The sequence below is a fragment of the Cupriavidus sp. SK-3 genome, from assembly GCF_000611145.1.
GTDB lineage: Bacteria > Pseudomonadota > Gammaproteobacteria > Burkholderiales > Burkholderiaceae > Cupriavidus.
Genome location: NZ_JFJV02000035.1, coordinates 168 through 57,838, shown reverse-complemented (window position 1 = coordinate 57,838; position 57,671 = coordinate 168). Strand labels below are relative to the sequence as shown.

The window sequence follows — 57,671 nt, the reverse complement described above, 5'->3', positions numbered from 1 at the left end:
CGGACGGCCAGACCGAGCTGCGCATGAAGATCAACGTGGATGTGCTGGGCCGGCTCGGCACATTCGGGCTGAGCGTGATGAAGACAAAGGCGGACCGGATGTGGGAGGAGTTCGGTGCGAATCTGTCGGCACGGCTGGTGGCGCCTGCGGAGGCTGTGGCGCCGGGTGGCGCCGCCGCGGAGGTCGCGAAAGCGTTCGCCGAATCGCCGGCCGAGCTTGTGGCCGCCACTTTGCCAGTTGCCGCTGGCGAGGCAATCCCCGCGCGGCCAGCCATCGCGAAGGCAGCGGCGGGGCGGGTCAACGGAAATGGCACCGGAGGCTGGTGGTCACGGCTGTTTTCGCCGGCGGCCGCTACCGGCGGTGGAAACCCGGACCGGGGACCACTGACGGATATCTGCATCGAGGTCCGCCAGCCCAACGCGACCATTACCGTGCGCTGGCCGGCGCAGCACGCCGGCGAATGCGCGGCCTGGCTGCGGGAATACCTGAGGGGGTAGGGGGCGGGCACCGGTCTGGTGATTGAAGTGCTGGAGGATCGACGCCGGGCGTGTTATATCCGTCAGTCGCGGGATGGCGCGCCGGGGTGCGCGGCCCGCATCGGGCGGGGCCTGGCCCAAAGCCAGTACCATATAGCAACGCCAAAGCACTTCATTCGCAGAGATATCACCATGACAGACGCTGTCGAGCCAACCGATCTCCAGGACAAGTACATCGTGCCGGGACTTGAACGCGGCCTGCGCTTGCTGGGCGAGTTCAGCCGCAACGAGAAGACCTTGTCCGCGGCCGAACTGGCTCGCAGGCTCCAGGTCCCGCGCTCCACGGTGTTCCGCCTGCTGACCACGCTGGAGATGATGGGCTTTGTCGAGCGCACCGACGGTGGCCGCGAGTTTCGGCTCGGCATGGCGGTGCTGCGCCTCGGCTTCGACTACCTCGCTTCGCTGGAATTGACCGAACTGGGCCGCCCGCTGCTGGACCGCCTGCGCGACGAGATCAACTACCCCTGCAACCTCGTGGTGCGCGACGGCCGCTCCATTGTCTATGTGGCCAAGTCCGTGGCCCCCACGCCGTTCGCCAGTTCGGTCAACGTCGGCACCCGCCTGCCGGCGCACGCTACCGTGCTCGGCCGTGTGCTGCTTGAAGACCTGACATTGGAGGCGTTGCGCGAACTCTATCCCGAGCCGCAACTGGAAGTCTTCTCGGACAGCACGCCCAAGACCGTGGAAGCGCTGTTCGACATGGTCCAGCGCGACCGCGAGCGCGGCTATGTGCTGCAGGAAGGCTTCTTCGAAACCAGCATCTCGACCATCGCCGCGCCGGTGCGCGACCGCAGCGGCAAGGTGGTGGCGGCGCTTGGGGCCACCATCCCGGCCTCGCGCATCGATCCGGCGCGGCTGGATGCGATGGTGGAGCAGGTGAGGGGGGCTGCGGCGGAGTTGTCGCGTTTGCTGGACTATCGGCCGCCGATGGGTGGCGTGGTGGCGAATTTCTAAGGAGCCGGGCGAGCGGCGCGAATTCCTGCAGGCCCATCCTGTCCCGCTGGTGGACGGGCGCGGCCGGGCAGGACGATCAGGGAACCCCGGGAAGCGAAATGGCTGAGAAGGTTGGCGGTTGGATTCTAGTGGAGAGCAAAGGCGGTTACCGCCGGCTTGCGCGATACGCAATCGAAGATGAGGGCCCGCTGAATATCCGGTTCGTCCGCGCCGGCACCGTTCAGGAAGGCACGGGCGCCGATTCTGACCGGATCGGGCAGCCGAAAACCAGGAAGTTGTCGTATCACGCAACCGGGCAAGTCCACCTGGACCACCGGCCCGGCGAAAGCGTGTTCATGGAGCCCTTGGGCCGTATCACCGGCTTGAATCTCTTCGCGGTCTATCGTGTCCCGTCGGTGGGGCGACTTGATGAGCATGATGAGGCCTTGAGCCCCTCGGACCTGGTGCTGGCTTGTCCTGAGCAGTCCGTCCCGACTCAGTTCCTCTTCGGGATAGGTCCTTGCACCACAAGCGCTCCCGGAACCTGGGGCAGCATCAGCCTGGAAGGCTTGTTTACGCTTAGCGTTGCGATGGCTCCCGAAGCGCCCGACTATCCCGAGCACCTGAAGATTTACTTCTCCATATTCCTGTGGAAGGGCTTGTTTGAGCAACTGCCGATCCAGGAAGATCTTGCCCATGCGGAATTCCGCCAGAAGCTGGATGCTTCCCAAGGATTGGTCGTCTCTCCTGCCACGCCAGCCGCCGCGAAGGGTGGCTGCTGAGGCGGCGGCGCGCCGTCGTTGCCATGCTGGATCTCTTCCGCAGGAGGCCCTCCGGTCTCCATCCTTCTGGGCCGGGCACCTCCCAAATGGACTATCGCCTCCGTGTTAGCGTTTCCAGGCTATCGGCGCGGAGGCAGCGCAGGCGGCCACCTTGCCGGACCAGCTCCTGGTGGTAGTGACCTTGACTAGCTGTTCGTTGACCGGCTCGATCGGCCGTTGCCGGCGCTCGGCCAGGCTGTTGGCTACGCTGGCAAGCGCTGCTTTGCACGCCGCATCGGCCGAACTGGATCGCACGATGAACTGCGAATAGCGATAGTTGACCATCAGGGTGAAGCCGTCTGGAACGTATTCAACCGTGTACTCGGTGTCCATGTCATACGTCGACATCTGTCGGCCAGCAGATGGCGCGGGCGTGGTCGTAGTGCATGCCGCCGATATCAGGCAGGCCACCGCTGCCAACACCTTCTTGTATTGCACGGCATGATCTCCATGGATTTCATTGCAGGAAGCGCGGCGCATCTTGGCTTGTGTGCGAGTCTGGAGCTGGATGGTACCAAGGAATGACGGTGGAGGAATCCGGATGGCCATGGTCCCGGCACCTTCCTGCAGTGGCCGCCGCTTGGGCGCTTGGGCAATGGACAGAATCGGGGGAGTCGCGGAATCGGGCCGCCCACCTGGGTTCGACGGTATCTTCGATGCAAGGTGTCGCGATGGCTTCGGCGGAAATTCTTTCACCCAAAGAAAAAAGGACTTGGGCTGTCGCCGCAAGTCCTTCATTCTTCACCGAATTTTGGTGGGTGGTACAGGGATTGAACCTGTGACCCCTGCCGTGTGAAGGCAGTGCTCTACCGCTGAGCTAACCACCCCTGCTGCTGCGTTGTTACTGCCGTGCTGCAGAGAAACAAGATTATGTCAGCGCGCTTGTATCTTGTAAAGCCCTTTCTGGAAAATTCTGCAAAAAATCGCTTCGGGCTTTCCTGGCAGGCTCACGCCGCTTCAGCCGCGGGCGCGTTTTCCTGCCACACCACCTTGCCGCCGCTCGCCTTGTCCAGTTGCTTGAGCACGGCCAGGTGCGCGGTGGTCTCTTCCTCGCTGGCCATCAGCACCGGCAGGTCCAGGCGCGAGAGGTCAGTGGATGCCAGGGCGTCGCTTTGCGCGCCGCCGCCGTCGAGCATATCGATGACCAGCGAGTTCTGGCCGCGCGTCATCGCGAGGTAGACCTCGGCCAGCAGTTCCGCATCGAGCAGTGCGCCGTGCAGGGTGCGGTGCGAATTGCTGATGCCGAGGCGGTCGCACAGCGCATCGAGCGAATTGCGCTTGCCGGGGAACATCTGGCGCGCTTCGCGCAGGGTGTCGATCACATTGCCCGCGTGCTCGCGAAACGGGGGCAGCCCGACCAGCTTGAATTCCATGTCGAGGAAGCCAAGGTCGAAGGGCGCGTTGTGAATGATCAGTTCGGCGTCCTGGACGAACTCCCGGATCTCGTGCACCACTTCCGCGAACTTGGGCTTGTCGGCCAGGAATTCGACGGTGATGCCGTGCACCGCGATCGCGCCTTCGTCGATATCGCGTTCCGGGTTGACGTAGAAGTGCAGGTGCCTGCCCGTGAGGCGGCGGTTGAGCAGCTCCACGCAGCCGATTTCAATCAGGCGGTCGCCGGTGGCGGCGCTAAGGCCGGTGGTTTCGGTGTCGAGAACGATCTGTCGCATGGCGGGCATTCTAACCGGAGGGGCGGGGCAGGCGGCCGTCGGGGCCGGTCCTTAACCCTTGAGCGAGTCCACGCCGCGGTTGGCGAGGGCGTCGGCGCGCTCGTTGCCCGGATGGCCGTTGTGGCCGCGCACCCAGTGCCAGGAGATGTCGTGCTGCTGCGCGAGCTTGTCCATTTCCTGCCAGAGGTCGGCGTTTTTCACCGGCTTCTTGTCGGCGGTCTTCCAGCCGCGCGCCTTCCAGCCCGGCAGCCATTCGCCGATGCCTTTCTGCACGTACTGGGAGTCGGTGTAGACCTTGATCCGGCACGGCCGCTTGAGCGCGCGCAGGGCTTCAATCACGGCAGTCATTTCCATGCGGTTGTTGGTGGTCAGGGGCTCGCCGCCGAACAGTTCTTTTTCGTTGCTGCCGGAGACCAGCACAGCGCCCCAGCCGCCGCGGCCGGGGTTGCCTTTGCAGGCGCCGTCAGAGTAGATGGTGACGTCTTCGATTTCGTTGGATTGCATTGCGTTGTCGCTAAGGTTGGCACGGCAATGGCGCGCGGTGCCGACCGGGGTGATTGGGTGTGCGCCGGTGGCGCTCAATGCTCGTCGCCGGGCGCCTTGCCGTGGGTGCCCGTGGGCGAGGCCACCGGCGCGGCGACGGGTGACAGTGCCGTCTTGGGACTCTTCCAGGCGGGGCCGACCAGGCGGATATTACGCACGCGCTTGACCGCCGAAATCATATAGACTGAGCCGAAGATCGGCCACCAGCGGTCGCCGGCCTTTTCCATGAAGGCGGTGCGCTGCAGCCAGCGCTCTGTGTGGTAGGGCGGGCAATAGCAGCCAAACCGGCCGCGGATGATATCGAAACCCAGCAGTTTGAGCCAGTCCTTGATCCGCACGAAACCGATCGACTGGCTGTCGTTGGGCAGGAAAGGATCGGCGCCCAGCCGCTTGAGGCCCTGGCGCGCGCCCCACAGGCTCATGGGGTTGAAGCAGGTCACCACGACGCGGCCTTCGGGCATCAGCACTCGCGATACCTCGCGCAGCACCTCGTGGGGATCTTCCGAAAACTCCAGGATATGGGGCAGGGTGATCAGATCGATACTTTGCGTTTCGAACGGCAATTCGTCGAAGCGGCACAGCAGCTGGCGGGCGTCGGCCTGGGCGCGTGGGCCATGGGGGCCGCTGCCGGGAGCCAGCGCCAGTGCGGAGAACGGCATGCGGTTTTCGCGCAGCGTGTCGATGTGCGGCAGGCCAAGCTGCACCGCGTGGTAGCCGAAGATATCCACGACGGTCCGGTCGTACTGACCCTGCTCCCACTGGAGCATGTATTGCCCGGGAGGCGAGGCAAGCCAGTCTTCCCAATTTATAATCGGACGCTTGGACATAGGAGCACGCATGTTGAAGGTGGAGCCGATTCCCGCATTCCAGGATAACTATATCTGGGCTATCCACGACGGTCACTGCGCCGCCGTGGTCGACCCGGGCGAAGCCGCGCCGGTCGAGGCTTTCCTGGCACGCGCGGGGCTGGTGCTGGGCGCTATTGTAATCACCCATCATCATGGCGATCACCAGGGCGGGGTTGCCGGGCTGCTGGCGGCGCATCCGGTGGCGCCGGATGGCGCGCCATTGCCCGTGATCGGGCCGGCCGGCGAACGCATCGGCGGGCGTACCGTGGCCGTGCGCGAAGGCGACACCGTGGCGGTGGCCCATCCCGCGCTGCGGCTCAAGGTGCTCGACGTGCCGGGTCACACTGCCGGTCACGTCGCCTACGTGGCGGATCTGCCCGGCGCCGGTCCGGCCGTGTTCTGCGGCGATACGCTGTTCGCCAGCGGATGCGGGCGGCTGTTCGAGGGTTCGCCGGCGCAGATGCTGGCCTCACTGGACAAGCTGGCGGCGCTGCCCGGCGCCACCCGCGTGTATTGCGCCCACGAGTACACGCGCAGCAATGTGCGCTTTGCGCGGGCGGTGGAACCGGACAATGCCGCGCTGGCAGCCTGGGAGGCCCGCGTGGATGCGTTGCGCGCCGCCGGCACGCCCACTGTACCGACCACGGTTGCGCAGGAGCGGGAGGTCAATCCCTTCCTGCGTTCGCGCGAACCTTCGGTACGCCTGGCGGTGGCCGCCCATGCGGGTGGCCCGGCAGCCAACGACGCGGCGGCCTTCGGCGCGCTGCGTGGCTGGAAAGACAATTTCCGCTGATTCCTTATTGCCACAGGCCGGCGTGGCGGACCCGCCAGCCGTTGACCCCGCAAGCCGGGAGGGCGATTCCCGTGTACCTGTCATGTTCCTGGCGGCGCTGCCCTGGCGCCGCCGCAGGGAAAATTTCATTGACGCGAAAGCCGCTTTTTCTTAGCATCAGGCAAATTTTTAGCGTCACGATTTGAGAACTTAATGAAAATTGGTCGATTACTGGCGGTGGTTGCGTGTGCCGCGCTGCTCGCAGCGTGTGCCGGCACGCCAACTCCGCCCGGCGCCGCCGATGGCGTCAGCACGACCGCCTCCGCTTCCAAACCTGCGTATTCGAAGCCCGATCCGCTCAATTCGATCAACAGCGCGGCCGTGATCAACCTGGACCGCGACAGCCTCGACTGGATGCGCGGGCCGTCGAGCGACATCTGGGACCGTATCCGCCGCGGATTCGGCATGCCGGACCTGGAAGGCACGCTGGTTGACGATCGCACGCAGTGGTACGCGCAGCGGCCGGAATACATGGAACGGATGGTCGCGCGCTCGAGCCGCTACCTCTATCACATCGTCGAGGAACTGGAACGCCGCAAGATGCCCACGGAGCTGGCGTTGCTGCCCTTCGTGGAAAGCGCCTTCAACCCGCAGGCCGAGTCCACCGCCAAGGCGGCCGGCATGTGGCAGTTCATTCCGAGCACCGGTAAGGACTACAAGCTGAAGCAGAACATGTTCCGCGACGAACGGCGCGATGTGCTGGCGTCGACCGACGCAGCACTGGATTACCTGCAGCGGCTGTACGACATGTTCGGCGACTGGCAACTGGCGCTGGCGGCGTATAACTGGGGCGAGGGCGCGGTTTCGCGGGCCATCGCGCGCAATCAGGCGCGCGGGCTGCCGACGGACTACGCCAGCCTGACCATGCCCAACGAGACGCGCTACTACGTGCCCAAGCTGCAGGCGGTCAAGAACATCATTGCCAACCCCCAGATGTACGGGGTGAAGCTGCCGGATATTCCCGACCACCCGTACTTCGTCACGGTGACCACCTCGCGCGATATCGACGTCTCGCTGGCGGCCAAGCTCGCCAATATGCCGCTCGACGAGTTCAAGGCGCTGAACCCGTCCTTCAACCGGCCGGTGATCCTGGGCGCGGCGAATCCGCAGATCCTGCTGCCTTTCGATAACGCCGAGCGCTTCCAGTACAACCTCAACACCTACCGGGGCGGCCTGTCGAGCTGGACAGCGGTGACGGTGGACAACCGCGAGCGCATCGAGGCGCTGGCGGCGCGGCTGAATATCGACGCGGACACCATTCGCGAGATCAACCGCATTCCCAAGGGCATGCGGCTGAAGGCCGGTTCCACCGTGGTGGTGCCGCGCTCGGAGAATCACAGCCAGGACATCAGCGCCACGCTGGCGGAGAACGCCATAATGGCAGTCGAGCCCGATGTGCCGGACGCGCGCCGCGTGGTAGTGCGCGCGGGGCGGCGCGACACGGTGGTTTCGCTGGCGCATCGCTACGGCGTGTCGGCCGGGCAGGTGCAATCCTGGAACAAGCTTTCCGGCACCAAGCTGGTGGCGGGGCAGAGCCTTGTGTTGATGGTGCCGGCGCGTTCGGCGGCCCGTTTCGCCAGTGCCACCGACACGCCGTCCACTGCGTCCGCCCTGGCGCCGGTTCGCGGCGAGCCGGTGCAGGCAACTGCCAAGGGCCGCGCGGCGGGCCGTCAGCGTGTGACGGTGGAGGCGTCCCCGCGCAAGGCTGCTGCCGGCGCCGGCAGGACGGCCAAAGCCGCTCCGGCGGTCCCGGCAGCCAAGGCCGGCGCCAAACCGTCCGCGAAACCGGCCGGCAAGGCCGCCGCGGCGCCTGCCAAGACCAAGGCGCACGCGCGCTGACCGCGCGGGCCGGGCTAGGGCCAACGGGTTCGAGCCAGCGAGTTTGAGCCAGATCAAGGGCGTGCCAATGGCACGCCCTTTTTGCTTGCTGCGGTGTGTCAGCGGTAAGCCTTGCGTAAGCCGGCGTACCCAGACTGCAGGTACCGGTGGGCTGGCTCGGCTTCGGCAAGCCAGCCGCCATGCGCCTGGAATGGTGGCAAACTAACGGGCGAAAGCAGGCAGCATCAGGCGGTTCGCCCGGCCAAGACAAACTGCACATAGACAACCCGCATTCAAGCGGAGGAGACAAGCCATGACGGCTACCCGTGCCCTGCACGCACGCTCAGTGAGCGATCCCGAAGGTTTCTGGGCCGAACAGGCTCGCCGCATCGACTGGGAAACCCCGTTCGAGACCGTGCTGGACGATAGCCGTCCGCCATTTGCCCGGTGGTTCGTTGGCGGGCGCACCAATCTCTGCCACAACGCCGTCGACCGTCACCTGGCGGCGCGCGCGGACCAGCCCGCGCTGATCTATGTGTCGACCGAAACCGGCCAGCATCGCACTTACAGCTACGCCGAGCTGCATGACGAGGTCAACCGCATGGCTGCGATCCTGCAGCAGATGGGCGTGGTCAAGGGCGACCGCGTGCTGATCTACATGCCGATGATTCCCGAGGCCGCCTTTGCCATGCTGGCATGCACGCGGATCGGCGCCATTCACTCGGTGGTGTTCGGCGGCTTCGCCTCGGTCAGCCTGGCCGCGCGCATCGACGACGCGCAGCCGCGTGTGATCGTCAGCGCGGACGCCGGCTCGCGCGCGGGCAAGGTGGTGCCCTACAAGCCGCTGCTCGACGAGGCGGTGACGCTGGCCGCGCACAAGCCCGAACGCGTGCTGCTGGTGGATCGCCAGCTCGCGCCGATGGCGCTCACGCCCGGCCGCGACGAAGACTACGCAGCCTGGCGCGAGCGCGTGGGCGCGGCGCGCGTGCCGTGCGTCTGGCTCGAATCGAGCGAGCCGTCCTACGTGCTCTACACCTCGGGCACCACCGGCAAACCAAAAGGCGTGCAGCGAGACACCGGCGGCTACGCGGTCGCGCTGGCCACCTCGATGGACTACATTTTCTGCGGCAAGGCTGGCGACACCATGTTTTCCAGCTCCGATATCGGCTGGGTGGTGGGGCACAGCTACATCGTGTACGGGCCGCTGCTGGCCGGCATGGCCACGCTGATGTACGAAGGCACGCCGGTGCGCCCGGACGGCGGCATCCTGTGGCAACTGGTGGAGCAGTACCGCGTGAACATCATGTTCAGCGCGCCCACCGCCATTCGCGTGCTGAAGAAGCAGGACCCGGCCTGGCTCACGCGCTACGACCTCTCCAGCCTGCGCCTGCTGTTCCTGGCCGGCGAGCCGCTCGACGAACCCACCGCCAGCTGGATCCAGCAGGGCATTGGCAAGCCGGTGGTGGACAACTACTGGCAGACCGAGACGGGCTGGCCGATCATCGCCATCCAGCGCGGTATCGAACCGTTGCCGGCCAAGCTGGGGTCGCCCGGCGTGCCGGTCTATGGCTACGACCTGAAGATCGTCGATGAAGCCACCGGCGCCGAATGCGCGCCGGGGCAGAAAGGCGTGGTCGCCATCGACGGGCCGTTGCCGCCGGGGTGCATGACCACGGTGTGGGGCGACGATGAACGCTTCGTCAAGACCTATTGGTCCGGCGTGCCGGGCCGCCGCTGCTATTCGACGTTCGACTGGGGTGTGCAGGACGAGGACGGCTATATCTTTATCCTGGGCCGCACCGACGACGTCATCAATGTGGCGGGCCACAGGTTGGGCACGCGCGAGATCGAGGAGAGCATCTCGTCGCACCCGGCGGTGGCCGAGGTGGCGGTGGTGGGCGTGCACGATGCGCTGAAGGGGCAGGTGGCGATGGCGTTCGTGATCGCGCGCGACGCGGGCCGCATCGAAACCCAGGCCGACCGGCTGGCGCTGGAAGGCGACGTGATGAAGACCGTGGACCGGCAACTGGGCGCGGTGGCGCGCCCGGCGCGCGTGTTCTTCGTCAATGCGCTGCCCAAGACCCGCTCCGGCAAGCTGCTGCGCCGCGCCATGCAGGCGGTGGCGGAAGGCCGCAACCCCGGCGATCTCACCACGATCGAAGATCCCACCGCGCTGGCGCAACTCCAGGCGGCGATGCAAGGCTGAAGGCTGTCCTGGCCGCCGCGCGCCGGAGGGCGAGCGGCGGCAGAGGCATGTTTTAGGGCTGGAAACGCGGCGTATCCGCCGCTGCCGGGTTGGCTGAACTGGCCTTCCGGGGCACGCGCTGCACCGCGTCAGAGATTGTGCTTGCACGACGGTCCGATGCGGACTAATATTTTAAGCATCAAATATTTAAGCATGATCTAGATGCGCTGCCGCGCATCGCATGTGCCGCGAGGGGCCGGGCCAGCCGGATCCGGGCCGGCGCGCAGGAGACGACAAGATGCGAGTGCTGTGTATCGGCGGAGGCCCCTCGGGCCTGTACTTCGGTTTGCTGATGAAGCTGCGGGATCCCTCCAGCGAGGTCTACGTAGTGGAGCGCAACCGGCCCTACGACACGTTTGGCTGGGGCGTGGTGTTCTCCGACGCCACCATGGACAACCTCAAGCAGGCCGATCCGGTCAGCGCGCAGCAGATCAACGAGGCATTCAACCACTGGGACGATATCGACATCCATATCGGCGGGCGCACCATGCGTTCCGGCGGGCATGGCTTTATCGGCATCGGCCGCAAGCGCCTGCTCAATATCCTGCAGGCACGCTGCGAGGAGTTGGGCGTGCATCTGGTCTTCGAGACCGACGTCACGGATGACCAGGCGCTGGCGCAGCAATACCAGGCCGACATCGTGATCGCCGCCGACGGAATCAACAGCCGCGTGCGCGGCCGCTACGCCGAGACCTTCCAGCCCGACATCGATACCCGCCTGTGCCGCTTTGTCTGGCTTGGCACGCGCAAGTTGTTCGACGCCTTTACCTTCGCCTTCGAAAAGACCGAGCATGGCTGGTTCCAGGCCCATGCCTACCGTTTCGACGACAACACCTCCACCTTTATCGTCGAGGCGCCCGAGCCGGTCTGGCGCGCCGCCGGCATCGAGCAGATGAGCCAGGAGGAGGGCGTGGCCTTCTGCGAGCGCCTGTTTGCCCGCTTCCTGGACGGTAACGCCCTGATCAGCAACGCCACTCACCTGCGCGGCTCGGCCAACTGGATCCGCTTTCCGCGTGTGATCTGCGGCACCTGGGTGCACTGGAACACGCTGGCCGACGGCCGCCGCGTGCCGGTGGTGCTGATGGGCGACGCCGCGCATACCGCGCATTTCTCGATTGGCTCAGGCACCAAGCTGGCGCTGGAAGATGCGATCGACCTCGCCAACAATATCCGCGATGCCGGGCCGGGCGGCGCCGACGTGCTGCCGCAGGCGCTGGAGCGCTACCAGGCCACCCGCAGCGTCGAGGTCCTCAAGATCCAGAATGCCGCGCGCAATTCCACCGAATGGTTCGAGAACGTCGAGCGCTATGCGGGCATGGCGCCGGAGCAGTTCGCCTATTCCCTGCTGACGCGCTCGCAGCGCATCTCGCACGAGAACCTGCGCGTGCGGGATTCCGGCTACGTCGAGGGCTTCGAGCGCTGGCTCGCGGCACAGGCGGCGGCCAACGTTGCCAATGCCGGCCAACCCGCCGATGCGCGCGCGGTGCCGCCGATGTTCACGCCGTTCCGCGTACGCGGCGTCACGCTGAAGAACCGCGTGGTGGTGTCGCCCATGGCCATGTATTCCTGCGAGGACGGCGTGCCCGGCGACTTCCACCTGACCCACCTGGGCGCGCGTGCGCTCGGTGGCGCCGGCATGGTGGTGGCGGAGATGACCTGTACATCTCCGGATGCGCGCATCACCCCGGGATGCCCGGGTTTGTGGAACGACGCGCAGCGCGACGCCTGGCGCCGCATCGTCGATTTCGTGCACGCCAACAGCGATGCGCGCATCGCCATGCAGATTGGCCACGCCGGGCGCAAGGGTTCGACCCAGCTCGGCTGGGAAGCGATGGACTACCCGCTTGCCAGCGGCAACTGGCCGGTGATGTCGGCCTCGCCGCTGCCCTATATGCCGGGCGTGTCGCAAGTGCCGCGCGAGATGAGCCGCGCGGACATGGATCAGGTGCGGGATGATTTCGTGGCCGCCGCGCGGCGTGCCGCGCAGGCGGGTTTCGACTGGCTCGAGCTGCACTGCGCCCACGGCTACCTGCTCTCCAGCTTTATCTCGCCGCTGACCAACCAGCGCAGCGACGAATACGGCGGCTCGCTGGCCGCGCGGCTGCGCTACCCGCTCGAAGTCTTTGCCGCGGTACGGGCCGTGTGGCCCCACGAGCGCCCGATGTCGGTGCGGATTTCGGCGCACGACTGGGTCGAAGGCGGCATCACGCCGGACGATGCGATCGAGATCGCACGTGCCTTCAAGAGCGCGGGCGCCGATATGATCGACTGTTCTTCGGGGCAGGTGAGTCCTGACCAGGCGCCGGTGTACGGGCGCATGTACCAGACGCCGTTTGCCGACCGCATCCGCAACGAGGCCGGCATCGCCACCATCGCTGTCGGCGCGATCTTCGAAGCCGACCACGTCGACAGCATCATCGCCGCCGGCCGTGCCGACCTGTGCGCGATTGCCCGCCCGCACCTGGCGGACCCCGCCTGGACCATCCACGAGGCAGCGCGGCTGGGCCATCGCGACCTGGCATGGCCCAAGCAATACCAGGCCGGCAAGCGCCAGCTGGAAACCAACCTGGAGCGGGCCGCGCAACAGGCACGGCAAGCCCGTCAGCCCGAGGATCACTGAGCATGAGCGCCTATCTTTCCCTGCAGGGGCGGCACGCGCTGGTCACCGGTGGCGGACGCGGCATCGGTGCGGCCATTGCGCGCCGCCTGCTCGCGCAAGGCGCCAGCGTCACCTTGCTGGGGCGCGACGCGGCCACGCTGGCAGCGACAGCCGATGCGCTCGCCGAGGCGGTCGTCGCGCCCGCCATGCTCGGCACGGTGACGGCGGATATTTCGCAGGCCGACAGCGTGGCGGCGGCGTTCGCGGAAGCGTCCGGCCGCGCGGGCCCGGTCGACCTGCTGATCAACAACGCCGGGCAGGCGCGCAGCGCGAGCTTCGCCAGGACGGATCTCGCCCTGTGGCATTCCATGCTCGAGGTCAACCTGACCGGCACTTTCCTCTGCACGCAGGCAGCGCTGCCGGGCATGCTGGAACGCGGCTGGGGCCGCATCGTCAATGTGGCCAGCACGGCCGGGCTGGTTGGCTACGGCTATGTCAGCGCCTACTGCGCGGCCAAGCATGGCGTGATCGGACTGACCCGCTCGCTGGCGCTGGAAGTGGCGAGCAGCGGCGTGACCGTCAATGCGGTCTGCCCTGGCTATACCGAGACCGACATCGTGCGCGACGCGGTCGCCAATATCATGAGCAAGACCGGCCGCACCGAGGCGCAGGCCCGGGCCGAGTTGTCCAAGGGCAATCCGCAGGGCAGGCTGGTGCAGCCGGACGAGGTGGCTGACGCGGTCGCATGGCTGTGCCAGCCCACCGCCAGCGCGATCACCGGGCAGGCCATCGCAGTGGCCGGCGGCGAGGTCATGCCGGGTTGATCCCGAACGAATTCGAGAAAACCAGAACAGGCAAGCGAGAAACGAGATGAGTGAAATAGCACTGGACATGCGCCACCACAAGCGCAGCTTTGCCGGCTACCAGCCGCAGCACTTCCTGTGGTCGGTCTCGGCCGACGGCAAGGTCGGCACCGTGACGCTGAACCGCCCCGAGCGCAAGAACCCGCTCACCTTCGATTCCTACGCCGAACTGCGCGATCTGTTTCGCGCGCTGTGCTACGCCACGGACATCAAGACCGTGGTGATCACCGGCGCCGGCGGCAACTTCTGCTCGGGCGGCGACGTCCACGAAATCATCGGCCCGCTCACCCGCATGACCATGCCCGAGCTGCTCGAGTTCACGCGCATGACCGGCGACCTGATCAAGGCCATGCGGGCCTGCCCGCAACCGGTCATCAGCGCCGTCGACGGCATCTGCGCGGGCGCCGGCGCGATGATGGCGCTGGCCTCGGATATGCGGCTGGGCACCGAGCAGGCGAAGACCGCCTTCCTGTTCGTGCGGGTAGGCCTGGCAGGCGCGGACATGGGCGCCTGCTCGCTGCTGCCGCGCGTGATCGGACAAGGCCGTGCCAGCGAGCTGCTGTACACCGGCCGGGCGATGAATGCGCAGGAAGGGCTGCAATGGGGCTTCTTCAACGCGCTGCACGCACCGGACGCGGTACTCGCCGAAGCCCGGTCGCTGGCAGCGCAAATCGCCGCCGGGCCCACCTTCGCCCACGGCGTGACCAAGAAGCTGCTGCACCAGGAATGGAACATGGGCCTGGACGAAGCCATCGAGGCCGAGGCCGAGGCGCAGGCCATCTGCATGCAGACCAAGGACTTCCGCCGGGCCTACGACGCGTTCGTGGCCAAGACGCGGCCCGTGTTCGAAGGCGACTGAAAGGGTACGAACTTCATGTCCGACAAAAGCTATCTCGCCCTGCCGTTCTTCGGCGACGCGCACCGCGAACTGGAACAACGGCTCGACGCGTGGGCCACGGCCTCGCTCGCGGTCGATCACAGCGACACCGACGCCGCCTGCCGCGCGCTGGTGCGCCAGCTTGGCGAGGCCGGCTGGCTGCGCTACTGCGTGCCCGCTGCCTATGGCGGCGCGCTCGAAACGCTCGACTCGCGCTCGCTGTGCCTGCTGCGCGAGACCCTCGCCCGTCACGACGGCCTGGCCGATTTTGCCTTCGCCATGCAGGGCCTGGGCAGCGGCGCCATCACGCTGGCGGGCAGTGACGCCATGCGCGAGCGCTACCTGCCGCGCGTGGCGCGCGGCGAGGCGATCGCTGCGTTCGCCCTGTCCGAGCCCGACGCCGGGTCCGATGTGGCAGCAATGCAATGCCGCGCGGTACTGGACGGCGATCACTACGTGATCGATGGCGAGAAGACCTGGATCTCCAACGGCGGCATCGCCGACTTCTACTGCGTGTTCGCCCGCACCGGCGAAGCGCCGGGCGCGCGCGGCATCTCCGCCTTCGTGGTGGACGCGGACACGCCGGGCCTGACCATCGCCGAGCGGATCGATGTCATGGCGCCGCACCCGCTTGCCACGCTGCGTTTCGAGAACTGCCGGGTGCCGGTCGGCGCGCGGCTGGGCGAAGCAGGGCAGGGCTTCAAAGTGGCCATGATGACGCTGGACATTTTCCGCGCCTCGGTGGCGGCCGCCTCGCTGGGCTTCGGCCGCGCCGCGCTTGACGAAGCACTCGCGCGCGCCACCGCGCGGCCCATGTTCGGCGGCGTGCTGGCCGACCTGCAACTGACCCAGGCGGCAATCGGCGACATGGCCACCGCCATCGACGCGGCTGCGCTGCTGACCTACCGCGCCGCGTGGCTGCGCGATGTGGCCGGTGTGCGCACCACGCGCGAAGCGGCAATGGCCAAGATGGTGGCCACCGAGAACGCGCAGCAGGTCATTGACCGCGCCGTGCAGATGTTCGGCGGGCTCGGCGTCAAGGTGGGCACGCGCGTGGAGAGCCTGTACCGGGAGATCCGTTCGCTGCGGATCTACGAAGGTGCCACCGAAGTGCAGAAGCTGATCATCGCGCGCGAAACGCTGGCACAGCATCGCGCATAGCGTGATTGACGCGGCCGGACAGCCCTTACCAGCATCACCAGAATGAAGGAAGCGGAGACAACCATGGCGAGCACAGCCCACCTAGATACTTTTGCACGCGACCGCCTGCCGCCCCCGCAGCAGTGGCCGGAACTGCTGTTCAACGCGGACACGCAATATCCGGAGCGCATGAACTGCGCGCTGGAACTGGTCGAGCGCCATGTGCGCGAAGGGCGGGGCGAGCGCATCGCGATCCGCTACGAGCAGGACGGCGCCCATCGCACCGTCAGCTATGCCGAACTGGCAGCGCTCTCCAACCGCATCGCCCACGTGCTGACCGGCGATATGAAGCTGGTGCCGGGCAATCGCGTGCTGCTGCGCGGCCCCAACAACCTGATGATGGCAGCGTGCTGGCTGGCGGTGGTCAAGGCGGGGCTGATCGCGGTGCCGACCATGCCGTTGCTGCGCGCCAAGGAACTCAAGCAGGTGATCGACCGTGCCGCGGTCAGCGCGGCGTTGTGCGACGAGCGCCTGCGCGAAGAACTCGAAGCCAATCTGGATCCCGGCAACGAGCACCATTGCCCGAGCCTGGCGCAGGTGCGCTACTTCAACGGCAGCGGCGCAGGTTCGGTGGAAGCCGCCATGGCCGGCAAGCCCGAGTCGTTCGACGCGTGCGATACCGCTAGCGACGACATCTGCCTGATCGCCTTCACCAGCGGGACCACCGGCCAGCCCAAGGGCACGGTGCATTTCCACCGCGATGTGATCGCCATGTGCGACCTGTTCCCGCGCCATGTGCTCAAGCCGGGGCCGGACGACATCTTCTGCGGCACGCCGCCGCTGGCCTTTACCTTCGGCCTGGGCGGCATCCTGTGTTTCCCGCTGCGGGTGGGAGCGTCCACCGTGCTGGCCGAGCGGCTCACGCCCGAGAGCCTGCTGGCGCTGATCCAGTCCTGGCGCGCGACGATCGTGTTCACCGCGCCGACCTTCTACCGGCAGATGGCGGCGCTGGCGCCGGGCTATGACATCTCCAGCCTGAAGAAGAGCGTCTCAGCCGGCGAGGCGCTGCCCGACGCGACGCGCCAGAGCTGGAAGGCGGCCACGGGCATCGAGATGACAGACGGGATCGGCGGCACCGAGATGATGCATATCTTCATTTCCAGCGCCGGCGCGCAAGTCCGGCCGGGCGCTATCGGCAAGGTGGTGCCGGGCTATGTCGCGCAGATTGTCGACGAGTCGATGCAACCGGTGCCGCCCGGCACGGTCGGCAAGCTGGCGGTGCGCGGGCCCACCGGCTGCCGCTACCTGGACGACCCGCGTCAGGCCAGTTATGTGAGGGATGGCTGGAACCTGCCGGGCGACACCTTCATGGCCGATGCCGATGGCTATTACTACTACCAGGCGCGCTCCGACGACATGATCGTCTCTGCCGGTTACAACATTGCCGGGCCGGAAGTGGAAAGCGCGCTGATGCGCCATGACGCGGTGGCCGAATGCGGCGTCGTCGGCATGGCCGATCCGGAGCGCGGGCAGGTCGTCGCCGCCTACGTGGTGCTGCGCCCCGGCGTGGTGGCCAGCGAGGAGATGTGCGCCGCGCTGCAGGCCTACGTCAAGGCCGAGATCGCGCCGTACAAGTATCCGCGCCGGGTGATCTTTGTCGATGCGCTGCCGCGCACCGAGACCGGCAAGCTGCAGCGCTTCCGGTTGCGGCAGATGGCGGAGCAGGCCGGCGCGGCCGGAGGAGGGCGCCAGCCGTGAGCGAAGTGTTCACCAACACCGTGCGGGTGCGCTTCAAGGACTGCGACGCCGCCGGCATCGTGTTCTTCCCGCGGTACTTCGAGATGCTTAACGACCTGGTCGAGGACTGGTTCCGGGAGGCACTGGGCTGGTCCTTCGACGCCATGCATGGTGCGGCACAGGCCGGCGTGCCGACGGCGGAAGTATCCTGCCGCTTCGTGGCGCCCAGCCGGCTGGGCGAATTGCTGACGCGGGAGCTGCGTGTGACGCGGCTGGGGCGCACCAGTTTCTCCTTGCAGGTGCGCTTCGTCGGGCCTGCCGCAGACCTCCGCGTGGAGATTGCCCAGCGCCTGGTGTGCGTCGATACCGGCGAAATGATGCCGCGCGCGCTGCCGCCAGAGGTCCGCGCGGGCATGGAGCGCTTCCTGGCGCCAGGGCAGGAAGCCGCGGCGCTGTAAGCGCGCCACCTGACATCGCGCACCCATGCGCCCGTCCGGGGCGTGGTGCGAGCCAACCAGAACCCAATCACTGACTACGGAAAACCGACCATGAAGATTCTCCAGCCACCAGACTGGGCCGCGCCGCGCGGCTATTCCAACGGCATCATGACCGAGATGCAGGTGGGCAGCCGCCTGCTCTTCGTCGGCGGCCAGATCGGCTGGAACGGCCAGTGCGAGTTCGAAACCGACGACTTTGCCGAGCAGGTCGGCCAGGCGCTGCGCAACATCGTGGCGGTGCTGGCCGCGGGCGGAGCGCGTCCCGATCACATCGTGCGCATGACCTGGTACGTGAAGGACAAGGTGGAATATGTCGCCGCCTACCGCGCCATCGGCGAGCATTACCGGGCCACCATCGGGCGTCACTTCCCGGCCATGACGGCGGTCGAGGTCGCCGATCTGGTGGAGGCCCGCGCCAAGGTGGAGATCGAGGTGACGGCGGTGGTACCTGCCAGCGAATGAGCGGTGCCGGCCGGGCGTTCCGGCCTGCCGGCGGGCGCGCGCAGCGGCCCTGCTGCGTCCGCAAGTCCTTGATAACTTGAGAAAATGGGTGGCGCGGGGTATAATCCAAAAGTTTCGCTTTCAGAACCCCTCACCCTAGCGCCTACCGAATTCCACCTTCCGCCGCCCCCATTTCGCCTTGGCTCCGCCGCATTAATTTGTGTGGCGTATCGAGCACCAGGCGAACGGCCCCGGCGACAAGCATCGCGTCCATCACGCTGCCTGTCGCCCCGCCGGACAACGGGGCAAGAGGCGTTGAGCAGGTCGGTCACGGGGTGAATCCAGCAGGAGCCTACCCGTGTTACCGTCTTTTCCGTCCGCCATTCTCGCGCTTGCAGACGGCACGGTCTTTCGTGGCTATTCCATTGGCGCTTCCGGCCATACCATCGGCGAAGTGGTGTTCAACACCGCTCTGACCGGTTACCAGGAAATCCTCACCGACCCCAGCTATTCCCGGCAGATCGTCACGCTGACGTATCCGCATATCGGCAATGTCGGGGTCAATACTGAGGATGTCGAAGCCACGAAAGTCCATGCCGCCGGCCTGATCATCAAGGATCTGCCGCTTCTGGCCTCCAACTTCCGCAAGGAACATTCCCTCGGCCATTACCTGAAGCAGGAAAAGGTGGTGGCGATCGCCGGCATCGATACCCGCAAGCTGACCCGTATCCTGCGCGAGAAGGGTGCCCAGAACGGCTGCATCCTGGCTGGCGAGGACAATGTGCAGAAGGCCATCGACCTGGCGCGCTCCTTCCCCGGCCTGGCCGGCATGGACCTGGCCAAGGTGGTTTCGGTCAAGGAGCCGTACGAGTGGAACCAGACCGAATGGGCGCTGGGCACCGGCTACGGCAAGCTGGAGTCGCCGCGTTTCCACGTGGTGGCTTTTGACTATGGCGTCAAGTTCAATATCCTGCGCATGCTGGCGGAACGCGGCTGCAAGGTGACCGTGCTGCCGGCGCAAGCCAGCGCCGCCGACGCACTGGCGCTCAACCCGGATGGCATCTTCCTGTCGAACGGGCCCGGCGACCCCGAGCCTTGCGACTACGCGATCCGCGCTACCCGCGAGTTCATCGAACGCGGCATTCCCACATTCGGCATTTGCCTGGGGCACCAGATCATGGCGCTGGCAGTTGGCGCCAAGACGCTGAAGATGAAGTTCGGCCATCATGGCGCGAACCATCCGGTGAAGGACGTGGAGGACGGCCGTGTGGTGATCACCTCGCAGAACCACGGTTTTGCGGTGGACGCCGATACCCTGCCTGCCAACGTGCGCACCACCCACGTGTCGCTGTTCGACGGTTCGCTGCAAGGTTTCGCGCTGACCGACAAGCCCGCCTTCTGCTTCCAGGGCCATCCGGAAGCCTCGCCGGGCCCGCACGACGTGGCTTACCTGTTCGACCGCTTCACCAAGATGATGGCGGACGCACGCCAGTAAGCGCGCAGCGAAGAAGACAAGACGAGAAGATTAGTAGACAGGCAGACCGCAGGACGATCCCATGAACGCCTTTATGCATACCGCGCTGGGCATTACCGATTTCTGGACCTTTGTGCTCGGCACGATTTTTATCGTGCTGCTGCCGGGCCCGAACTCGATGTATGTGCTTTCCGTCGCCGCGCAGCGTGGCGTGCGCGAAGGCTACAAGGGCGCCTGCGGGGTGTTCCTGGGCGACGCCATCCTGATGGTGCTGTCGGCGGCGGGGGTGGCCTCGCTGCTGAAGGCCAGCCCGGGCCTGTTCTACGTGGTGAAGTACATCGGTGCCGCTTACCTCGGCTGGATCGGTTTCCAGATGCTGCGCGGTGCCGTGCGCGGCTGGTCCGGCCGCGGCAGCGATGGCGGGGCCTCGGCACAGGCCGAGATGCCTGTGGACCGTGCCGTCAGCCCGTTCCGCAAGGCGCTGGTGGTGAGCCTGCTCAACCCCAAGGCCATCCTGTTCTTCATCTCCTTCTTCATCCAGTTCGTCGATCCGCAGTTCGGCTATCCGGCGCTGTCCTTTGTCGCGCTGGGGCTGGTGTGCCAGTTGTGCAGCTTTGCCTACCTGACCGCGATCATCTTCGTGGGCGCCAGGCTGGCCGAAGCATTTCGCCGCCGACGACGCCTGTCGGCGGGCATGGCGAGCGGTGTGGGCGCCATGTTCATCGGCTTCGGCGCCAAGCTGGCGACGGCCACCCTGAACTGAATCGAATCCTGATATCCGGTGCGGTCCGCGCGAACGTGGGGACCGGCCAATAATGAGAGCGTGCAATGCCAAAGCGCACAGACATAAAGAGCATCCTGATCATCGGCGCCGGCCCCATCATCATCGGGCAGGCGTGCGAGTTCGACTATTCCGGCGCCCAGGCCTGCAAGGCGCTGCGCGAGGAAGGCTTCAAGGTCATCCTGGTCAACTCCAATCCGGCCACGATCATGACCGATCCCAACACGGCCGATGTGACCTACATCGAGCCGATTACCTGGGAAGTGGTCGAGCGCATCATTGAGAAAGAGCGTCCCGACGCGATCCTGCCGACCATGGGCGGCCAGACCGCGCTGAACTGCGCGCTGGACCTGCATCGCCATGGCGTGCTGGACAAGTACAAGGTCGAGCTGATCGGCGCGTCGCCGGAAGCCATCGACAAGGCCGAGGACCGCCAGAAGTTCAAGGAGGCGATGACCAAGATCGGCCTGGGTTCGGCCAAGTCCGGCATCGCCCACTCGATGGAAGAAGCACTGGCCGTGCAGACGCAGATCGCCAAGGAAACCGCGACCGGCGGCTACCCCATCGTGATCCGCCCGTCGTTCACGCTGGGCGGCTCCGGCGGCGGCATCGCCTACAACCGCGAGGAATTCGAGGAAATCTGCAAGCGCGGCCTGGATCTCTCGCCGACCCGCGAACTGCTGATCGAAGAATCGCTGCTGGGCTGGAAAGAGTATGAGATGGAAGTGGTCCGCGACAAGAAGGACAACTGCATCATCATCTGCTCGATCGAGAACCTGGACCCGATGGGCATCCACACCGGCGACTCCATCACGGTGGCGCCGGCCCAGACCCTGACCGACAAGGAATACCAGATCCTGCGTAACGCCTCGCTGGCGGTGCTGCGCGAGATCGGCGTCGATACCGGCGGCTCCAATGTGCAGTTCTCGATCAACCCGGCCGACGGCCGCATGATCGTGATCGAGATGAACCCCCGCGTGTCGCGTTCGTCGGCGCTGGCGTCCAAGGCCACCGGCTTCCCGATCGCCAAGGTTGCCGCCAAGCTGGCGGTGGGCTACACGCTGGACGAGCTGAAGAACGAAATCACCGGCGGTGCGACCCCGGCCTCGTTCGAGCCGTCGATCGACTACGTGGTCACCAAGGTGCCGCGTTTTGCCTTCGAGAAGTTCCCGCAGGCCGACAGCCACCTGACCACCCAGATGAAGTCGGTGGGTGAAGTGATGGCCATGGGCCGTACCTTCCAGGAATCGTTCCAGAAGGCGCTGCGCGGACTGGAAGTCGGCGTGGACGGCCTGGACGACAAGTCCACCGACCGCGACGAGATCGTCGAGGAAATCGGCGAAGCCGGCCCGGACCGCATCTGGTACGTGGGCGACGCCTTCCGTATCGGCATGTCGCTGGAAGAAGTGCACGCCGAGACCGACATCGACCCGTGGTTCCTGGCCCAGATCGAAGACATCGTCAAGACCGAGACCCTGGTCAAGGCACGCAAGCTGGACAGCCTGTCGGCCGCCGAGCTGCGCCACCTGAAGCAGAAGGGCTTCTCGGATCGCCGCCTGGCCAAGCTGATGGGCGCCGAGCCCAAGGCCGTGCGCGCCGCGCGCCATGCCGCCGGCGTGCGCCCGGTGTACAAGCGCGTGGACACCTGCGCTGCCGAGTTCGCCACCAATACCGCCTACATGTACGGCACGTATGAAGCCGAGCATGGCGAGTGCGAAGCCGAGCCCACCGCCAATCGCAAGATCATGGTGCTGGGCGGCGGTCCGAACCGGATCGGCCAGGGTATCGAGTTCGACTACTGCTGCGTGCATGCCGCGCTGGCGCTGCGCGAGGACGGGTACGAGACCATCATGGTCAATTGCAACCCGGAAACCGTGTCGACCGACTACGACACCTCGGACCGCCTCTACTTCGAGCCGCTGACGCTGGAAGACGTGCTGGAAATCGTCGACAAGGAAAAGCCCGTCGGCGTGATCGTGCAGTACGGCGGCCAGACCCCGCTGAAGCTGGCGCTGGACCTGGAAGCCAACGGCGTGCCCATCATCGGCACCAGCCCCGACATGATCGACGCCGCGGAAGACCGCGAGCGTTTCCAGAAGCTGCTGCATGAGCTGGGCCTGCGCCAGCCGCCCAACCGCACCGCGCGTGCTGAGGACGAAGCGCTGCGCCTGGCCACCGAGATCGGCTACCCGCTGGTGGTGCGTCCGTCGTACGTACTGGGCGGCCGCGCGATGGAAATCGTGCACGAGCCGCGCGACCTCGAACGCTATATGCGCGAAGCCGTCAAGGTGTCGCATGACTCCCCGGTGCTGCTGGACCGTTTCCTGAACGACGCCATCGAGTGCGACGTCGACGCCCTGTGCGACGGCCAGCGCGTGTTTATCGGCGGCGTGATGGAGCACATCGAGCAAGCCGGCGTGCACTCGGGCGACTCCGCCTGCTCGCTGCCGCCGTACTCGCTGGCGCAAGCCACCGTGGACGAGCTCAAGCGCCAGACCGCCGCCATGGCCAAGGCCCTGAACGTGGTCGGCCTGATGAACGTGCAGTTCGCCATCCAGCAGGTCAACGGCGAGGATATCGTCTACGTGCTGGAAGTGAACCCCCGCGCCTCGCGTACGGTGCCGTACGTGTCCAAGGCCACCGGCTTGTCGCTGGCCAAGATCGCCGCGCGCTGCATGGCCGGCCAGACGCTGGATTCGCAAGGCATCCATGACGAAGTGGTGCCGCCGTACTACAGCGTGAAGGAAGCGGTGTTCCCGTTCAACAAGTTCCCCGGCGTCGACCCGGTGCTCGGACCTGAAATGCGCTCCACCGGCGAGGTGATGGGCGTGGGCAAGACCTTCGGCGAAGCGCTCTTCAAGAGCCAGCTCGCCGCCGGTTCGCGCCTGCCGGAGAAGGGCACGGTGCTGCTGACCGTGAAGGACAGCGACAAGCCGCACGCCGTGGGCGTGGCGCGCATGCTGCACGATATGGGCTACCCCATCGTCGCCACCCGCGGTACCGCCTCGGCCATCGAAGCCGCCGGCATCCCGGTGCGCGTGGTCAACAAGGTGAAGGACGGCCGCCCGCATATCGTCGACATGCTGAAGAACGGCGAACTGGCGCTGGTGTTCACCACCGTGGACGAAACCCGCACCGCTATCGCCGACTCGCGTTCGATCCGTATCTCGGCCCTGGCCAGCCGGGTGCCGTACTACACCACCATCGCCGGCGCGCGCGCCGCGGTGGAGGGGCTGAAGCACATGCAGAGCCTGGAGGTCTACGACCTGCAAGGCCTGCACGCCTCGCTGGCCTGACGGCCCCTTTGGGCCCCCCGGGGCTGCCCGCAGTTGCTGCGGGCAGCCCTCATGGCCTAAACTAACAGCAATACCGTCGATCCGCCGACCGGGCAAGCGTCCGGGCAATGGGTCGATCCAACCTGACAACCTGAAAGGCCGCGGTTGAGCGGAAGTGCCCCGGGCAACGATGCCGGTGCATGGCTCCAGCTCCGCTGCGGCTCATTTTTTTGCAGAACGAAGACATGAGCACGATTCCGATTACAAAGCGCGGCGCCGAGCTGCTGAAAGAGGAACTGCAGCGCCTGAAGGCCGTCGAACGTCCCGCGGTGATCAATGCCATTTCCGAAGCGCGCGCGCAGGGTGACCTGTCCGAAAACGCGGAATACGACGCCGCCAAGGAAAAGCAGGCCTTTATCGAAGGCCGCATTCTGGAGGTGGAGTCCAAGCTGTCGACCGCGCAGGTCATCGACCCGACCCAGCTCGATACCGATGGCCGCATCGTGTTTGGCGCCACCGTGGACCTGGAAGACCTGGAGTCGGGCAAGCCCGTGAGCTACCAGATCGTCGGTGACGACGAGGCCGATCTCGACAGCGGCAAGATCTCGGTCAGCTCGCCTATCGCGCGTGCGCTGATCGGCAAGTTCGAGGGCGATGTGGCTATCGTGCTGGCCCCTGGCGGCGAGCGCGAGTACGAAGTCATCACGGTTCGCTACGTCTGAACGAGGCTGCGTGTTCTCCTCCTCCTACTCGAGCCTGCCGCCGCTGCCGCATCGGATCTTTCTCCTGCTGACCGTAGTCTGGGCCGGCAGCCTGTGGACCGTGGGCTACATGGTGGCCCCGACGCTGTTTTCGGTGCTGCCCAGCCGGGAGACCGCCGGGCTGATCGCCGGGCAGCTGTTCCGGACCGAGGCAATCCTTGGCGTGGTGGTCGGCGTGCTGCAACTGGCGCTATGCAACCTCATGATCCGCCGTGGCGCGAGGCGCTACCGGGGGCTGCGCTGGCTGGTGCTGGGCATGCTGCTTTGCGTGCTGGTGGGATACTTCGGCATCCAGCCCTTCATGGAGAACCTGAAGGACAAGGCGACGGCGCTGGGCGTGGGCGTGTCCGAATCCCCCTATAAGGGGCAGTTCGGCATGCTGCATGGTGTGTCCAGCGTGTTCTACCTGGCGCACAGCCTGCTTGCGCTGGTCCTGGTGTGGCGCGCGGCGGCGCCGCGTTCGGCGGGCGAGTAGGGCAAGCCGGCAAGGCGTGTGGCGGACCCCCGCGTGGGGGCCGCCGATATCAAGCCGGCGCGCGTCAGGAGGCGCCGGCCAGTCGCTCAGTCGAGCGCTTTCTTCTTCTGGCTGGTTGGACGGGCACGTGCACGCTTGACGTTGCCGCCAGCGGTGACGCGCTCGTTGCCCAGTACCGTCACTTGCGAGCGCTTCGGGCGGCGATTGGGCGCGGCGCTCGGCTTCCTGACGGTCACGGTGCGCGGCGCGGCGCCGCCACGCGGGGCCAGGCGGCCCAGTTCCTGCGGACGATTTTCCTTCAGGACGGCCGGACCCGGGCGCCATACCACCAGCAGCTTGCCGATATGCTGGATCGGCGCGGCGCTGAGATCCTCGCAAATGGCTTCGTACATGGCGATACGGCTTTCGCGGTCGTCGCCGAACACGCGGATCTTGATCAGGTCGTGAGACGCCAGGCTGCGGTCGATTTCGGCCAGGACGGGCCGGGTCAGGCCCTCGCCGCCGATCATCACGACCGGGTTGAGGCCATGGGCACGTGAGCGAAGTTCGGAGCGCTGGGCGGGAATGAGTTGAAGAGCGGGCATAAGTAAAGCGCAGGCGAGGGCGCAAATGGGCGCGCAAGTGGTGCGCAAACCAAGGCACTGAAGTGCCGAAAAAGCGAATCGGCGCGTATTATCCGTCAAACTGGCACGGTCAGGCTGCAAAATCAGCAAAACGAGTGAAAAACGCACGGTCGACCGCGGGTCGGCGGCGTTTTTCTCAAACAGATGTCTCCGGAATGGCCAAGAACAAATTCAATCAGGCGTGGTTGCACGACCATATCAACGACCCCTACGTCAAAATGGCGCAGCGCGAAGGCTATCGGGCCCGCGCAGCGTATAAGCTGAAGGAGATCGACGAGCAGGACAAGCTGATTCGTCCCGGCCAGGTCATTGTCGACCTGGGCGCTGCCCCCGGCAGCTGGAGCCAGTACGCCCGCAACAAGCTGGCGGCTTCGCCGCGCGCCAAGGACGGCGGCATCGACGGCGCGGTGATCGCCATCGACCTGCTGCCCATGGAGGCGGTCGCCGACGTCACATTCATCCAGGGTGACTTCCGCGAGGAGGATGTTTTCCGGCAGCTGGAGGAAATCGTGCTGCAGGCGTCCGGCGGTGCAAAGATCGACCTTGTATTGTCGGACATGGCCCCCAATTTGTCAGGTGTAGCCTTTGCCGATGCCGCCCGTATCGATTACTTGTGCGACCTGGCGCTGGAATTTGCCCAGGCGCATCTGAAGCCGGAGGGCTCATTGCTGGTAAAGTGTTTCCATGGCAGCGGTTACAGCCAGATCGTGGAGAAGTTCAAGCGCCAGTTCAAGGTGGTCGCCAAACGCAAGCCCAAGGCGTCGCGCGACAAGTCTTCAGAGACCTTCATTCTTGGGCGTTACCTCAAGTCGGCGGGGTGAAGCGAGCCTATCGCTTCGATCAATTTGCTTTTTCCCCCGACACCGGGCGCTGCATTACAATGCAGCTATCCCGTTGGCAAGGCGTTCGTAAAGGAGTTTGGCCTTGAATAACAACCTGTTTCAAAAGGCGGCAATCTGGCTCGTGATCGCGCTGGTGTTGTTTACCGTCTTCAAGCAGTTCGACAAGCCCCGCGCGCAGGAAGGCGTCACCTATTCGCAGTTCATGGATGATGCCAAGGCCGGCAAGGTGGGCCGGGTCGACGTGCAAGGCCGTAATCTGGTGGTGACGCCCAAGGAAGGGCAGAAGTACACCATCATCTCGCCGGGCGACATCTGGATGGTCGGCGACCTGATGAAGTACGGCGTTCAGGTGACCGGCAAGGCTGACGACGAACCCAACATGCTGGTGCAGGCCCTGTACTACCTCGGGCCCACCCTGCTGATCATCGTGTTCTGGTTCTACATGATGCGGCAGATGCAGGGCGGCGGCAAAGGCGGCGCCTTTTCCTTCGGCAAGTCGCGCGCACGCCTGATCGATGAAAACCAGAACGCGGTCACCTTCCAGGACGTCGCCGGTTGCGATGAATCCAAGGAAGAAGTGGTCGAGCTGGTGGACTTCCTCAAGGATCCGCAGAAATTCCAGAAGCTGGGCGGCCGTATCCCGCGCGGCGTGCTGCTGGTCGGCCCTCCGGGCACCGGCAAGACGCTGCTGGCGCGCGCGATCGCCGGCGAAGCCAAGGTGCCGTTCTTCAGCATCTCCGGTTCGGACTTCGTTGAAATGTTCGTCGGCGTGGGCGCGGCCCGTGTGCGCGACATGTTCGAGAACGCCAAGAAGCAGGCGCCCTGCATCGTCTTCATTGACGAAATCGATGCGGTCGGCCGTCACCGCGGTGCCGGCATGGGCGGCGGCAACGACGAGCGCGAGCAGACCCTGAACCAGATGCTGGTCGAGATGGACGGCTTCGAGGCCAACTCGGGTGTGATCGTGATCGCCGCCACCAACCGTTCGGACGTGCTGGACAAGGCGCTGCTGCGCCCGGGCCGTTTCGACCGCCAGGTGTACGTCGGCCTGCCCGACATCCGCGGCCGCGAGCAGATCCTGAAGGTCCATATGCGCAAGGTGCCGATTGGCAACGACGTCGACGCCTCGGTAATCGCACGCGGTACCCCGGGCTTCTCGGGCGCCGATCTGGCCAACCTGGTCAATGAAGCCGCACTGTTCGCCGCCCGCCGCAGCAAGCGCGTGGTCGACATGCAGGACTTCGAGGACGCCAAGGACAAGATCTACATGGGTCCGGAGCGCAAGTCCACGGTCATGCGTGAAGAGGAACGCCGTGCTACCGCGTACCACGAGTCCGGCCATGCGGTGGTGGCAAAGCTGCTGCCGAAGGCGGATCCGGTGCACAAGGTCACCATCATGCCGCGCGGCTGGGCGCTGGGCGTGACCTGGCAATTGCCTGAGCACGACAAGTACTCGAAGTACAAGGACAACATGCTCGACGAGATCGCCATCCTGTTTGGCGGCCGCGCGGCGGAAGAGGTCTTCCTCAACGCCATGAGCACCGGTGCTTCCAACGACTTCGAGCGCGCCACCAAGACGGCCCGCGACATGGTCACCCGCTTCGGCATGAGCGATACGCTGGGTACCATGGTGTATGTGGATACCGAGCAGGATGGCATGTTCGGCAAGATGTCGTCCAAGACGGTGTCGGAAGCCACCCAGGTCAAGGTCGACGCGGAAATCCGCCGCATCGTCGACGAACAGTACGGCCTGGCCAAGCGACTGCTCGAGGAAAACCGCGACAAGGTCGAGGCAATGACCGCGGCCCTGATGGAGTGGGAAACCATCGACGCGGACCAGGTCAACGACATCATGGCAGGCAAGCCGCCGCGGCCGCCGCGTGGTGCCTCCAGCCAGAACGGTGGTGGCAACACCCCGTCGGGCGGTTCGCCGGTGGCCCCCGCCAACGCACCCGCCACGGCCTGAGCGGCATAGCCGGCGCGGCAACGACGTCGGCGGACCAGTAGCCCTGGTGCCGTAGTGGTGGCTGTAGCGTTTGTTCACCAAGCCTGAAGCCGGCGCCTTGTGCGCCGGCTTTTGCTTTGCTGGCGCCGCATATTGCTCAGCCAGGTTTCCTTTATCGTCTCTCGCTCTCATATCTTGTCGTCGATCTCAACTGATTCGTATTTCCAATGCGGCCGCTACCGATTCGCGCGTGACCGCCGACCCCTGGTGATGGGTATTCTCAACGTCACCCCGGATTCCTTTTCCGATGGCGGCCAGCATGCCGGCCGCGATGCCGCCTTGCGGCATGCCGAACGCATGATTGCCGAAGGCGTGGACATCATCGATATTGGCGGCGAGTCGAGCCGGCCAGGATCGGCGGCGCTGCCGCTGGAGCAGGAACTGGAGCGCGTGTTGCCGATGGTCGAGGCGCTGCGCGACTGTGGCCGGGCCTTGTCGATCGATACCTACAAGCCGGAAGTCATGCGCGCCGCGCTGGCCGCCGGCGCCGACCTGATCAATGACATCTGGGGCTTCCGCATGCCCGGCGCGGTCGAGGCGGTGAGCGGGGCGGATGCCGGGCAGGCCGCGTTGTGCGTGATGCACATGCAACGCGATCCGCAAACCATGCAGGAGCACCCACAGTACAAGGACGTGGTACGCGACGTGGCCGACTTCCTGCGGGAGCGCATCGGCGTGCTGCGTGATGCGGGCATCGACGATACCCGCATCACGCTCGATCCGGGTTTTGGCTTCGGCAAGACGCCGGATCATAATCTGCGCCTGCTGGGCCAGTTGCCCCAACTCGCCGTGGAAGGATTGCCCCTACTGGTGGGGTTGTCACGGAAGTCGACGCTCGGCACGATTCTGGGCGGCCGCCCACCGCAGGAACGCGTCGCAGCCAGCCTGGCCGCGGCGGTGTGCGCGGCGGAGCGGGGTGCGTATATCGTGCGCGTGCATGATGTAGCGCAAACCGTGGATGCCCTCAAGATCTGGTGGGCCATCCGTCATGAAACCATTGCCAGTTAACATTTGTTTTGATTATTGGCATCCAGCATTGCGCATTTAGCCCTTAGCATTCGGCATCGCAAGACAGAACAACGGGAGAAAGACCTTATGACACGCAAGTACTTCGGCACGGATGGGGTGCGCGGCAGGGTAGGCGAGGCGCCGATCACGCCCGACTTCGTGATGCGCCTGGGCTATGCGGCGGGCATGGTGCTCGCCCATGGCGCGAAGCAGCAAGACCAGGCGCGTCCGACCGTGCTGATTGGCAAGGACACGCGTATCTCCGGCTATATGCTGGAGGCCGCGCTGGAGGCCGGCTTTACCTCGGCTGGCGTCAACGTGCTGCTGACCGGGCCGCTGCCGACGCCGGGCGTGGCGTATCTCACGCGCGCCCTTCGCCTGTCGGCGGGCGTGGTGATCTCTGCCAGCCATAATCCCTACTACGACAACGGCATCAAGTTCTTCTCGGCAGACGGCGACAAGCTGCCCGACGCGGTGGAAATGGCAATCGAGGAGGCACTGGAAGAGCCGATGGTGTGCGTGCGCTCGGACGATCTCGGCCGTGCACGCCGCATCGAGGATGCTGCCGGCAGGTACATCGAGTTCTGCAAGAGCACGTTCCCCTACGAGCAGGACCTGCACAAGCTCAAGCTGGTGGTGGATTGCGCCCATGGGGCCGCTTATCACATTGCCCCCCACGTTTTCCACGAACTGGGCGCCGATGTGATCTCGATCGGCAACCAGCCAGACGGACGCAATATCAATGCGGGCTATGGCGCCACCGCGCCTGAGAAGCTGATCGAGGCTGTCAAGGCCAATGGCGCGGACCTGGGCCTGGCCTTCGATGGCGATGCCGACCGCCTGCAGGTGGTGGACCGCGACGGCCGTCTGTTCAACGGTGACGAACTGCTTTACCTGATCGTGCAGGACCGTCTCCATGCGGGGCAGGCCGTGCAGGGTGCGGTGGGCACGTTGATGACCAATATGGCGGTCGAGCTGGCGCTAAAGCGCCAAGGCGTGGAGTTCGTGCGCGCCAAGGTGGGCGACCGCTATGTGCTGGAGGAACTGAACAAGCGCAAGTGGACGCTGGGCGGCGAGGGCTCGGGCCATCTGCTCTGCCTCGACCGGCATACCACCGGCGATGGCATCGTGTCTGCCTTGCAGGTCCTGGCGGCGTTGCGCCGTAGCGGCAAGAGCCTGGCCCAGTTGCTGGAAGGTGTGTCGCTGTTCCCGCAGACGCTGATCAACGTGCGGGTCGAAAAAGGCTTCGACTGGCAGTCGCACGCCGGACTGAGCGCGGCGCGTGCTGTGATCGAGCCGCAACTGGAAGGCCGCGGCCGTGTCCTGATCCGTGCATCGGGGACGGAGCCGGTTGTGCGCGTGATGGTCGAGGCCGAGCAGGCCGATACCGCGGAGCAGGCGGCGCAGACGCTGGCGGACGCGTTGCGGGCCTGAGCATCGATTGATTCGACGCGTGCAGGAATGCCGGGCATTGCCCGGCATTTTTTTTGTTCCAATCAGCAATTAACCGGCGGAGTTGAAGGCCAGAAGCGAGAGCGGAAGGGGGATGAGTGGCAGCTGTTTTATGTGAGTCGAGGCTAACTTTCCAGCCGCCAGCAAGAAGATCTCGTGATGTCATGGAATTGTCATACAGGGGGCATACAGTTCGACTTGTCAAAAAATTGTCATTCCCCAACCATGTCTCTGGAGGACATATGAAGCTGGTCAAGACTGCCGTTGCAGGCATCGTGTCGTTGGTGGTGGCGGGCACTGCGTTCGCGGCGGAAATTACCGGTGCTGGCGCATCCTTCCCGGCGCCCGTCTATTCCAAGTGGGCCGACGCATACCAAAAGGCAACGGGTAACAAGGTCAACTATCAATCCATCGGCTCGTCCGGTGGTATCAAGCAGATTGGCGCCAAGACCGTCGATTTCGGCGCTTCCGACGCTCCCCTGAAGGACGAGGAACTCGCCAAGCAAGGCCTGGTGCAGTTTCCCACGGTGATCGGCGGCGTGGTGCCGGTGATCAACCTGCAAGGTATCAAGCCGGGCGAACTGACCATCACCGGCGAAGTGCTGGCCAACATCTACCTGGGCAAGATCAAGAAGTGGGACGATCCCGCCATCAAGGCGCTGAACCCGCACGCCAAGCTGCCGAACCAGGACATCCTGCCGGTGCGCCGCGCCGATGGTTCGGGCACGACCTTCATCTTCACCAATTACCTGACCAAGGTCAGCCCCGAGTGGAAGAGCTCGGTTGGCGAGGGCACCACGGTCAACTGGCCGGGCGGCGGCACGGGTGGCAAGGGTAACGAAGGCGTCGCTGCTTTCGTGCAGCGCCTGAACGGCGCCATCGGCTACGTCGAGTACGCCTACGCCAAGCAGAACAAGATGACCCACCTGAACATGAAGAACGCTTCGGGTGCCGTGGTCCAGCCGGGCGACGATGCCTTCAAGGCAGCTGCTGCCGGTGCCGACTGGAGCAAGACGTACTACCAGATCCTGACCAACCAGGCTGGCAAGGCGGCATGGCCGATCGCCGGCGCCACCTTCATCCTGGTCCACAAGAACCAGGAAAAGGCGGCACAGGGCACGGAAGTGCTGAAGTTCTTCGACTGGGCGTACAAGAGCGGTGGCAACATGGCCAGCGATCTCGACTACGTGCCGCTGCCGGACGCCGTGGTGAACCAGATCCGCGCGACCTGGAAGAGCTCGGTGAAGGATGGTTCGGGCAAGGCACTGTACAACTGATCGGCCGGCTGCGAACCCGGCCGCATGTGCAGGCCGGGATTGCAGCTTCGCCTGCCTGGCGCCCAAAAGGCGCCGGGCAGGCAACAAAACACTACGCAGCAGCAGAGCAGCATCACAGCATCACAGCAGAAACAGCAACGCAGAACGTATGGCAAACATCCCGGCACCCGCGGCGCAATGCGCCGGCTCAAGAGCCTGAGCGGGCGGAGCAGCCGGCGACCTGCCCTTAACCGAACTCAAGAACCACATCATGGCGACTACATCCGATCTATCCGCTGTGCGGCCACCCAGCCGTACCGGTGACATCTTGTTTGGTGGCCTGACGCGCGGCGCCGCCATCGTGACCTTGCTGCTGCTGGGCGGCATCATCGTATCGCTCGCGATCAGCGCGTGGCCCACCATCGAGGCCTTCGGCCTGCGCTTCCTGTGGACCGCCGAGTGGGATCCACCCGCCGATGTCTACGGCGCCCTGGTACCCATCTACGGCACCATCGTGACCTCGCTCATCGCCCTGATCATCGCGGTGCCCATCAGCTTCGGCATCGCGCTGTTCCTGACCGAACTGTCGCCGGCGTGGCTGCGCCGTCCGCTCGGCACGGCCATCGAGCTGCTGGCGGCGGTGCCCTCGATTGTCTACGGCATGTGGGGCCTGCTGGTCTTCTCGCCCATTTTCGGCGAGTACTTCCAGAGGCCACTGGCCGCCACGGTGGGCCAGGTGCCGCTGATCGGCAAGCTGTTCCAGGGCGCGCCGCTGGGCATTGGCCTGTTGTGCGCCGGGGTGATCCTGGCGATCATGATCATTCCCTACATTGCCTCGGTGATGCGCGACGTGTTCGAAGTCACGCCGGTGCTGCTCAAGGAATCGGCTTACGGCATCGGTTGCACGACGTGGGAAGTGATGTGGCGCGTGGTGCTGCCCTACACCCGTGCCGGCGTGATCGGCGGCGTGATGCTGGGCCTGGGCCGCGCGCTGGGCGAGACCATGGCGGTCACCTTCGTCATCGGCAATACCAACCTGCTGGACAGCGCCTCGCTGTTTTCGCCGGGCAACAGCATTACCTCGGCGCTGGCCAATGAGTTCGCCGAAGCCGGCGCGGGGCTGCACACCGCTGCGCTGATGGAACTCGGCCTGATCCTGTTCTTCATCACTTTCGTGGTCCTGGCGCTGTCGAAGATCCTTCTGCTGCGCCTGGCCAAGAACGAGGGCGCAAAATGAGCCAAGCAGCAATGTCTTCCTCCTCCTCGATTCCGGCAGTCAGTCCGGATGCGGACTCGATGCGCAAGCGCCTGCAGGCGCGCCGCCGTCGCACCAATTTCTATGCGCTGACCGCGTCGCTGGGCGCCATGGGGTTTGGCCTGTTCTGGCTGGCCTGGATCCTGTGGACCACCATCTCGCTGGGGGTGGGCGGGCTGTCGATGGACCTGTTCACGCAGATGACGCCGGCGCCGAACACCGCCGGCGGCGGCTTGGCCAATGCCATCTACGGCAGCTTCGTGATGGTCGGGCTGGCCACGCTGTGCGGCACGCCGCTAGGCATCCTGGCTGGCATTTACCTGGCGGAATACGGCAAGACTTCGCCGCTGGCCAGCTTCATCCGCTTCATCAACGACATCCTGCTGTCGGCGCCATCGATCGTGATTGGCCTGTTCGTCTACGCGCTGGTGGTGACCCGCATGGGCCATTTCTCCGCCTGGGCCGGCATCTGCGCGCTGGCGCTGCTGCAGATCCCGATCGTGGTGCGTACCACGGAGAACATGCTGAACCTCGTCCCGAACGCACTGCGTGAGGCGGCCTTCGCCCTGGGCACGCCCAAGTGGAAGATGGTGCTGTCCATCACGGTGAAGTCGTCTTATGCGGGCATCGTTACCGGCGTGCTGCTGGCGGTGGCCCGCATCGCCGGCGAGACCGCGCCGCTGCTCTTCACGGCCTTGTCCAACCAGTTCTGGACCAGCGACCTGAACAAGCCGATGGCGAACCTCCCGGTGACCATCTTCCGCTTCGCCATGAGCCCGTTTGTCGAATGGCAGCAACTGGCCTGGGCCGGCGTGTTCCTGATTACCGTTGGGGTGCTGGCGCTGAACATCCTGGCCCGCATTCTGTTCAAGAAATGACCAGCGGCGTGATAGCCACACGGCATTCCCGAAATTCCTTGCGAGAGACGAGCATGACCTCGACCGTCATCGACATTCCCGACACGACCCGCGCCAAGATCGACGTGCGCAACCTGAACTTCTACTATGGCCAGTTCCATGCGTTGAAGAACGTCAACATGTCGATCCCGGAGCGCAAAGTGACGGCCTTCATCGGCCCGTCCGGCTGCGGCAAGTCGACCCTGTTGCGTACCTTCAACAAGATGTACGCGCTTTATCCGGAGCAGCGTGCCGAGGGCGAGATCAACATGGATGGCGAGAACCTGCTGACCGCCAAGCAGGACATCGCCCTGCTGCGCGCCAAGGTTGGCATGGTGTTCCAGAAGCCCACGCCGTTCCCCATGTCGATCTATGACAATATTGCCTTCGGGGTGCGCTTGTTCGAGAAGCTGTCTCGCTCCGAGATGGACGACCGCGTTGAGTGGGCACTGTCCAAGGCTGCGTTGTGGAACGAGGCCAAGGACAAGCTCAACCAGTCGGGCTATGGTCTGTCGGGCGGGCAGCAACAGCGCCTGTGCATCGCACGAGGCATCGCCATCCGCCCCGAAGTGCTCTTGCTTGACGAGCCGTGCTCCGCGCTCGACCCGATTTCGACCGGGCGCATCGAAGAACTGATTGCGGAGCTGAAGGATGAGTATACGGTGGTGATCGTGACGCACAATATGCAGCAGGCCGCGCGCTGCTCGGACTACACCGCATATATGTATCTGGGTGAACTGATCGAATTCGGCGAGACCGAGAAAATCTTCATCAAGCCGCATCGCAAGGAAACCGAAGACTACATCACCGGCCGTTTCGGCTGATTTGAGCGTTGTGCACGTAACGCATAGCATGCAAATAGAGCGGCTAGGAGAACAACATGTCTGACAAGCATCTGTCGACCCAATTCGACGCCGACCTGAACGCCATCAGCACGAAGCTGCTGCAGATGGGCGGTCTGGTCGAGTCGCAGATCGAAATCGCCATGCGGGCGCTATCGGAGTTCGATGCCGATCTCGCCGACCAGGTGATCGCGCGCGAGCAGCAGCTCAACGCGCTCGAGCTCGAGATCGATGCCGATTGCGGCAATATCATCGCGCGCCGGCAACCGACCGCGCGCGACCTGCGCCTGGTGATGGCGATTTCCAAGACCATCACCAATCTGGAGCGCGCCGGTGACGAGGCGGAGAAGATCGCCAAGCGCACCAAGCACATCATGGAAGATTCGGGTGCTCACCAGATCAACTATTCCGAGGTGAAGCTCTCGGGCGATATGGCCATCGCGCTGCTGCGCCAGGCTCTGGACGCCTTTGCGCGCCTGGACACCGTGGCCGCGGCCCGGATCGTCAAGGAAGACAAGGCCATTGATGAAGAATTCCGCGCCTTTGTGCGCAAGCTCATCACCTACATGATGGAAGACCCGCGTACGATCTCGGTCGCGCTCGACTTCCTCTTCATCGCCAAGGCAATCGAGCGTATTGGCGATCACGCCAAGAACATCGCCGAATTCATCATCTACATCGTCAAGGGAACCGACGTCCGCCACGCCTCGCGTGAGGACATGGAGCGTGAAGCGCTGAGTTAAATCGGCGCCACCGCGGAGAAAACTACATGCCAAGCAGCATTCTTGTTGTCGAAGACGAACCGGCGATCGCCGAACTGATCGCGGTCAACCTGCAACACGCGGGACATTATCCGATCCGGGCCTATAACGCCGAGCAGGCACTGTCGCTGATGAGCGACGTGTTGCCGGACTTGGTGTTGCTCGACTGGATGCTCCCAGGCAAGTCGGGTGCAACCTTCGCCAAGGAACTGCGCAACAACGACCGCACCAAGCAGATTCCGATCATCATGCTGACCGCGCGCAGCGAGGAGCAGGATAAGGTACTGGGGCTTGAGGCCGGCGCGGACGACTATGTCACCAAGCCGTTTTCCCCCAAGGAACTGCTGGCCCGCATCAAGGCCGTGTTGCGCCGCCGCGCACCGCAACTCACCGACGACGTGGTTGCCATCAATGGCCTGCGCCTCGATCCGGCCACGCACCGTGTCACCGGCCAGGACGAGGCCGGGCTGATCAAGCTGGATCTGGGTCCCACCGAGTTCCGTCTGCTGCACTTCCTGATGACGCATCCGGAGCGCGTGCACAGCCGCTCGCAGCTGCTGGACCAGGTCTGGGGCGATCATGTGTTCGTCGAAGAGCGGACGGTCGACGTCCATATCAAGCGCCTGCGTGCCGCGCTGACCCCCGGTGGGTACAGCAATATGATCGAGACGGTGCGGGGCAGCGGGTACCGCCTGGCGCGCGCGCCCAGCCACTGACACCAGGCTTGCCACGTCGTCGCCGGCGTGGCGCGTGTCGCCGGGCGGGCGGCCGACCGCTGGCCGCTCGCTTGTTGCCTCGCTTGTGGCCTGTTTCTTGTTGCCTGTTTCGTGGCACACTCCACCGCATTCCCTGCGGTCCTGCCGCCTGCCTGACCTTCTTCCTTCTTCATGAACGTCATCTGGGCCCGTTCGGCGGCCATCCTGATCTTCCTGGCCCTGGCTTCGTCGGGGCTGTACTTCCTTGCTGGTCCCGTACCCGCGCTGGCCGTGATGTGCGTCGCGCTGCTGGGACTCTTGCTCTACTACCTGTACCAGATCAACCGCCTGTGGAAAGTGCTCGACGCGCCGGCCTACGGCGAGATTCCCAGCGCGCTCGGGCTGTGGGGCGAGGTGTATTACCGCCTGCATCGGCTGGTCAAGCGGTGGCGTACCCAGGTGCTCCAGGTCGAGCAGCAACATACCCGCTTTATCCAGGCCATCCAGGCTTCCCCCAACGGCGTGTTGATGCTCGACGACGCCGACCAGATCGAGTGGTGCAACGACGTGGCCGAGCAGCATTTCGGCCTCAATGCGCGGCGGGACGTGCGCCAGCGCATTACCCACCTGATCCGGCGCCCCGAGTTCGTGCAGTATCTGCACCTGCAGCGTTTCGACGATCCGCTGCTGATGCGCGACATGGGCGAGCACAAGCGCAGCGTGATTGCCGTACAGATCCTGCCTTACGGGGAGAACCGCAAGCTGGTGCTGACGCACGACATCACCAAGCTGGAGAACACCGAGGCGATGCGCAGGGATTTCGTCGCCAATGTCTCGCACGAGTTGAAGACGCCGCTGACAGTGCTGACCGGCTTCCTGGAGACGGTGCGCGACCTGCCGGTATCGGAGCAGGATCGCAACCGCTATCTCGACATGATGCTGGTGCAGTCCATGCGCATGCAGCACCTGGTCGAGGACTTGCTGGTGCTGGCCAAACTGGAAAGCGACGAGCAGCCGCCGAGCTCGGAGCGCATCGACATGGCCGAACTGGTCGGGCACCTGGTGCATGACGCCGAGGCGCTGTCGCAGGGCGGCCATCAGGTGTCCGCGCAGATCGATCCGGCGGTGGTGATCCGCGGCGCGGAGCGGGAACTGCTATCGGCATTCGGCAACCTCGTTTCCAACGCGGTGCGCTATACGCCCGAGGGCGGGCGCATCGGCATCGCGCTGACGTACGAGAACGAGCACGCCATCTTCTCGGTCAGCGATACGGGCCTGGGCATCGCCGCCGACCATATCCCGCGCCTGACCGAGCGCTTCTACCGGGTCGACCGCAGCCGCTCGCGCGATACCGGCGGCACCGGCCTGGGGCTGGCCATCGTCAAGCACGTGCTGTCGCGCCATCATGCCGACCTGCGTATCACCAGCGAGGTAGGCCGCGGCAGCGTGTTCCGCGTGGTATTCCCGACCGATCGCAGTGGCTACGTGCCAGCCGCCGTGCCGCGCCCCGGCCAGCCGCCGCAGAAGGCAGCCTGACCAGCGCGATTCGCAGGGTGGCCAGTTGCCGGCCAAGACCGGAGGTTTGCGGCTGGTCCAGGGCATCGACTGCTCCAGCGTGTCCGGCCAGCCGGAGCAGCACATCCTCCCGTGCCAAACCCGCACCGAACTGTAGCCCGATCGGTCTGAACTGCGCCAGCACCGCGCATTGGCCCCGCATCAGGCGCGGCGCGAAAGCGGCTATGCGTGGTCCTTGCAGCCGCTGGGCACGGCACGCCAGGCGTGCCGCGCCACCCGTGCCACTCGCGCCTCAGGCACTGCCGAACATGGCCAGCAAGTCGTGCTGGCTGACGTGGGGCTGCTTGGACTTGGTGTGCTTGCGTGTGTAGCTACCGTCATCCTGCATGATCCAGGCGGAAGCATTGTCGCGCAGGTGAACGCGCAGGCTCTCGCTGATCACGCGCGCCTTCAGTGTCTTGTCCAGTACGGGGAAGGCGACTTCGACCCGGCGGAACAGGTTCCGGTCCATCCAGTCCGCGCTGGACAAGTAGACGACATCGGCACCGTCGGCCAGGAAGTAGTAGACGCGATGATGTTCCAGGAAACGCCCGACAATCGAGCGCACCGTGATGTTCTCCGACATGCCCGGCACGCCCGGACGCAGCGCGCAAACCCCACGGATGATCAGGTCGATCTTCACGCCGGCGCGCGAAGCCTTGTACAGCTCATCAATGATCGACGGCTCCAGCAGCGCATTCATCTTGGCCATGATGTGCGAGCGCTTGCCGGCGCGGGCGTTGCGCGCTTCCGCGCGGATATGCTCGACCAGGTTGCTCTGCATGGTGAACGGAGACTGCCACAGATGATTCAGCCGGATGGTGCCCGCGGTGCCGGTGAGCAGCTGGAACACATGCTGGACGTCTTCGCAGATCTGCTCGTTGGCGGTGAGCAGGCCGAAGTCGGTGTACAGCCGCGCGGTACGCGGATGGTAGTTGCCGGTGCCCAGGTGCGCGTAGCGGCGCAGCTTGTACTGCTTGCTCTTGGCGCCGGCCAGTTCCCGGCGCACCATCAGCAGCATCTTGGCGTGGCACTTGTGGCCGACTACGCCGTAGACCACGTGCGCGCCGGCGGACTCGAGCCGCTCGGCCCAGTTGATATTGGTTTCTTCGTCGAAGCGCGCCAGCAGTTCCACTACGACCGTGACTTCCTTGCCATTGCGGGCCGCGGTCATCAGCGCCTCCATCACCGGCGACTCGTTGCCGGTGCGATAGACGGTCTGCTTGATGGCCACCACGGCGGGATCCACTGCGGCTTGCTGCAGCAGGTCGAGCACCGAACTGAAGCTCTCGTAGGGATGATGCAGCAGCACGTCCTGCTGGCGGATCGCGTCGAACATCGGCACGCCGGGCACGAATGCCTTGACCGGCGCCGGCACGTGGGGCGGGTACTTGAGGGCGGGGCGGTCGACCAGGTCGGGGATCTGCATCAGCCGCACCAGGTTGACGGGGCCGCTCACACGGTAGACATCCTGCTCGCCCAAGCCGGATTCGAGCAGCAGTCGGCGCGCGATCGTCGGCGGTGTGTCGGAAGAGATCTCCAGGCGCACCGTGTCGCCAAAGTGGCGGGTGGGCAGCTCGCCCTGCAGCGCTTCGCGCAGGTCCGTGATATCGTCCTCGGACACAAACAGGTCAGAGTTGCGGGTGACGCGGAACTGATAGCAGCCGTTGACCTTGATGGCGGGGAACAACTCATGCACGAAGCCTTGCATGAAGGACGACAGCAGCACAAAGCCGTAGGGGTAGCCCGAGAGCTCCTCGGGCATCCTGACCATGCGCGGCAGCGCGCGCGGCGCCTGCACGATGGCCAGGTCGGCCTCCCGGCCGAAGGCATCCTTGCCCGACAATTCAATGACGAAATTCAGGCTCTTGTTGAGTACCCGCGGGAAGGGGTGGGCCGGGTCCAGCGCGATCGGCGTCAGGACGGGGCCGAGTTCACGCACGAAGAAACTGCGCGCCCATTCGCGTTGCGCCTCGTTCCAGGTGGAGGTCAGGTGAAAGAACACCCCTTCTTTCTCCAGCAGGGGGAAAATCACGTTTTGCAGCATGTCATACTGCATCGCCACCAGCGTTTGCACGCGTTCCGTTACGATCTGGTAAGCCTGCTGCAGCGAGAGCCCATCGGGGGTGATGCCGGACGGATTGTCACGCATCTGCTCCTTCAATCCGGCCATGCGGATCTCGAAGAACTCGTCCAGATTGCTTGATACGATACAGATGAACTTCAGACGTTCCAGCAACGGCACCTTGGCGTCAGCAGCCTGTGCCATCACTCGCGCGTTGAATTCCAGAATGCCCAGTTCACGGTTGAGCAGCGTGCCAGGTGGGCTTGTCGACATTGGCATGACCTTCTTTTGGTAATGCGGCGACTTTTTCATAGATTGATGTCAAATTGATGACAAAGTGATTTTGTCACGATGTAGACATGATAAAGACATATTTTCCATGGTTGGGCAGCGTTGTTTCGCCCGATGCAATCTTTTGCGCCGCGGCTTGCGGCACCGACTAACATTCCCCCTACCGCGATGAACCAAACCCCTCGCTTGCTGGCCGCCGTCGATATGGGCTCCAACAGCTTCCGCCTGATGATCGGCCGGGTGGACGAGAGCCTGACCGCATCCGGGCCGGCCAGCCAGATTTTCCAGGTTGACGCGCTGCGCGAGCCCGTGCGCCTGGCCGCGGGCCTGACGCCCGACAAATACCTGGACCAGCCGGCTCGCCGCCGCGGCATCGACGCGCTGCGGCGTTTCGGCGACCGCTTGCGCGATTTCTCCGCGGACCATGTGCGTGCAGTGGCCACCAATACGCTACGGGTGGCCAAGAACGCTTCGGAATTCCTCATCGAGGCCGAGCATGCGCTGGGATTCCCGATCGAGGTGATTGCCGGGCGGGAAGAGGCGCGGCTGATCTACTTGGGTGCCTCGCACGATGCGCCGGCCTGCGCGGGCAACCGGCTGGTGGTCGATATCGGTGGCGGCTCGACCGAGTTCATCATTGGCAGTGGCTACTCGTCCAAGCTGATGGAGAGCCTGTACATCGGCTGTGTCTCGCACAGCCGGCAATTCTTTCCCAGTGGCAACGTCGATGAATACGCGATGAAGCAGGCGGAACTGGCCGCGCGCCGGGAGATCCAGGTGCTGGTGCGCCAGTACCGCGCCGCCGGCTGGCAGCAGGCGGTGGGATCGTCCGGCACGGCGCGCGCGCTGGCTGAATTGATCGAGCTGAACGGCATGAACGACAACCCGGCCGAGCACGGTATCACCCGTGAAGGTCTGGAACGTCTCAAGCGCGCGCTGGTCAAGGCGGAGAACGCCAACCGGGTCAAGCTGGTCGGGCTGAAGGCGGACCGCATTCCCGTATTGCCCGGCGGCCTGTCGATCATGCTCGGCGTGTTCGCCGAACTCGATATCGAGCGCATGGACGTGACCGATGGCGCGCTGCGCCTCGGCGTGCTGTACGACCTGCTGGGCCGCACGCATCACGAGGATATGCGCACCATTACCGTCGACCAGTTCATGCGGCGCTATGGCGTGGACCGCGCCCAGGCGCAGCGTGTGCGACAGGCTGCGCTGGGCTTGCTGGCACAGTTTCCCGAGCCGCGCAACGAGCGCCGCGATGACAATCTTGCGCTGCTGGGCTGGGCTGGCGGGCTGCACGAGATCGGCATGACCATCTCGCACAGTGGCTATCACAAACACTCGGCGTATATCGCCACCCACGCCGACATGCCTGGCTTCTCCAAAACCGACCAGGCACGGCTGGCGACGCTACTGCTCGGACACGCCGGCAAGCTGGGCAAGCTGTCAGGCAGCGGGAAGTTCCTCGACTGGCGCATGCTGTTCAGCCTGCGCCTGGCCTTCGTGCTGTGCCGGCGCCGCGCCGACGAGCCGCTGCCGGAGATCACCGTTGGCCAGCGCTCGGACGGGCTGGATGAGGGCTTCGAAGTCCGCTTGCCGAAGGCCTGGATCGAAGCCAATCCGCTGGTGGAATACAGCCTGGCGCAGGAAGCCGATGAGTGGGAACGTATCGGCAAGCGCTACAAGGTGGTCTACGCCTGAGCAAGAGGGCGGGGGCCGGCCGGCAGGCTGCCCCCCGGTCAATGACCCGATGTTGCCTGTGCGAGCCAGCGCTCGCACAGGCACTGTCCGGATCAGGCGCTGAGGTTCAGGCGCCGCGGTTCAGGCCGAGGAAATGGCGCGCGTAGCGGGGGTTCATATCGTTCACGCGCAGCAGCGTGAGGAAGTCCGCGACGTTGAAGTCGGGATCCCAGGCCGGCATGCCGCAAATGCGCGCGCCGAGCCGCAGGTAGCCCTTGATCAGTGCCGGCGGTTCCACCTCCAGCGTCTGGTTCAGCTCATCAATCGGCAAGGCCAGGCGCGGGAAGGCATGGTATTCGATCGGCGCCAGGGCGCGCTCCGCGAATACGCGGTAAAGGCTGGCCGCATAGTGGCCGCCGTCGCTCATCGGCACGCTTGCGCATCCCAGCATCGACTCGATTCCCCAGCGCTGCAGGTACTCGCCAAGGCCCCCCCACAGCGCCATGATCACGCTGCCCGAACGGTAGTCCCGGTGCACGCAGGAGCGCCCCAGTTCGACCATCTTGGGTTTGAGGTGGGCCAGGCGCACCAGGTCGAATTCCGACTCGGCATAGAGGCAGCCGATGCGCTTGGCCTGGTGCGGCGCCATGACGCGGTACGTGCCGACCACTTTGAGCGTGGTCATATCGCGCACGATCAGGTGGTCGCAATAGGCGTCGAACATATCCACGTCGAGCTCCGGCGTCGACGGGTTCAGCCTTGCGCCCATTTCTTCGGCAAAAACCTTGTAGCGCAGGCGTTGCGCCTCGACTACTTCATCCTGGTGGCGCGCCCACGCCACGCTGAAAGCAGGCTGTTCATGCCCTTGTTCATTTGCCTGTGCAGGTTGCTGGCGATGAAGACGCCTCCGCGCCGAATGGCCGGAGAGGCCATTGGGCAAGGAATCGAACAACGGCTGGGTGGGCGTCGGTAGCTCTCGCATCAGTATGTCCTTACGGTGACGAAACTGTTGCGGTCGAATGTAGAGAGGGCAGGTGACAGTGCCGTGAAGCCGCTGTGACGGTTCGGTGACGATGGCCAGGCAAGTGGAGCCTGCCTGGCCCGGGAGGCAAGAAATCTCTGAAAAAAATCAGAGAAATTCAGGATTGATGACGGCCCGCAGCACCACCTGGGATTCGCTTTCGCGGGTGCGGCCCGATAGCCACCAGATGCCGCTCTTACGCACGCTCCAGTTCATTTCGGTGCCTGCCAGCATCAGGCTGGCAAGGCGGCCTAGCCACGGCTGGTGCCCTACGAGGACAGTGTGCTCGGCGCCCTGCGGCCAGTCGACCGCGGCCAGTACCGAACTGACGTCGGCGCCTGGAGCGAGCTCGGGCAATATCTCGGCGTTCTCCCGCAGGGCGGCGGCGGTCTCGCGGGTGCGCAGCGCCGGACTGCAGACAACACGCGTGCCGGCCGGGAGGTGCGCGCGCAGCCAGGCTGCCGAGGCATCCGCCTGCTTATGGCCGCGCCTTGTCAATGGGCGCTGCAGGTCGGCATTGCGGCTTAGGCCGAGCGAGCCAGGCAACTCTTCGGCTTCGGCATGGCGCCAAAGGATCAGATTCATGGGGCGGGGTATTCGGACTAAGGGGGGTGGCTTGAGTATGGCTACGCCTGCAGGTGCATGCAAGGCGGGCAAGCACCGGCCAAACGGGCTTGCAGCATCGCAAGCCCGGATGACGCGCATGTGACGGGGACCTCATGCCAGGCCCGCTGGAAACGCAGACGGCGCCAGCACGTGGATGCCAGGCCTGGGGGATCAGGACGGCATTGCTACGGCGACGCTTGCGGCAGGCCCTTGCCGGTACCAAGGCGGTACCAACGGCCAGATGTTTCCCTGGGCCGGACCGCCGCTAGGCGGTGCCCTGGGAGCGCGCTTGGCGCAACGCTCGCCGGCGGCGAGCGTGGAAGAAGATCAGACTTTGTGGCGGAAGTTAATGCGGCCCTTGGTCAAGTCGTAGGGCGACATTTCCAGCGTCACGCGGTCACCGGCCAGGATGCGGATGCGGTGTTTCTGCATCTTGCCCGAGGCATAGGCCCAGATTTCCACGCCGTTTTCCAGCGTTACGCGGTAACGATTGTCGGGCAGGGCTTCCGAGACAACGCCGCCAAATTCAATGAGTTCTTCCTTAGCCAATCTTCTTCCTTTACGGCAGCCTTGGGCTGCATGATTTAGGTAAATCCGGTGAGGCGAGCGCCGGCTTGCTGCCTGCTGACTCGCGAGGTCCGGGTGCCAGCAGTGACAAGCGCCGGCTTGCTTGGTTGCGCCTTGGAGTTGCGGGAGGCAAGCTGACCCGGACCGGCACGGCCGAAGCGCGTGCTACGTGGTCCACGTTAGGGAATCGCCAGGGGGCGCGTCAGTGCCCGGCCGATTGCCTTGCCGGTTGCGGCCCAAGCTAATGCGGCCGAGCTACCGTGATAGGCGCGGGGCAATGAAGCGGGCAAGATGTTCCCGGTGGCTTGCCGATACTGCGTCGCAGTATAAATTGCGGCTTGATTGCAGATTTCGGCAAGGGCGCCCGGTTACAGGGCATGCTGCATACACCCCGGGCTAACGCGCGATTATACCATGCCAGTGCTGCCCGGGCGTGGTGTGCTCTCGGGTACCTTGTTGGTTTCCGCCCGCAAAAACACGAAAAAAAGCCCGCAGCCGGGTAGGTGACGGGCTAAAAGTGGTGTGGGCGTTCTGCGGATCCGCCCGCGAACAGTGTCGTCGTTCCGGCTCTCGCGGGGCATCCCATATTCATGGCACTGCCGTGGAACTGGTGCGACGCAGTGGAGGGGGGGGGGCAGGCGAGTGGCCAAGATTCGGCCCATGTGCCGACAGTGGACGAGACAATGGGCGAAAAAAAGGCTTAGACCCTATGGTCTAAGCCTTTGATCATATTGCCAAATACTGGTCGGGGCGACATGATTCGAACATGCGACCCTCTGATCCCAAATCAGATGCGCTACCAGGCTGCGCTACGCCCCGAAGCATCGGATTGTAGCCCGGCTGGGGGGCACGGGTCAAATTTTACTTTTGCACCGGCCGCGCATGGCGCTGGCCGGTGCCGGTAGCGCTGACGTATTCGATGGGCAAGGTTCGCTTGACTTGGTCGCGAGCGCTGACATAATCCGCACACCGCAGCGGCCAGACCCCGCGCCCGGTCAGGCGCAAGGGGAAGCGTGCCGCCTGCGGGACTGGCGCAGAGCATGAAAACAAGAGTGCCCGCGCCACGATCGCGAGGCCCAGCCCCCGTCCGCCGGGGCGCATGAAGTCGGTCAGATGCGTAAAAAAGAATGAATGGCGAAAACCTTGGGTCCGCGCGGGTCCTGGGGCGCAAGGTGGCGTGATGGAACGCCACCTGCCAAGTTGGACGGGGAAATCATGTTTCAGTCGCAAGTTAGTATGCTCGTCGCGGGCCTATTCGGGTTGCAGATGGCAGTGGTATTCGCCGTCTTGCAGCGCACGCCGGGTATGGGCCGGGCAGGATTGAATTCCTGGGTGGTTGGCGACCTGTTGGTAACGGCCGCCACGGTCTTGCTTGCCGCGCATGACTATCTGCCGGAATGGCGGACGCTCAATCTGGCGGACATGGTCATGACCGCGGCGCTGTCCTTGATGGTGTACGGCACGCGCTGCTTCTTCGGCAGGCGTGGGCGCGCGGGCGCACTCTGCCTGCTGAATCTTGCGGTGCTGGCCGGTGCGGTCTACTTCGATTGGTCGGGGGCGCCGCCGTCGGGGCCGGCGCTGCTCTTCGCCCTGGCCAACATCTATCTTCCGCTCGCGTTGCTGCGCGTCGTGGCGGAGCAAGTGCCGGCCAAGCGCGGCACCGGGCGGCTGGCGGCGCTGTCGCTTGGGTTGATCGCACTCGCCTGCGCGGGTATGGGCGTCTATCAGGCAGCCGACCTGGCCCTGCTTCCTGCCGAGCTGGCCCTGCTTCCTGCCGGGCTCGCCTGGCTGGCGAAGGGGCCACCCGAAGAAACGTTCACCCTCCTGCACGCCTTCGGCATCGTCAGCTTGTCGGTCAGCTTCGCGCTGATGGCGCACGACAGCCTGCGCCGCCGGCTCGAGCATCGCGCCAGTTATGACGATCTTACCGATGTGCTGACGCGCGGCGCTTACTGGGAGGCGCTGGAGGATGCCTGCAAGCAGGCGGACCGCCTGCAACGTCCTTTGACCGTGGCCTTCATCGATCTTGATCACTTCAAGGCCATCAACGATCTCTACGGCCACCTCGCCGGCGACAGCGTGCTGCGCCACTTCAGCGGGTTGCTGCGCAAGTCGGTGCGCACGGGCGATTTCGTCGGCCGGCTGGGGGGGGAAGAATTCGGCATCGTGATGCCGGACGCGTCACTGGACCAGGGGCGGGCGATCAGCTTGCGGTTGAATATGCTGGTGCGCGCAACGCCATGCCCGTCCGAGCCCGATGCGATCTCCTACACGGTCAGCGTCGGCATGGCCGAGCGGCTGCCGGGAGAGGGCGCGGATGCGCTGATGCGCCGAGCCGACAATGCCCTCTACGACGCCAAGACAATGGGTCGGAATTGCGTTTCCACGCAGCCTGTCGAGCGAATTGCCGGCATGGCAAAGACACCGCGCATGCGGATTTCGCAGGCATCGTGACGATTGCCTGTGCGGCGCGCCGCGTCGGGGCGGTAGGATAGGCTGCGGCTCTGAGGTAGAATACCGGGCTTCGTATCGGTAGTCTTCAGCAGTTTCCACGTATCCGCCCTTAGCTCAGTTGGATAGAGCACTCGCCTTCTAAGCGAGCGGTCACACGTTCGAATCGTGTAGGGCGGGCCATCTTCTCCCGCATTCCCCACAAGTCCGGATTAAGATTCCAGGGTTGAGCCGCGGTTTTGGCCACGGTCTCGTTGCCCGAGGTGTCCCCATGGCAAAGTCCCCGGCAGGCAGTGCCAGGAAACTGCGTCAATGGCTGGCCGGCGGCGCCTGCCTGTTGTTGCTGGCTGCTGCTGCCCGCCATGCCTTGTTCCTGGCCGTTGAACGTGATGCGTTCGAACCCAAGCAGGCCGGCTCAGCCGATGCCGTGACCCCCGACCGCCTGGGCGCCCCGTCACGCCAGTTCGCTTTTTCCAGCGGGGCGCGCACGTTGCGCGGCTCTTGCGTATTGGCGCAGGCAGCCGAGGCGCCTGCCGTGCTGATCTATCACGGCGACGAGGAGAACCTGTCCGACTGGGCCAGCGCCCAGGTGCTGCTTTACCGTAACGGCATTTCTTCCTGTGTGTTCGACTACAGCGGCTACGGCGCCAGCGATGGCAAGCCCGGCGTTGTCAACCTGCATGAAGACGGCGTGGCCGCTTACGGGCAGTTCCTCGCCGCTACGCCGTTGTCGTCCCGGCGCTATGTGATGGGATTTTCGCTAGGCTCAGCGGTGCTGCTTGATGTGATATCCACATTGCGCCCGGCACCGGATGGCCTGGTGATTGCCGCCGGATTCACGTCCGCGCGCGAGGCGGCGGTGGTGACAGGGCGGGTGCCGGCGTGGTTGGCGCGGCTGCTGCCCGAGCCGTGGGACAACGAGATGCACTTGCATCATTTGCAGTTGCCGCTGCTGCTTGTGCACAGCCGCGCGGATGAGGTGATTCCCTTCGCGCATGCCGAGCGGCTGGAGCGTGCCGCCGCGGGGGCGCGGCGACTGGTGGCGTTGCCGGCGCTGCCGCACGATGCGGCGACCGAACCGGAGCGTCAGGATGCTTTCTGGGCACCGATCATTGCTTATCTGCGCTCGGGTCTCCTGCCCGCGCCGGGCCCCGATTAGTTGGCGCGTGCCATGCGCGGTGGTCCCGGTGCCAGCTCGCCGCAGGCACTAAAAAGGGGCGCCGGCCAAAGCCGGGCGCCCCCTTTTTGCGATGGCCGGCCGCCCAGGCGGCCGCACCCGGATTACGCTTCTTCGGGCAGGCTCGCGCCCACCGTGTTGAAGCCGGCGTCGACATAGGTGATCTCGCCGGTTACACCGCTGGCCAGGTCGGACAGCAGGAATGCGGCCACGTTGCCGACCTCGTCGATGGTCACATTGCGGCGCAGCGGCGCTGCTTCCTCGATATGGCCCAGCAGCTTGCCGAAGCCCTTGATGCCGGAGGCAGCCAGGGTCTTGATCGGGCCTGCCGAGATGCCGTTGGCACGGATGCCGCGCGGGCCTACCGAGGCGGCCAGGTAGCGCACGCTGGCTTCCAGCGAGGCTTTGGCCAGGCCCATGGTGTTGTAGTTCGGCACCACGCGCTCCGCGCCCAGATAGGTCAGCGTCAGCAGCGAGGCCTTGTCCGACAGCATGGGCAGTGCGGCCTTGGCCAGCGCCGGGAAGCTGTAGGCGGAAATGTCGTGCGCAACGCGGAAGGATTCGCGCGAGAGGCCCTCGAGGAAGTCGCCGGCGATCGCTTCGCGCGGTGCGAAGCCGATCGAGTGCACCAGCCCGTCGAGCTTGTCCCAGCTCTGGCCCAGTGCGGCGAAGGTGGCGGCGATTTGCTCGTCGCTGCCGACATCGCATTCGAACACCAGACTGCTGCCAAACTCCTTGGCAAAATCGTTGATGCGGTCCTTGAAACGCTCGCCGACATAAGTAAAGGCGAGTTCCGCGCCTTCGCGCTTGCAGGCCGATGCGATGCCATAGGCAATCGAGCGGTTGGACAGCAGGCCGGTAATCAGGATTCGCTTACCTGCGAGAAATCCCATAACTTCTCCAATGATTGTTCGGGGTGGACGGGCACGGTTCGTGCAATCGCGTCCGGGTTGCAGCGCGCGCCGCGGTGGCTGCTTGGCAGCAGGCTGACGACCGGCAAACTAGCGGTGCCGCGTACTGGAATGTCCGGATGGCTGAACGCCGGCCGAACCCATGTAAAATTGTCTCATAACTTGACCGCGCCGCAGACGGCCGCGGACGAATCCGATTCAGGTGGAGGACCCCAACCGGATGTATATTCGCGCACGTAGACCGCTTCAGGCGGCATGGCAGCGCTTCCGCACGATTGCGGCGCTGGGCTGTGGACTAGTAGCCCTGTGTGCCGCGGGTTTTCCCTTATCCGCTGGCGCGGCCCATGGTTTCGCTCAGTATGGCGGCCTCAAGTATCCCGCCGACTTCACCCATTTCGATTACGTCAATCCGGACGCGCCACGCGGCGGCACGCTGACGCTCGCGAATCCGGACCGCCGCACCAGCTTCGACAAGTTCAACCCGTTTACGCTCAAGGGTACCTCCGCCCCCGGCGTGAATTCGCTGATGTTCGAATCCCTGCTGATCGCCAGCGCCGACGAAACCGCCAGCGCCTATGGCTTGCTGGCCGATGACGTGACCGTGGCGCCGGACGAGTTGTCCGTCTCCTTTCACATTCGGCCGCAGGCGCGCTTCAGCAACGGCGATCCGGTGCTGGCCAGCGACGTCAAGTATTCCTACGACATGCTGATGAGCAAGGCATCCAGCCCTGGCTACCGCAGCATGTGCACCGATGTGAAAGCCGTCACTGTGGTGGATCCGCACACGGTGCGCTTCGATTTCAAGCAGCGCAACGTCGAGTTGCCGCTGATTGTCGGTTCGCTGCCGGTCTTTTCGAAGAAGTGGACCGCCACGGTACCGTTCGACAAGCTGACCTTCGAGGATCCCGTGGCCAGCGGGCCCTACCTGATCGAGCGCTACGATGCCGGACGCGGCATCAGTTTCAAGCGCAATCCAGCCTATTGGGGCAAGGACCTGGCGGTGCGGCGCGGCACCTTTAACTTCGATCGCGTGGTCTACCGCCTCTACAAGGACGAGACCGCCAAGCTGGAAGCCTTCAAGGCCGGCGAGTTCGACGCCATCGTCGAGTACAAGGCCAAGAGCTGGGCGAAGAGCTATGAAGGCAAGCGCTTTAGCAACGGCGAGTTGGTAAAGACCGATTTTCCGCATCGCAACGGAGCCGGCATGCAGGGCTTCGTCATGAATATGCGCAAGCCGGTGTTCCAGGACGTGCGGGTCAGGCAGGCCATGATCCTGGCGCTGGACTTCGAGTGGCTGAACCGCCAGCTCTTCTACGGCGCCTACCGGCGTCTCGATAGCTGGTTCTCCAACAGCGAACTGGCAGCCAGTGCCACCTTCGATGGCCGGCCGGGGCCCGGCGAGCTGGCGCTGCTGGAGCCGCTGCGCACACAGTTGGCGCCGGAGGTATTCGGGCCTGTCGTGCCGATGCCCACCACCAATCCGCCGCGCTCCCTGCGGGACAACCTGCGCGAGGCGCGCAGGTTGCTGGCGCAGGCGGGCTGGACCTACACGGATGGTGCGCTGCGCAATGCCAAGGGTGAACCTTTCGTCTTCGAGTTCCTGGATGACGGCGGCGCCATGAGCCGCGTCATCACCACTTATGTGCGCAACCTGGAAAAGTTGGGCATGGAGGTGAACCAGCGCACCACCGATTTCGCGCTATACCAGAAGCGGCTGGAGGACTTCGACTTCGACATGGTGTCGATCCGCTTCCCGGATTCGCAGAGCCCCGGCAATGAACTGCGCGACCGCTTCAACAGCGAAGCCGCAGGCACGCCCGGTTCCGATAATCTGTTCGGCCTGAAATCGCCTGCCATCGACCGGTTGGTGGACAATGTCCTGCATGCCCATACGCGCGACGAACTGGTCAACGCCGGGCGCGCGCTGGACCGCGTGCTGATGCACGGCTACTACATCGTCCCCAACTGGTATAGCGCCTCGCACCGGGTGTCATATCGGAAAGAGCTGGTCTATCCGCAGCGCTTGCCGTACTACTACACGGCCGAAGGCTGGATACTGAGCGACTGGTGGCGTGCCGACACCAAGCCGGCCGCTCAATAAGCGCGACAAGGAAACTAGATGCTCGCCTATCTGCTCAAGCGCGTATTGCTGATGATCCCGACCCTGATCGGCGTCATCACCCTGACCTTCGCGGTGATCCAGTTCGTGCCGGGAGGACCGGTCGAGCAGATGATGCTCGAGCTCAAGGGCAGGGGAGGCGGTGGCGGCGAGGCCAGCGGCGGGGGCGCGGAATACCGCGGCCGGCGCGGCGTGGACCCCGAGAAGATCAAGGAGATCCAGGCCCTGTACGGTTTCGACAAGCCGCCGCTGGAGCGCTACTTCATGATGCTCAAGCGCTTCGCCCAGTTCGACCTGGGGCAGAGCTATTTCCAGCACCGCAGCGTGTGGGAGCTGGTGAAGTCGAAGATGCCGGTCTCCGTCAGCCTGGGTCTATGGACCTTCTTCCTGACCTACCTGATATCGGTGCCGCTCGGTATCTCCAAGGCGATCCGGGCAGGCAGCCGCTTCGATGTGGTGACCAGCATGGTGGTGCTGGTGGGCTATGCCATTCCCGGCTTCGTGCTGGGTGTGTTGCTGCTGGTGCTGTTCGGGGGCGGCACTTTCGTGCAGTGGTTCCCGCTGCGCGGGCTCACGTCGGACAACTGGGAGCAGCTCTCGCTGATGGGCAAGGTAATGGACTACCTTTGGCATCTGGTGCTGCCGATCACCGCATCGGTGGTGGGCAGTTTTGCCGTGGTTACCATGCTGACCAAGAACGCTTTCCTCGAAGAGATTCGCAAGCAATACGTGCTGACCGCCCGCGCCAAGGGCCTGGCGGAGCGGCGCGTGCTGTGGAAGCACGTCTTCCGCAACGCGCTGATCCCGCTTGTGACCGGTTTCCCGGCGGCCTTTATCGGTGCTTTCTTCACGGGCTCCCTGCTGATCGAAACGCTGTTCTCGCTCGACGGACTCGGCCTGCTGTCGTATGAGGCGGTGCTGCGGCGCGATTACCCGGTCGTGCTGGGCACGCTCTACCTGTTCACCCTGATCGGCCTGGTGACCCGGCTGATTTCCGATGTCTGCTATGTGATGGTCGACCCGCGCATCCACTTCGAGGCAGTGCACCGATGAAATTCCGCTCGCGCACGCTCCCCAACGGGCTGCCGCATTCACCCTCGCCGCGCCAGCGAGCCTGGCAGCGGTTTCGTCGCAACCGCCTCGGCTACTGGAGCCTGATCCTCTTTGTTGCCATCTTCCTGCTCAGCCTGGTTGCCGAGACCTTGTCGAGCGACAGGCCGCTGGTGGTGAAGTACAAAGGCGAATGGTATTTCCCCATCGTGAAGACCTACGCCGAGAACACCTTCGACGGAGACTTTCCTACCAGGGCGGACTACCTCGATCCCTTTATCCGCGACCGCATCACCAGCAATGGCAATTTCGCGATTTTTCCGCCCAACCGCTATTCGTACGATTCGATCAACTATTTCTCCAAGGAACCCAATCCGGCGCCGCCTTCGGCGGAGAACTGGCTGGGTACCGATGACCGCGGGCGCGACGTGCTGGCACGGCTGCTCTACGGTTTTCGCGTCTCAGTGCTGTTCAGCCTGGCCCTGACCCTGATCGGCGTGGTGATCGGCACCCTGACGGGCGCCCTGATGGGCTTCTTCGGCGGGCGCTTCGACCTGTTCTCGCAGCGCGCCATCGAGATCTGGAGCTCGATGCCCGAGCTCTATCTGCTGATCATCTTCGCCTCGATCTTCACGCCAAGCCTGGCGCTGCTGATCATCCTGCTCTCGCTGTTCGGCTGGATGGGTTTGTCCGACTACGTGCGCGCCGAGTTCTACCGCAATCGCTCGCTCGATTACGTCAAGGCGGCACGGGCGCTCGGACTCTCCAACGTACAGATCATGTGGCGCCACATCCTGCCCAACAGCCTGACGCCCGTCATCACCTTCCTGCCATTCCGCATGAGCGCCGCCATCCTGGCCCTGACCAGCCTCGACTTCCTTGGCCTGGGCGTGCCGCCCACCACCCCTAGCCTGGGCGAGTTGCTGGCGCAGGGCAAGGCCAACCTCGATGCCTGGTGGATTTCCTTGTCGACCTTCGCCGTGCTGGTGGTGACCCTGCTGCTGCTGACCTTCATGGGCGACGCGCTGCGCGATGCCTTCGATACGCGCCTGGGCCTGGCCCAGCTACGCGGACGGGTCGAGCCGAAGGCGCCGGAAGGTTCGCCCGCGGCCGAGGTGACGCCATGAGCGCGCTGTCGCAAGCCAGCACCGTAAATGGTGTGCAAGCGGTGCAAGCCAGGGAGGGCGCTGGCGGCCCGCTAATGTGCATCGAGCGCCTGTCGGTCACGTTCGGCCATGGCGACGATGCCACCCGCGCGGTGCGCGATGTCAGCTTTGACTTGCGTGCGGGCGAACGCTTCGCGCTGGTGGGCGAATCCGGCTCGGGCAAGACGGTTACCGCGCTTGCCATGCTGCGCCTGGTGGAGGACGCGCGTTACCAGGGCGCGGTGCGTTTCGAGGGCCGCGACCTGCTCAAGGTCTCGGAGCGCGAGATGCGGGGCATTCGTGGTGCCGACATCGCCATGATCTTCCAGGAACCGATGACTGCGCTCAACCCGCTCTACACGATCGGCAACCAGATCGTGGAGACGCTGGCGCTGCATGAGGGCCTGGACCGGCGCTCTGCGCGCGAGCGCGCCATCGCATTGCTCGAGCGCACTGGCATCAGTGATGCGGCGCACCGGTTCGACAGCTTTCCACACCAGCTATCGGGCGGCCAGCGCCAGCGCGCGATGATCGCCATGGCGCTGGCCTGCCGGCCCAAGCTGCTGCTGGCCGACGAGCCTACCACTGCCCTCGACGTCACCATCCGCGTGCAGATCCTCGAGTTGCTGCGCGATCTGCAGGCTGAGTTCGGCATGGCCGTCATGCTGATCACGCACGACCTCAACCTGGTGCGGGCTTTCGCCCAGCGCGTGGGCGTGATGGAGAAGGGCGTGCTGGTGGAGGTGGGCGAAACCACCAGCGTTTTCGCCGCGCCCCAGCATCCCTATACCCGCAAGCTGATCGACAGCCGGCCGCGCCGCGAGGTGCTGCCGTTGGTGCCGCTGGCGCCGGTACTGCTGGAAGCGCGCGGCTTGTGCGTGAACTATGCGCGCAAGCGCAGCGGGCTGGCTGGCTGGTTCGGCCGGGATCAGTTTGCCGCGGTCAAGGGCGTGGATTTTTCGCTGCGCGAGGGTGAGACGATCGGCATCGTGGGCGAATCGGGCTCCGGCAAGACCACGCTGGCTCACGCCGTGCTGAACCTGCAGCGCCGTAGTGCCGGCGAAATCCAGTTCCTGGGCCGCAACCTGAACGAAGTCTCGCGGCGCGAGCGTAGCGTTTTGCGCTCGCGCTTGCAGGTGGTGTTCCAGGACCCGTTCGGTTCGCTCTCGCCGCGCATGACCATCGAGCAGATCGTGGGGGAGGGCCTGGCACTGCACCAGCCGGGCCTTTCGCGTGACGCCATGCGGCAACGCGTTACCGAGGCGCTGCGCGAGGTGGGCATGGACCGCACGGCCCTGGGGCGGTATCCCCATGAGTTTTCCGGCGGCCAGCGCCAGCGCGTGGCGATCGCGCGCGTGCTGATCCTCAAGCCGCAGGTGCTGGTGCTCGATGAGCCGACGTCCGCGCTCGATGTCTCCATCCAGCAGCAGGTGCTGGCGCTGCTGACGCAACTGCAGCGCAAGTACAACCTGAGCTATCTCTTTATCAGTCATGACCTGGCCGTGATCCGCGCCATGGCGCACCGGGTCATCGTGATGAAGTCCGGCGAGGTGGTGGAGGCGGGAGAAACCGAGGTTGTGCTAGGTGACCCGCAGCACGCATACACCCGCAAGCTCATGATCGCGGCCGAAATTGGTGCAGGCGACCCGATTCCGCAGCAAGTTGGTGCGGCCGAACTCAGGGTGTCACCCGATTGACCTGCCGCTGACATAATCAAACCGAGAAAGCATCTGCGACTTCCGTTGTATAGCCTTGATTACAAAGCACTTTATCTGAATTTTGTAACGAACTTTGACATGTGGATGACAACCTTATACCATCCGGCGAGAACTAATTTTACGGGTGGTTCGCGCGTCGCTTATGCGCAGCGCGGGTGGCTTGCGTCACTTGGCGCGCTTTTTGCGTGCGATCCACTTCATTGATTTCAGGCCCGCCCCGGTGTGTTTGCCCGGGCCCGGACAAGAACGATTCATCAGGAGAACCAATGCAGCGAACGGTGCTTCATTCCCTGGCGCGCGCCGCCGTAGGAATAGCCATTGCCTGCGGTGCCACTCTATCGAATGGAGTGCTGGCTGACACGGTCTTCAAGGATCCCGACGCCCGCATCGACGCACGTACCGAACTCAGCGCGGAGCCGCATCCGGAAGGCAAGCGCGGCTTGCTGTCTTCGGTCATGAACTCGACCAGCCATGTGGCCAGCAAGGCCGGCGACCTGGTCATGAATGCCCTCGGGCTGATCGGCGTGCGTTACCGCTTCGGCGGCAACAGCCCGGAATCGGGCCTCGACTGCAGCGGTTTTGTCCGCTACGTCTTCAACGATACCTTTGGCTTCATGCTGCCGCGCCGCTCGGTCGAGATGAGCCAGGTCGGCACCACCGTGGCAACCAGCGACCTGCGTCCCGGCGACCTGGTGTTCTTCAACACCATGCGCCATACCTTCTCGCACGTTGGCATCTACATTGGCGACAACAAGTTCGTACATGCCCCGTCCACCGGCAGCAAGATTCGTGTCGATGACATGCGCGCCTCGTACTGGGTGACGCGCTACAACGGCGCGCGCCGTATCGACGATATGCCGCAGGACAGCGGCAGCGCCAGCAACCTGGGCAATATGGTCGAGACGCTCAAGCGTTTCGATCCCAACGCAGGCGGTCGTTCGCTCTACGGCGGCTGAGGCGCAGGCGGGCCCTGTCCGTGCGTGTCACAACGAAAAAAGGACTGCCTCGCAGTCCTTTTTTCGTTGTCGCCGCCTCCCGGCGGCATGTGCTCCCGCGGCCGTTATTGCGCGGCCACCGTTCCGGCGGGCCGCGAGCGCGCCAGGGCAAGCTTGTCGCGCAGGCTCGCCATGACCGCGGAGGCCGCTTGCTCGCCAGCCAGGATGGCGCGGTTGCGCGAGGCGAAGTCGCTGCCACCCATGTCCGGCAGGTCGGGGCGGATTACCACATCGGCATGTGCCAGGGCCATCTTGCTGATCGACTGCCCCATGATGGCCGTGGTCTGCAGCAATACGCCGCTCTGGCCGCCGTTCTTCTGGCTGGAGGGCTCGGCGGAGATGTTCACGGCTATCACGAAGTCAGCGCCCATGGTGCGTGCGGAATCGACCGGTACGGGTTCGACCAGCCCGCCGTCCACATAGTCATGCCCCTGGATCGAGACCGGCTGGAACACGCCCGGTACGCTGCTCGACGCCCGTACCGCCTGGCCGGTGTTGCCGCGCCGGAACAAGATGCCCTGGCCGGTCTTGAGGTTGGTGGCGACGATGCCCAGTGGCAGCTTCATGGACTCGATCGGGCGATTGGCGACCAGCCGGTTCACATAGTTCTGCAGCGCTTCGCCCTTGAGCCAGCCGCCGAAGCGGGTGCCGAAGGGTAGGGCCCAGTCGGCGATGGTGGCTTCGTCCATCGTCAGCGCCACCCTGTTGAGCTGGAATCCGTTCATTCCCGACGCGTAGAGCGCCGCGACCACCGCGCCGGCGCTGGTGCCGGTGACGAAGTCCGGATGGATGCCCTGCGCTTCAAGCGCCTTGATCACCCCAATGTGGGCGAAGCCGCGTGCGGCGCCGCCGCCGAGCGCAAGGCCGATCTTGATCGGGCGAGGCGGCGCCATGGGCGGCGTGGCCGGGGTGTCCGGCGCTGCGGTGAGTGCGCCCGGTTTCGGGCCAAAGGAGCAGGCCGCCAGCAGCGCTGCCGCGCCGGTGCCAAGGAAGTTGCGTCGTTGCATGGAGGGATCGGGGAAGGGAAATGGCGCAGTCGGCACAGCCAGCGCGGGGAGGGCGGAAAGTGCCGCCCACGTCGGCCGCGCGTTCCGCGCGACAGCATTCAGACCGGGCACAGCATAAATGATTCCGCGTGGCCGGGCCTTCCCGTGCGAACCGGGGCGGCTGGCAGCGCCCTGCTTGCTATAATGCGGCGATCCTGTGCGACACGCACTATCGTGTCCGGGCAGCTCCAACGTAAGGAGCATCGACCTTGTTGGGACAAGGGGAAGGTTTCCGCCTGAACTGTCCAATCCCAACCATTTCTTGCTTAGACGAACCGGGCCGAACAGCCAGGGGGAGTCTAGAACGTTGCGAGGAAGGCCAGAACACCGGCCGGATTTGCAGCTTGCTTTTTGCTGGATGGATTTCCAGCCATTGCCCAAGGGCGGGGACGCTCGCCTTTGGGCGAGTTCTCTGTAAACGCCCCTCCATGGAGAGGCGGGTGGCTATGCAACGGAGTATGTTGCATAGACGTT

At 64.8% G+C, this 57,671-nt stretch carries 48 protein-coding genes and 3 tRNA genes (1 of these 51 only partly in view); 38 read left to right on the top strand and 13 right to left on the bottom strand.

Features of this window, described 5'->3' with window-relative positions:
* The 3 genes from CF70_RS03845 to CF70_RS03835 all read left to right on the top strand — a co-directional run.
* Positions 1-497 carry the 3' portion of a CoxG family protein gene (locus tag CF70_RS03845; protein ID WP_035860593.1) on the top strand. The gene continues 301 nt to the left of window position 1, outside the view, so the window shows 497 of its 798 coding nt (coding positions 302-798); its start codon lies beyond the left edge, outside the window; its stop codon occupies positions 495-497.
* Positions 498-668: 171 nt separating this feature from the next.
* Complete coding sequence (locus CF70_RS03840; RefSeq protein ID WP_035860590.1) at positions 669-1,490, top strand: IclR family transcriptional regulator; 822 nt, start codon at positions 669-671, stop codon at positions 1,488-1,490.
* A gap of 98 nt (positions 1,491-1,588) precedes the next feature.
* Positions 1,589-2,251, top strand: coding sequence for a hypothetical protein (locus CF70_RS03835; protein WP_035860588.1), 663 nt, complete (start codon positions 1,589-1,591; stop codon positions 2,249-2,251).
* 105 nt (positions 2,252-2,356) lie between these two features.
* Here the strand turns inward: CF70_RS03835 and CF70_RS03830 are convergent, their stop codons facing one another.
* The 5 genes from CF70_RS03830 to CF70_RS03810 form a co-directional block, all read right to left on the bottom strand.
* The gene (locus tag CF70_RS03830; RefSeq protein ID WP_035860664.1) at positions 2,357-2,728 is read right to left on the bottom strand and encodes a hypothetical protein; all 372 of its coding nucleotides are present in this window, start codon (positions 2,726-2,728) and stop codon (positions 2,357-2,359) included.
* Between the two features lie 314 nt (positions 2,729-3,042).
* Positions 3,043-3,117, bottom strand: a tRNA-Val gene (locus CF70_RS03825).
* A 120-nt stretch (positions 3,118-3,237) separates the two neighbouring features.
* Complete coding sequence (gene dnaQ / locus CF70_RS03820) at positions 3,238-3,960, bottom strand: DNA polymerase III subunit epsilon (RefSeq protein ID WP_035860585.1); 723 nt, start codon at positions 3,958-3,960, stop codon at positions 3,238-3,240.
* Positions 3,961-4,011: 51 nt separating this feature from the next.
* Positions 4,012-4,449 carry a ribonuclease HI gene (rnhA, locus tag CF70_RS03815; protein WP_035860662.1) on the bottom strand — a complete coding sequence of 146 codons (438 nt, stop codon included), beginning with the start codon at positions 4,447-4,449 and terminating at the stop codon, positions 4,012-4,014.
* Positions 4,450-4,538: 89 nt separating this feature from the next.
* On the bottom strand, positions 4,539-5,330 hold the full coding sequence (locus tag CF70_RS03810; RefSeq protein ID WP_035860582.1) for a class I SAM-dependent methyltransferase: 792 nt from the start codon (positions 5,328-5,330) through the stop codon (positions 4,539-4,541).
* A 10-nt stretch (positions 5,331-5,340) separates the two neighbouring features.
* Here CF70_RS03810 and gloB point away from each other — a divergent pair, with 10 nt between their 5' ends.
* From gloB to CF70_RS03735, 15 genes are all read left to right on the top strand, one after another.
* A complete protein-coding gene (gene gloB / locus CF70_RS03805; protein WP_035860579.1) occupies positions 5,341-6,144 on the top strand; it encodes a hydroxyacylglutathione hydrolase in 804 nt (267 codons plus the stop codon).
* A 192-nt stretch (positions 6,145-6,336) separates the two neighbouring features.
* Positions 6,337-8,022 (top strand): transglycosylase SLT domain-containing protein, encoded by a 1,686-nt coding sequence (locus CF70_RS03800; RefSeq protein WP_035860574.1) that lies wholly within the window; start codon positions 6,337-6,339, stop codon positions 8,020-8,022.
* 292 nt (positions 8,023-8,314) lie between these two features.
* A complete protein-coding gene (locus CF70_RS03795) occupies positions 8,315-10,207 on the top strand; it encodes a propionate--CoA ligase (RefSeq protein WP_035860572.1) in 1,893 nt (630 codons plus the stop codon).
* Between the two features lie 277 nt (positions 10,208-10,484).
* Entirely contained in the window at positions 10,485-12,866 is a 2,382-nt protein-coding gene (locus CF70_RS03790) for a bifunctional salicylyl-CoA 5-hydroxylase/oxidoreductase (RefSeq protein WP_035860569.1), read from the top strand.
* A 2-nt stretch (positions 12,867-12,868) separates the two neighbouring features.
* Positions 12,869-13,669, top strand: coding sequence for an SDR family NAD(P)-dependent oxidoreductase (locus CF70_RS03785; RefSeq protein WP_035860567.1), 801 nt, complete (start codon positions 12,869-12,871; stop codon positions 13,667-13,669).
* Between the two features lie 46 nt (positions 13,670-13,715).
* Positions 13,716-14,567 carry an enoyl-CoA hydratase family protein gene (locus tag CF70_RS03780; protein ID WP_035860565.1) on the top strand — a complete coding sequence of 284 codons (852 nt, stop codon included), beginning with the start codon at positions 13,716-13,718 and terminating at the stop codon, positions 14,565-14,567.
* 15 nt (positions 14,568-14,582) lie between these two features.
* Complete coding sequence (locus CF70_RS03775) at positions 14,583-15,746, top strand: acyl-CoA dehydrogenase family protein (RefSeq protein ID WP_035860562.1); 1,164 nt, start codon at positions 14,583-14,585, stop codon at positions 15,744-15,746.
* 63 nt (positions 15,747-15,809) lie between these two features.
* Positions 15,810-17,483 carry an AMP-binding protein gene (locus CF70_RS03770; protein WP_035860560.1) on the top strand — a complete coding sequence of 558 codons (1,674 nt, stop codon included), beginning with the start codon at positions 15,810-15,812 and terminating at the stop codon, positions 17,481-17,483.
* A complete protein-coding gene (locus CF70_RS03765; protein WP_035860558.1) occupies positions 17,480-17,920 on the top strand; it encodes an acyl-CoA thioesterase in 441 nt (146 codons plus the stop codon). Before CF70_RS03770 ends, CF70_RS03765 begins: the two co-directional genes overlap by 4 nt.
* Positions 17,921-18,010: 90 nt before the next feature.
* Positions 18,011-18,421, top strand: coding sequence for a RidA family protein (locus CF70_RS03760; RefSeq protein WP_035860557.1), 411 nt, complete (start codon positions 18,011-18,013; stop codon positions 18,419-18,421).
* Between the two features lie 337 nt (positions 18,422-18,758).
* Positions 18,759-19,895, top strand: coding sequence for a glutamine-hydrolyzing carbamoyl-phosphate synthase small subunit (carA, locus tag CF70_RS03755; protein WP_035860554.1), 1,137 nt, complete (start codon positions 18,759-18,761; stop codon positions 19,893-19,895).
* A 61-nt stretch (positions 19,896-19,956) separates the two neighbouring features.
* On the top strand, positions 19,957-20,637 hold the full coding sequence (gene leuE, locus CF70_RS03750; protein ID WP_035860552.1) for a leucine efflux protein LeuE: 681 nt from the start codon (positions 19,957-19,959) through the stop codon (positions 20,635-20,637).
* A gap of 65 nt (positions 20,638-20,702) precedes the next feature.
* Entirely contained in the window at positions 20,703-23,951 is a 3,249-nt protein-coding gene (carB, locus tag CF70_RS03745) for a carbamoyl-phosphate synthase large subunit (RefSeq protein ID WP_035860550.1), read from the top strand.
* Positions 23,952-24,175: 224 nt separating this feature from the next.
* Positions 24,176-24,652, top strand: a complete 477-nt coding sequence (gene greA, locus CF70_RS03740; protein ID WP_035860659.1) for a transcription elongation factor GreA — start codon at positions 24,176-24,178, stop codon at positions 24,650-24,652.
* A gap of 10 nt (positions 24,653-24,662) precedes the next feature.
* Positions 24,663-25,166 (top strand): DUF4149 domain-containing protein, encoded by a 504-nt coding sequence (locus CF70_RS03735; RefSeq protein ID WP_035860548.1) that lies wholly within the window; start codon positions 24,663-24,665, stop codon positions 25,164-25,166.
* Positions 25,167-25,252: 86 nt separating this feature from the next.
* Here CF70_RS03735 and CF70_RS03730 read toward each other — a convergent pair whose 3' ends face one another.
* On the bottom strand, positions 25,253-25,750 hold the full coding sequence (locus CF70_RS03730; RefSeq protein WP_035860547.1) for a YhbY family RNA-binding protein: 498 nt from the start codon (positions 25,748-25,750) through the stop codon (positions 25,253-25,255).
* A 194-nt stretch (positions 25,751-25,944) separates the two neighbouring features.
* Here CF70_RS03730 and CF70_RS03725 point away from each other — a divergent pair, with 194 nt between their 5' ends.
* The 11 genes from CF70_RS03725 to phoR all read left to right on the top strand — a co-directional run bounded on the left by CF70_RS03725 (position 25,945) and on the right by phoR (position 38,337).
* Positions 25,945-26,610 (top strand): RlmE family RNA methyltransferase, encoded by a 666-nt coding sequence (locus CF70_RS03725; RefSeq protein WP_035860545.1) that lies wholly within the window; start codon positions 25,945-25,947, stop codon positions 26,608-26,610.
* A gap of 103 nt (positions 26,611-26,713) precedes the next feature.
* The gene (gene ftsH / locus CF70_RS03720; RefSeq protein WP_035860543.1) at positions 26,714-28,597 is read left to right on the top strand and encodes an ATP-dependent zinc metalloprotease FtsH; all 1,884 of its coding nucleotides are present in this window, start codon (positions 26,714-26,716) and stop codon (positions 28,595-28,597) included.
* A gap of 249 nt (positions 28,598-28,846) precedes the next feature.
* Complete coding sequence (gene folP, locus CF70_RS03715; protein WP_414629420.1) at positions 28,847-29,644, top strand: dihydropteroate synthase; 798 nt, start codon at positions 28,847-28,849, stop codon at positions 29,642-29,644.
* Positions 29,645-29,731: 87 nt separating this feature from the next.
* Positions 29,732-31,078, top strand: coding sequence for a phosphoglucosamine mutase (gene glmM, locus CF70_RS03710; protein ID WP_035860542.1), 1,347 nt, complete (start codon positions 29,732-29,734; stop codon positions 31,076-31,078).
* A gap of 260 nt (positions 31,079-31,338) precedes the next feature.
* Positions 31,339-32,373 (top strand): phosphate ABC transporter substrate-binding protein PstS, encoded by a 1,035-nt coding sequence (pstS, locus tag CF70_RS03705; protein ID WP_035860539.1) that lies wholly within the window; start codon positions 31,339-31,341, stop codon positions 32,371-32,373.
* A gap of 250 nt (positions 32,374-32,623) precedes the next feature.
* Positions 32,624-33,589, top strand: coding sequence for a phosphate ABC transporter permease PstC (gene pstC, locus CF70_RS03700; RefSeq protein ID WP_035860537.1), 966 nt, complete (start codon positions 32,624-32,626; stop codon positions 33,587-33,589).
* Positions 33,586-34,485 (top strand): phosphate ABC transporter permease PstA, encoded by a 900-nt coding sequence (pstA, locus tag CF70_RS03695; RefSeq protein WP_035860534.1) that lies wholly within the window; start codon positions 33,586-33,588, stop codon positions 34,483-34,485. The genes pstC and pstA overlap by 4 nt, the downstream gene beginning before the upstream one ends.
* 53 nt (positions 34,486-34,538) lie before the next feature.
* Positions 34,539-35,327: a phosphate ABC transporter ATP-binding protein PstB gene (pstB, locus tag CF70_RS03690; protein ID WP_035860531.1), complete on the top strand. Its 789-nt coding sequence runs from the start codon at positions 34,539-34,541 to the stop codon at positions 35,325-35,327.
* Positions 35,328-35,383: 56 nt separating this feature from the next.
* The gene (gene phoU / locus CF70_RS03685) at positions 35,384-36,088 is read left to right on the top strand and encodes a phosphate signaling complex protein PhoU (RefSeq protein WP_035860529.1); all 705 of its coding nucleotides are present in this window, start codon (positions 35,384-35,386) and stop codon (positions 36,086-36,088) included.
* A gap of 26 nt (positions 36,089-36,114) precedes the next feature.
* Entirely contained in the window at positions 36,115-36,822 is a 708-nt protein-coding gene (phoB, locus tag CF70_RS03680; protein ID WP_035860526.1) for a phosphate regulon transcriptional regulator PhoB, read from the top strand.
* A gap of 171 nt (positions 36,823-36,993) precedes the next feature.
* On the top strand, positions 36,994-38,337 hold the full coding sequence (gene phoR, locus CF70_RS03675; RefSeq protein ID WP_035860523.1) for a phosphate regulon sensor histidine kinase PhoR: 1,344 nt from the start codon (positions 36,994-36,996) through the stop codon (positions 38,335-38,337).
* Positions 38,338-38,608: 271 nt separating this feature from the next.
* Here the strand turns inward: phoR and ppk1 are convergent, their stop codons facing one another.
* Positions 38,609-40,732 (bottom strand): polyphosphate kinase 1, encoded by a 2,124-nt coding sequence (ppk1, locus tag CF70_RS03670; protein WP_081862007.1) that lies wholly within the window; start codon positions 40,730-40,732, stop codon positions 38,609-38,611.
* 147 nt (positions 40,733-40,879) lie between these two features.
* On the opposite strand from ppk1, the gene ppx reads away from it, so the two are divergent.
* Positions 40,880-42,412: an exopolyphosphatase gene (ppx, locus tag CF70_RS03665; protein WP_035860516.1), complete on the top strand. Its 1,533-nt coding sequence runs from the start codon at positions 40,880-40,882 to the stop codon at positions 42,410-42,412.
* A 106-nt stretch (positions 42,413-42,518) separates the two neighbouring features.
* Here ppx and CF70_RS03660 read toward each other — a convergent pair whose 3' ends face one another.
* From CF70_RS03660 to CF70_RS03645, 4 genes are all read right to left on the bottom strand, one after another.
* Entirely contained in the window at positions 42,519-43,373 is an 855-nt protein-coding gene (locus tag CF70_RS03660; RefSeq protein ID WP_081862006.1) for a GNAT family N-acetyltransferase, read from the bottom strand.
* A 147-nt stretch (positions 43,374-43,520) separates the two neighbouring features.
* Positions 43,521-43,997, bottom strand: a complete 477-nt coding sequence (locus CF70_RS03655) for a SixA phosphatase family protein (protein WP_035860512.1) — start codon at positions 43,995-43,997, stop codon at positions 43,521-43,523.
* Between the two features lie 348 nt (positions 43,998-44,345).
* Positions 44,346-44,567, bottom strand: coding sequence for a translation initiation factor IF-1 (infA, locus tag CF70_RS03650; protein WP_006157708.1), 222 nt, complete (start codon positions 44,565-44,567; stop codon positions 44,346-44,348).
* Positions 44,568-45,327: 760 nt separating this feature from the next.
* Positions 45,328-45,404 (bottom strand) — tRNA-Pro (locus tag CF70_RS03645).
* A 381-nt stretch (positions 45,405-45,785) separates the two neighbouring features.
* Between CF70_RS03645 and CF70_RS03640 the strand changes: the two genes are divergently transcribed.
* The 3 genes from CF70_RS03640 (at position 45,786) to CF70_RS03630 (ending at position 48,195) form a co-directional block, all read left to right on the top strand.
* Positions 45,786-47,039: a GGDEF domain-containing protein gene (locus CF70_RS03640; RefSeq protein WP_235184869.1), complete on the top strand. Its 1,254-nt coding sequence runs from the start codon at positions 45,786-45,788 to the stop codon at positions 47,037-47,039.
* A 103-nt stretch (positions 47,040-47,142) separates the two neighbouring features.
* Positions 47,143-47,219 (top strand) — tRNA-Arg (locus tag CF70_RS03635).
* Between the two features lie 88 nt (positions 47,220-47,307).
* The gene (locus CF70_RS03630) at positions 47,308-48,195 is read left to right on the top strand and encodes an alpha/beta hydrolase (RefSeq protein ID WP_035860503.1); all 888 of its coding nucleotides are present in this window, start codon (positions 47,308-47,310) and stop codon (positions 48,193-48,195) included.
* 122 nt (positions 48,196-48,317) lie between these two features.
* Here the strand turns inward: CF70_RS03630 and fabI are convergent, their stop codons facing one another.
* Positions 48,318-49,106, bottom strand: a complete 789-nt coding sequence (gene fabI, locus CF70_RS03625) for an enoyl-ACP reductase FabI (protein WP_035860500.1) — start codon at positions 49,104-49,106, stop codon at positions 48,318-48,320.
* 238 nt (positions 49,107-49,344) lie between these two features.
* Between fabI and CF70_RS03620 the strand changes: the two genes are divergently transcribed.
* The 5 genes from CF70_RS03620 to CF70_RS03600 all read left to right on the top strand — a co-directional run bounded on the left by CF70_RS03620 (position 49,345) and on the right by CF70_RS03600 (position 56,112).
* Positions 49,345-51,225 carry an extracellular solute-binding protein gene (locus CF70_RS03620; RefSeq protein ID WP_035860497.1) on the top strand — a complete coding sequence of 627 codons (1,881 nt, stop codon included), beginning with the start codon at positions 49,345-49,347 and terminating at the stop codon, positions 51,223-51,225.
* 18 nt (positions 51,226-51,243) lie between these two features.
* Positions 51,244-52,296, top strand: coding sequence for a microcin C ABC transporter permease YejB (locus CF70_RS03615; protein WP_035860494.1), 1,053 nt, complete (start codon positions 51,244-51,246; stop codon positions 52,294-52,296).
* Positions 52,293-53,420, top strand: coding sequence for an ABC transporter permease (locus CF70_RS03610; protein WP_035860490.1), 1,128 nt, complete (start codon positions 52,293-52,295; stop codon positions 53,418-53,420). Before CF70_RS03615 ends, CF70_RS03610 begins: the two co-directional genes overlap by 4 nt.
* Before the next feature lie 74 nt (positions 53,421-53,494).
* Positions 53,495-55,135 (top strand): ABC transporter ATP-binding protein, encoded by a 1,641-nt coding sequence (locus CF70_RS03605; RefSeq protein WP_152561678.1) that lies wholly within the window; start codon positions 53,495-53,497, stop codon positions 55,133-55,135.
* 287 nt (positions 55,136-55,422) lie between these two features.
* Positions 55,423-56,112: a C40 family peptidase gene (locus CF70_RS03600; RefSeq protein WP_035860485.1), complete on the top strand. Its 690-nt coding sequence runs from the start codon at positions 55,423-55,425 to the stop codon at positions 56,110-56,112.
* A gap of 104 nt (positions 56,113-56,216) precedes the next feature.
* Here CF70_RS03600 and CF70_RS03595 read toward each other — a convergent pair whose 3' ends face one another.
* A complete protein-coding gene (locus CF70_RS03595) occupies positions 56,217-57,158 on the bottom strand; it encodes a patatin-like phospholipase family protein (RefSeq protein WP_035860482.1) in 942 nt (313 codons plus the stop codon).
* Between the last annotated feature and the right edge of the window lie 513 nt (positions 57,159-57,671).

Bases quoted from the DNA above. Each gene is read 5' to 3' on its own strand.
- fabI (WP_035860500.1), bottom strand. From the start codon at position 49,106: ATGGGATTTCTCGCAGGTAAGCGAATCCTGATTACCGGCCTGCTGTCC.
- ppk1 (WP_081862007.1), bottom strand. From the start codon at position 40,732: ATGAAAAAGTCGCCGCATTACCAAAAGAAGGTCATGCCAATGTCGACA.
- CF70_RS03770 (WP_035860560.1), top strand. From the start codon at position 15,810: ATGGCGAGCACAGCCCACCTAGATACTTTTGCACGCGACCGCCTGCCG.
- dnaQ (WP_035860585.1), bottom strand. From the start codon at position 3,960: ATGCGACAGATCGTTCTCGACACCGAAACCACCGGCCTTAGCGCCGCC.
- CF70_RS03655 (WP_035860512.1), bottom strand. From the start codon at position 43,997: ATGAATCTGATCCTTTGGCGCCATGCCGAAGCCGAAGAGTTGCCTGGC.
- CF70_RS03615 (WP_035860494.1), top strand. From the start codon at position 51,244: ATGCTCGCCTATCTGCTCAAGCGCGTATTGCTGATGATCCCGACCCTG.
- leuE (WP_035860552.1), top strand. From the start codon at position 19,957: ATGAACGCCTTTATGCATACCGCGCTGGGCATTACCGATTTCTGGACC.
- pstS (WP_035860539.1), top strand. From the start codon at position 31,339: ATGAAGCTGGTCAAGACTGCCGTTGCAGGCATCGTGTCGTTGGTGGTG.
- phoR (WP_035860523.1), top strand. From the start codon at position 36,994: ATGAACGTCATCTGGGCCCGTTCGGCGGCCATCCTGATCTTCCTGGCC.
- CF70_RS03795 (WP_035860572.1), top strand. From the start codon at position 8,315: ATGACGGCTACCCGTGCCCTGCACGCACGCTCAGTGAGCGATCCCGAA.
- phoU (WP_035860529.1), top strand. From the start codon at position 35,384: ATGTCTGACAAGCATCTGTCGACCCAATTCGACGCCGACCTGAACGCC.
- CF70_RS03660 (WP_081862006.1), bottom strand. From the start codon at position 43,373: ATGCGAGAGCTACCGACGCCCACCCAGCCGTTGTTCGATTCCTTGCCC.
- CF70_RS03760 (WP_035860557.1), top strand. From the start codon at position 18,011: ATGAAGATTCTCCAGCCACCAGACTGGGCCGCGCCGCGCGGCTATTCC.
- phoB (WP_035860526.1), top strand. From the start codon at position 36,115: ATGCCAAGCAGCATTCTTGTTGTCGAAGACGAACCGGCGATCGCCGAA.
- greA (WP_035860659.1), top strand. From the start codon at position 24,176: ATGAGCACGATTCCGATTACAAAGCGCGGCGCCGAGCTGCTGAAAGAG.
- CF70_RS03780 (WP_035860565.1), top strand. From the start codon at position 13,716: ATGAGTGAAATAGCACTGGACATGCGCCACCACAAGCGCAGCTTTGCC.
- CF70_RS03620 (WP_035860497.1), top strand. From the start codon at position 49,345: ATGTATATTCGCGCACGTAGACCGCTTCAGGCGGCATGGCAGCGCTTC.
- CF70_RS03835 (WP_035860588.1), top strand. From the start codon at position 1,589: ATGGCTGAGAAGGTTGGCGGTTGGATTCTAGTGGAGAGCAAAGGCGGT.
- CF70_RS03600 (WP_035860485.1), top strand. From the start codon at position 55,423: ATGCAGCGAACGGTGCTTCATTCCCTGGCGCGCGCCGCCGTAGGAATA.
- gloB (WP_035860579.1), top strand. From the start codon at position 5,341: ATGTTGAAGGTGGAGCCGATTCCCGCATTCCAGGATAACTATATCTGG.
- pstB (WP_035860531.1), top strand. From the start codon at position 34,539: ATGACCTCGACCGTCATCGACATTCCCGACACGACCCGCGCCAAGATC.
- CF70_RS03840 (WP_035860590.1), top strand. From the start codon at position 669: ATGACAGACGCTGTCGAGCCAACCGATCTCCAGGACAAGTACATCGTG.
- CF70_RS03595 (WP_035860482.1), bottom strand. From the start codon at position 57,158: ATGCAACGACGCAACTTCCTTGGCACCGGCGCGGCAGCGCTGCTGGCG.
- CF70_RS03790 (WP_035860569.1), top strand. From the start codon at position 10,485: ATGCGAGTGCTGTGTATCGGCGGAGGCCCCTCGGGCCTGTACTTCGGT.
- CF70_RS03725 (WP_035860545.1), top strand. From the start codon at position 25,945: ATGGCCAAGAACAAATTCAATCAGGCGTGGTTGCACGACCATATCAAC.
- CF70_RS03610 (WP_035860490.1), top strand. From the start codon at position 52,293: ATGAAATTCCGCTCGCGCACGCTCCCCAACGGGCTGCCGCATTCACCC.
- folP (WP_414629420.1), top strand. From the start codon at position 28,847: ATGGGTATTCTCAACGTCACCCCGGATTCCTTTTCCGATGGCGGCCAG.
- carB (WP_035860550.1), top strand. From the start codon at position 20,703: ATGCCAAAGCGCACAGACATAAAGAGCATCCTGATCATCGGCGCCGGC.
- CF70_RS03775 (WP_035860562.1), top strand. From the start codon at position 14,583: ATGTCCGACAAAAGCTATCTCGCCCTGCCGTTCTTCGGCGACGCGCAC.
- ppx (WP_035860516.1), top strand. From the start codon at position 40,880: ATGAACCAAACCCCTCGCTTGCTGGCCGCCGTCGATATGGGCTCCAAC.
- CF70_RS03630 (WP_035860503.1), top strand. From the start codon at position 47,308: ATGGCAAAGTCCCCGGCAGGCAGTGCCAGGAAACTGCGTCAATGGCTG.
- pstA (WP_035860534.1), top strand. From the start codon at position 33,586: ATGAGCCAAGCAGCAATGTCTTCCTCCTCCTCGATTCCGGCAGTCAGT.
- CF70_RS03605 (WP_152561678.1), top strand. From the start codon at position 53,495: ATGTGCATCGAGCGCCTGTCGGTCACGTTCGGCCATGGCGACGATGCC.
- glmM (WP_035860542.1), top strand. From the start codon at position 29,732: ATGACACGCAAGTACTTCGGCACGGATGGGGTGCGCGGCAGGGTAGGC.
- CF70_RS03800 (WP_035860574.1), top strand. From the start codon at position 6,337: ATGAAAATTGGTCGATTACTGGCGGTGGTTGCGTGTGCCGCGCTGCTC.
- pstC (WP_035860537.1), top strand. From the start codon at position 32,624: ATGGCGACTACATCCGATCTATCCGCTGTGCGGCCACCCAGCCGTACC.
- CF70_RS03730 (WP_035860547.1), bottom strand. From the start codon at position 25,750: ATGCCCGCTCTTCAACTCATTCCCGCCCAGCGCTCCGAACTTCGCTCA.
- CF70_RS03810 (WP_035860582.1), bottom strand. From the start codon at position 5,330: ATGTCCAAGCGTCCGATTATAAATTGGGAAGACTGGCTTGCCTCGCCT.
- CF70_RS03785 (WP_035860567.1), top strand. From the start codon at position 12,869: ATGAGCGCCTATCTTTCCCTGCAGGGGCGGCACGCGCTGGTCACCGGT.